Annotated in this window: 56 protein-coding genes (1 of these 56 running past the window's edge); 7 read left to right on the top strand and 49 right to left on the bottom strand. The window is 72.6% G+C overall.

Annotation, left to right across the window (positions count from 1 at the left end):
- Positions 1-458: 458 nt before the first annotated feature.
- The 20 genes from tyrS to infC all read right to left on the bottom strand — a co-directional run bounded on the left by tyrS (position 459) and on the right by infC (position 20,122).
- The gene (tyrS, locus tag FHR77_RS07315; RefSeq protein ID WP_341777278.1) at positions 459-1,772 is read right to left on the bottom strand and encodes a tyrosine--tRNA ligase; all 1,314 of its coding nucleotides are present in this window, start codon (positions 1,770-1,772) and stop codon (positions 459-461) included.
- A gap of 18 nt (positions 1,773-1,790) precedes the next feature.
- On the bottom strand, positions 1,791-2,390 hold the full coding sequence (locus FHR77_RS07320; RefSeq protein WP_167259522.1) for a DNA-3-methyladenine glycosylase: 600 nt from the start codon (positions 2,388-2,390) through the stop codon (positions 1,791-1,793).
- A 44-nt stretch (positions 2,391-2,434) separates the two neighbouring features.
- Positions 2,435-2,557: a hypothetical protein gene (locus tag FHR77_RS16370; protein ID WP_255465466.1), complete on the bottom strand. Its 123-nt coding sequence runs from the start codon at positions 2,555-2,557 to the stop codon at positions 2,435-2,437.
- Entirely contained in the window at positions 2,554-4,005 is a 1,452-nt protein-coding gene (gene argH, locus FHR77_RS07325) for an argininosuccinate lyase (protein WP_167259523.1), read from the bottom strand. The genes FHR77_RS16370 and argH overlap by 4 nt, the downstream gene beginning before the upstream one ends.
- Positions 4,005-5,204, bottom strand: a complete 1,200-nt coding sequence (locus FHR77_RS07330; RefSeq protein ID WP_056056171.1) for an argininosuccinate synthase — start codon at positions 5,202-5,204, stop codon at positions 4,005-4,007. The genes argH and FHR77_RS07330 overlap by 1 nt, the downstream gene beginning before the upstream one ends.
- Positions 5,205-5,313: 109 nt before the next feature.
- The gene (gene argF, locus FHR77_RS07335; RefSeq protein WP_167259524.1) at positions 5,314-6,234 is read right to left on the bottom strand and encodes an ornithine carbamoyltransferase; all 921 of its coding nucleotides are present in this window, start codon (positions 6,232-6,234) and stop codon (positions 5,314-5,316) included.
- A complete protein-coding gene (locus FHR77_RS07340) occupies positions 6,231-7,433 on the bottom strand; it encodes an acetylornithine transaminase (protein WP_167259525.1) in 1,203 nt (400 codons plus the stop codon). The genes argF and FHR77_RS07340 overlap by 4 nt, the downstream gene beginning before the upstream one ends.
- Positions 7,430-8,443: an acetylglutamate kinase gene (gene argB, locus FHR77_RS07345; RefSeq protein ID WP_167259526.1), complete on the bottom strand. Its 1,014-nt coding sequence runs from the start codon at positions 8,441-8,443 to the stop codon at positions 7,430-7,432. The genes FHR77_RS07340 and argB overlap by 4 nt, the downstream gene beginning before the upstream one ends.
- Positions 8,443-9,600, bottom strand: a complete 1,158-nt coding sequence (gene argJ / locus FHR77_RS07350; RefSeq protein ID WP_167259527.1) for a bifunctional glutamate N-acetyltransferase/amino-acid acetyltransferase ArgJ — start codon at positions 9,598-9,600, stop codon at positions 8,443-8,445. The genes argB and argJ overlap by 1 nt, the downstream gene beginning before the upstream one ends.
- Positions 9,597-10,646, bottom strand: a complete 1,050-nt coding sequence (gene argC, locus FHR77_RS07355; protein WP_167259528.1) for an N-acetyl-gamma-glutamyl-phosphate reductase — start codon at positions 10,644-10,646, stop codon at positions 9,597-9,599. Before argC ends, argJ begins: the two co-directional genes overlap by 4 nt.
- A gap of 58 nt (positions 10,647-10,704) precedes the next feature.
- Positions 10,705-13,212, bottom strand: coding sequence for a phenylalanine--tRNA ligase subunit beta (gene pheT / locus FHR77_RS07360; RefSeq protein WP_167259529.1), 2,508 nt, complete (start codon positions 13,210-13,212; stop codon positions 10,705-10,707).
- A complete protein-coding gene (pheS, locus tag FHR77_RS07365) occupies positions 13,212-14,252 on the bottom strand; it encodes a phenylalanine--tRNA ligase subunit alpha (protein ID WP_056056184.1) in 1,041 nt (346 codons plus the stop codon). The genes pheT and pheS overlap by 1 nt, the downstream gene beginning before the upstream one ends.
- Positions 14,253-14,355: 103 nt before the next feature.
- Positions 14,356-15,288, bottom strand: coding sequence for an amino acid ABC transporter permease (locus FHR77_RS07370; RefSeq protein ID WP_167259530.1), 933 nt, complete (start codon positions 15,286-15,288; stop codon positions 14,356-14,358).
- A complete protein-coding gene (locus FHR77_RS07375; RefSeq protein WP_167261200.1) occupies positions 15,285-15,953 on the bottom strand; it encodes an amino acid ABC transporter permease in 669 nt (222 codons plus the stop codon). The genes FHR77_RS07370 and FHR77_RS07375 overlap by 4 nt, the downstream gene beginning before the upstream one ends.
- 121 nt (positions 15,954-16,074) lie before the next feature.
- A complete protein-coding gene (locus FHR77_RS07380; RefSeq protein WP_167259531.1) occupies positions 16,075-16,947 on the bottom strand; it encodes a glutamate ABC transporter substrate-binding protein in 873 nt (290 codons plus the stop codon).
- Positions 16,948-17,084: 137 nt separating this feature from the next.
- Positions 17,085-17,822: an amino acid ABC transporter ATP-binding protein gene (locus FHR77_RS07385; RefSeq protein ID WP_167259532.1), complete on the bottom strand. Its 738-nt coding sequence runs from the start codon at positions 17,820-17,822 to the stop codon at positions 17,085-17,087.
- Positions 17,823-17,903: 81 nt separating this feature from the next.
- Entirely contained in the window at positions 17,904-18,728 is an 825-nt protein-coding gene (locus FHR77_RS07390) for a TrmH family RNA methyltransferase (protein WP_056056188.1), read from the bottom strand.
- A gap of 122 nt (positions 18,729-18,850) precedes the next feature.
- Positions 18,851-19,237, bottom strand: coding sequence for a 50S ribosomal protein L20 (gene rplT, locus FHR77_RS07395; protein WP_056056191.1), 387 nt, complete (start codon positions 19,235-19,237; stop codon positions 18,851-18,853).
- A gap of 30 nt (positions 19,238-19,267) precedes the next feature.
- Positions 19,268-19,462, bottom strand: coding sequence for a 50S ribosomal protein L35 (rpmI, locus tag FHR77_RS07400; RefSeq protein ID WP_056056193.1), 195 nt, complete (start codon positions 19,460-19,462; stop codon positions 19,268-19,270).
- Positions 19,463-19,465: 3 nt separating this feature from the next.
- The gene (gene infC / locus FHR77_RS07405; RefSeq protein ID WP_235491231.1) at positions 19,466-20,122 is read right to left on the bottom strand and encodes a translation initiation factor IF-3; all 657 of its coding nucleotides are present in this window, start codon (positions 20,120-20,122) and stop codon (positions 19,466-19,468) included.
- Positions 20,123-20,375: 253 nt separating this feature from the next.
- Between infC and FHR77_RS07410 the strand changes: the two genes are divergently transcribed.
- The gene (locus tag FHR77_RS07410; RefSeq protein WP_370543615.1) at positions 20,376-20,792 is read left to right on the top strand and encodes a DUF1844 domain-containing protein; all 417 of its coding nucleotides are present in this window, start codon (positions 20,376-20,378) and stop codon (positions 20,790-20,792) included.
- Here the strand turns inward: FHR77_RS07410 and FHR77_RS07415 are convergent.
- The 6 genes from FHR77_RS07415 to FHR77_RS07440 form a co-directional block, all read right to left on the bottom strand.
- Complete coding sequence (locus FHR77_RS07415) at positions 20,789-21,673, bottom strand: SseB family protein (protein ID WP_167259534.1); 885 nt, start codon at positions 21,671-21,673, stop codon at positions 20,789-20,791. The two genes, FHR77_RS07410 and FHR77_RS07415, sit on opposite strands and share 4 nt — an antisense overlap.
- Positions 21,670-22,416, bottom strand: a complete 747-nt coding sequence (gene priA, locus FHR77_RS07420) for a bifunctional 1-(5-phosphoribosyl)-5-((5-phosphoribosylamino)methylideneamino)imidazole-4-carboxamide isomerase/phosphoribosylanthranilate isomerase PriA (protein WP_056056198.1) — start codon at positions 22,414-22,416, stop codon at positions 21,670-21,672. The genes FHR77_RS07415 and priA overlap by 4 nt, the downstream gene beginning before the upstream one ends.
- 130 nt (positions 22,417-22,546) lie before the next feature.
- The gene (hisH, locus tag FHR77_RS07425; RefSeq protein WP_056056200.1) at positions 22,547-23,182 is read right to left on the bottom strand and encodes an imidazole glycerol phosphate synthase subunit HisH; all 636 of its coding nucleotides are present in this window, start codon (positions 23,180-23,182) and stop codon (positions 22,547-22,549) included.
- Positions 23,179-23,793, bottom strand: a complete 615-nt coding sequence (gene hisB, locus FHR77_RS07430; RefSeq protein ID WP_056056201.1) for an imidazoleglycerol-phosphate dehydratase HisB — start codon at positions 23,791-23,793, stop codon at positions 23,179-23,181. The genes hisH and hisB overlap by 4 nt, the downstream gene beginning before the upstream one ends.
- A complete protein-coding gene (locus FHR77_RS07435; RefSeq protein WP_167259535.1) occupies positions 23,790-24,875 on the bottom strand; it encodes a histidinol-phosphate transaminase in 1,086 nt (361 codons plus the stop codon). The genes hisB and FHR77_RS07435 overlap by 4 nt, the downstream gene beginning before the upstream one ends.
- 63 nt (positions 24,876-24,938) lie before the next feature.
- Entirely contained in the window at positions 24,939-25,319 is a 381-nt protein-coding gene (locus FHR77_RS07440; RefSeq protein WP_208380744.1) for a hypothetical protein, read from the bottom strand.
- A 252-nt stretch (positions 25,320-25,571) separates the two neighbouring features.
- Between FHR77_RS07440 and lexA the strand changes: the two genes are divergently transcribed.
- A complete protein-coding gene (gene lexA / locus FHR77_RS07445; protein WP_056056206.1) occupies positions 25,572-26,258 on the top strand; it encodes a transcriptional repressor LexA in 687 nt (228 codons plus the stop codon).
- A gap of 123 nt (positions 26,259-26,381) precedes the next feature.
- Here the strand turns inward: lexA and hflX are convergent, their stop codons facing one another.
- Positions 26,382-27,929 carry a GTPase HflX gene (gene hflX, locus FHR77_RS07450; RefSeq protein WP_167259536.1) on the bottom strand — a complete coding sequence of 516 codons (1,548 nt, stop codon included), beginning with the start codon at positions 27,927-27,929 and terminating at the stop codon, positions 26,382-26,384.
- A gap of 82 nt (positions 27,930-28,011) precedes the next feature.
- Here hflX and FHR77_RS07455 point away from each other — a divergent pair, with 82 nt between their 5' ends.
- Positions 28,012-28,620 (top strand): class I SAM-dependent methyltransferase, encoded by a 609-nt coding sequence (locus FHR77_RS07455; RefSeq protein WP_167259537.1) that lies wholly within the window; start codon positions 28,012-28,014, stop codon positions 28,618-28,620.
- A gap of 43 nt (positions 28,621-28,663) precedes the next feature.
- Here FHR77_RS07455 and dapF read toward each other — a convergent pair whose 3' ends face one another.
- From dapF to thyX, 16 genes are all read right to left on the bottom strand, one after another.
- Positions 28,664-29,548 (bottom strand): diaminopimelate epimerase, encoded by an 885-nt coding sequence (gene dapF / locus FHR77_RS07460; protein WP_167259538.1) that lies wholly within the window; start codon positions 29,546-29,548, stop codon positions 28,664-28,666.
- On the bottom strand, positions 29,545-30,456 hold the full coding sequence (gene miaA / locus FHR77_RS07465) for a tRNA (adenosine(37)-N6)-dimethylallyltransferase MiaA (RefSeq protein ID WP_167259539.1): 912 nt from the start codon (positions 30,454-30,456) through the stop codon (positions 29,545-29,547). Before miaA ends, dapF begins: the two co-directional genes overlap by 4 nt.
- A gap of 1 nt (position 30,457) precedes the next feature.
- Positions 30,458-32,032, bottom strand: coding sequence for a tRNA (N6-isopentenyl adenosine(37)-C2)-methylthiotransferase MiaB (gene miaB, locus FHR77_RS07470; RefSeq protein ID WP_167259540.1), 1,575 nt, complete (start codon positions 32,030-32,032; stop codon positions 30,458-30,460).
- A gap of 37 nt (positions 32,033-32,069) precedes the next feature.
- Positions 32,070-33,149 (bottom strand): regulatory protein RecX, encoded by a 1,080-nt coding sequence (locus tag FHR77_RS07475; RefSeq protein WP_167259541.1) that lies wholly within the window; start codon positions 33,147-33,149, stop codon positions 32,070-32,072.
- Entirely contained in the window at positions 33,146-34,207 is a 1,062-nt protein-coding gene (gene recA, locus FHR77_RS07480; RefSeq protein WP_056058750.1) for a recombinase RecA, read from the bottom strand. Before recA ends, FHR77_RS07475 begins: the two co-directional genes overlap by 4 nt.
- Positions 34,208-34,500: 293 nt before the next feature.
- Positions 34,501-34,725: a DUF3046 domain-containing protein gene (locus FHR77_RS07485; protein WP_056056219.1), complete on the bottom strand. Its 225-nt coding sequence runs from the start codon at positions 34,723-34,725 to the stop codon at positions 34,501-34,503.
- Between the two features lie 93 nt (positions 34,726-34,818).
- The gene (locus FHR77_RS07490; protein ID WP_167259542.1) at positions 34,819-35,127 is read right to left on the bottom strand and encodes a helix-turn-helix domain-containing protein; all 309 of its coding nucleotides are present in this window, start codon (positions 35,125-35,127) and stop codon (positions 34,819-34,821) included.
- Positions 35,128-35,270: 143 nt separating this feature from the next.
- Entirely contained in the window at positions 35,271-35,765 is a 495-nt protein-coding gene (locus tag FHR77_RS07495) for a nicotinamide-nucleotide amidohydrolase family protein (RefSeq protein ID WP_167259543.1), read from the bottom strand.
- The gene (gene pgsA, locus FHR77_RS07500) at positions 35,762-36,406 is read right to left on the bottom strand and encodes a CDP-diacylglycerol--glycerol-3-phosphate 3-phosphatidyltransferase (protein WP_167259544.1); all 645 of its coding nucleotides are present in this window, start codon (positions 36,404-36,406) and stop codon (positions 35,762-35,764) included. Before pgsA ends, FHR77_RS07495 begins: the two co-directional genes overlap by 4 nt.
- 3 nt (positions 36,407-36,409) lie before the next feature.
- Complete coding sequence (locus FHR77_RS07505) at positions 36,410-39,256, bottom strand: DNA translocase FtsK (RefSeq protein WP_167259545.1); 2,847 nt, start codon at positions 39,254-39,256, stop codon at positions 36,410-36,412.
- 67 nt (positions 39,257-39,323) lie between these two features.
- Complete coding sequence (locus FHR77_RS07510; RefSeq protein WP_167259546.1) at positions 39,324-40,553, bottom strand: ABC transporter permease; 1,230 nt, start codon at positions 40,551-40,553, stop codon at positions 39,324-39,326.
- Positions 40,550-41,293, bottom strand: coding sequence for an ABC transporter ATP-binding protein (locus FHR77_RS07515; RefSeq protein ID WP_167259547.1), 744 nt, complete (start codon positions 41,291-41,293; stop codon positions 40,550-40,552). Before FHR77_RS07515 ends, FHR77_RS07510 begins: the two co-directional genes overlap by 4 nt.
- Entirely contained in the window at positions 41,293-42,306 is a 1,014-nt protein-coding gene (locus FHR77_RS07520) for a permuted SH3 domain-containing protein (protein WP_167259548.1), read from the bottom strand. The genes FHR77_RS07515 and FHR77_RS07520 overlap by 1 nt, the downstream gene beginning before the upstream one ends.
- 127 nt (positions 42,307-42,433) lie before the next feature.
- Positions 42,434-44,110, bottom strand: coding sequence for a ribonuclease J (locus FHR77_RS07525; protein ID WP_167259549.1), 1,677 nt, complete (start codon positions 44,108-44,110; stop codon positions 42,434-42,436).
- On the bottom strand, positions 44,107-45,084 hold the full coding sequence (gene dapA, locus FHR77_RS07530) for a 4-hydroxy-tetrahydrodipicolinate synthase (protein ID WP_056056233.1): 978 nt from the start codon (positions 45,082-45,084) through the stop codon (positions 44,107-44,109). The genes FHR77_RS07525 and dapA overlap by 4 nt, the downstream gene beginning before the upstream one ends.
- A gap of 95 nt (positions 45,085-45,179) precedes the next feature.
- The gene (gene thyX, locus FHR77_RS07535; RefSeq protein WP_056058756.1) at positions 45,180-45,938 is read right to left on the bottom strand and encodes an FAD-dependent thymidylate synthase; all 759 of its coding nucleotides are present in this window, start codon (positions 45,936-45,938) and stop codon (positions 45,180-45,182) included.
- A gap of 191 nt (positions 45,939-46,129) precedes the next feature.
- On the opposite strand from thyX, the gene FHR77_RS07540 reads away from it, so the two are divergent.
- Positions 46,130-47,035: a TIGR01777 family oxidoreductase gene (locus tag FHR77_RS07540; RefSeq protein WP_167259550.1), complete on the top strand. Its 906-nt coding sequence runs from the start codon at positions 46,130-46,132 to the stop codon at positions 47,033-47,035.
- Between the two features lie 12 nt (positions 47,036-47,047).
- Here the strand turns inward: FHR77_RS07540 and FHR77_RS07545 are convergent, their stop codons facing one another.
- Positions 47,048-47,503, bottom strand: a complete 456-nt coding sequence (locus tag FHR77_RS07545) for a hypothetical protein (RefSeq protein WP_167259551.1) — start codon at positions 47,501-47,503, stop codon at positions 47,048-47,050.
- The gene (dapB, locus tag FHR77_RS07550) at positions 47,503-48,234 is read right to left on the bottom strand and encodes a 4-hydroxy-tetrahydrodipicolinate reductase (protein WP_167259552.1); all 732 of its coding nucleotides are present in this window, start codon (positions 48,232-48,234) and stop codon (positions 47,503-47,505) included. The genes FHR77_RS07545 and dapB overlap by 1 nt, the downstream gene beginning before the upstream one ends.
- Before the next feature lie 50 nt (positions 48,235-48,284).
- Here dapB and FHR77_RS07555 point away from each other — a divergent pair, with 50 nt between their 5' ends.
- Positions 48,285-48,806 carry a GNAT family N-acetyltransferase gene (locus FHR77_RS07555; protein ID WP_167259553.1) on the top strand — a complete coding sequence of 174 codons (522 nt, stop codon included), beginning with the start codon at positions 48,285-48,287 and terminating at the stop codon, positions 48,804-48,806.
- Here FHR77_RS07555 and FHR77_RS07560 read toward each other — a convergent pair.
- Positions 48,803-49,405, bottom strand: coding sequence for a histidine phosphatase family protein (locus FHR77_RS07560; protein ID WP_056058759.1), 603 nt, complete (start codon positions 49,403-49,405; stop codon positions 48,803-48,805). The two genes, FHR77_RS07555 and FHR77_RS07560, sit on opposite strands and share 4 nt — an antisense overlap.
- Positions 49,406-49,419: 14 nt before the next feature.
- On the bottom strand, positions 49,420-50,790 hold the full coding sequence (locus FHR77_RS07565; RefSeq protein ID WP_167259554.1) for a M16 family metallopeptidase: 1,371 nt from the start codon (positions 50,788-50,790) through the stop codon (positions 49,420-49,422).
- A 225-nt stretch (positions 50,791-51,015) separates the two neighbouring features.
- On the opposite strand from FHR77_RS07565, the gene FHR77_RS07570 reads away from it, so the two are divergent.
- The gene (locus FHR77_RS07570; RefSeq protein WP_167259555.1) at positions 51,016-51,630 is read left to right on the top strand and encodes a TetR family transcriptional regulator; all 615 of its coding nucleotides are present in this window, start codon (positions 51,016-51,018) and stop codon (positions 51,628-51,630) included.
- 39 nt (positions 51,631-51,669) lie between these two features.
- Here the strand turns inward: FHR77_RS07570 and FHR77_RS07575 are convergent, their stop codons facing one another.
- Together FHR77_RS07575 and FHR77_RS07580 are read right to left on the bottom strand one after the other, a co-directional pair.
- Positions 51,670-52,707, bottom strand: coding sequence for an aldo/keto reductase (locus tag FHR77_RS07575; RefSeq protein ID WP_235491232.1), 1,038 nt, complete (start codon positions 52,705-52,707; stop codon positions 51,670-51,672).
- 322 nt (positions 52,708-53,029) lie between these two features.
- Entirely contained in the window at positions 53,030-55,306 is a 2,277-nt protein-coding gene (locus FHR77_RS07580) for a polyribonucleotide nucleotidyltransferase (protein ID WP_056056250.1), read from the bottom strand.
- 311 nt (positions 55,307-55,617) lie between these two features.
- On the opposite strand from FHR77_RS07580, the gene FHR77_RS15595 reads away from it, so the two are divergent.
- Positions 55,618-56,183, top strand: partial view of an aggregation-promoting factor C-terminal-like domain-containing protein gene (locus FHR77_RS15595; protein ID WP_208380746.1) — the beginning only. Its footprint extends 718 nt past the window's final position; the window shows 566 of its 1,284 coding nt (coding positions 1-566); it begins with the start codon at positions 55,618-55,620; the stop codon falls past the right edge of the window.

The raw sequence follows: 56,183 nt of genomic DNA on the forward strand, positions 1-56,183 counted from the left end.
TCTTCACCATGTAAGACCACCGCTCTTCGACCCCTGTAAGGAGCCGGTGTCGCTTTCGCAACGAGCCATGACGCTACACCATGTGGATCAGTGTTTGCAACCCACTTGGTCCGAGGCCGTGTAGGCAACTCGAGGACTTGGAGGCTGGTCAGCTTGAGGCCGGTGAAGCTTCGCTCCGCCGCACCGTTGTGGTGACAAGAAAGAACATTACAGGCACCACCCGCCCAACGTCCAAACCCCCACACATCCCGGGCGTGTCGCAACCACGAAGCCCGGAAAATCAAGGGTCCAGCACGTGAACGTTCGGCAGAGAGCCGCACATGGCCGCACGAGGGCAAGTCTGCCGACGGGTGGACCCCCGCCGAACGGCCCCCGGCCGGCATGGTCGTCCCGTCCCCGGAACGACGAGACCCGCCCACCGGCGTCTGCCGGGGGCGGGTCTGTGGACGGGCGAAGGGCTAGGCGCTGACGCGCACTCCGGCGAGGGTCTTCTTGCCCCGGCGGAGCACCGCGACCCGACCGGGCAGGAGCGACTCCCCCACGAGGACGTCGGCATCGGCGACCCGGGCGTTGTTGACATAGACCCCGCCCTCGGTCGCCGCGCGACGGGCAGCGCCCAAGGACGTGACGAGCCCGGTGTCGACGAGCGCCTGCGCGACCGTCGCGTCGGCCGCGACCTCCGCGGTCGGCAGCTCGGCGATCGCGCTGGCGAGGGTCGACTCGTCGAGGGCGTCGAGGTCGCCCTGCCCGAAGAGCGCCGCGGCGGCGTCGATGGCGGCCTGGGTCGCGGCCTCGCCGTGGACCAGGCGCGTGACCTCCCAGGCCAGGGTGCGCTGCGCCTCCCGCCGGAACGGCTCCGTCGCGACGGCCTGCTCGAGACGCTCGATCTCGGCCCGGTCGAGGAAGGTGAACACCCGCAGGCGCGACACCACGTCGCCGTCGTCGGTGTTGAGCCAGAACTGGTACATCGCGTAGGGGCTGGTCAGCTCGGCGTCGAGCCAGACGGCGTTGCCCTCGCTCTTGCCGAACTTGGTGCCGTCGGTGTTGGTGATCAGGGGCGTCCCGATGGCGTGCACCGCGACTCCCTCGGAGCGACGGATCAGCTCCGTGCCGCTCGTGAGGTTGCCCCACTGGTCGCTGCCCCCGGTCTGCAGCACGCAGTCGTACGCGCGGTACAGCTCACGGAAGTCGAGGCCCTGCAGGATCTGGTAGCTGAACTCCGTGTAGCTGATGCCGGCGTCGGAGTTGAGGCGCGCGCTGACGGCGTCCTTCTTGAGCATCGTCCCGACGCGGAAGTTCTTGCCGATGTCGCGGAGGAACTCGATCGCCGAGAGCGGCGCCGTCCAGTCGAGGTTGTTGACGACCCGCAGGCCGTTCACCCCCTCCGGCGACAGGAACTTCTCGACGTGCACCCGGATGCGCTCGACCCACGCGGCCGTCTGCTCGGGCGTCTTCAACGTGCGCTCGGCCGTGGGGCGCGGGTCGCCGATCAGGCCCGTCGAGCCGCCGACGAGGCCGAGGGGCCGGTGGCCGGCCAGCTGGAGGCGACGCATGAGCAGCAGCTGCACGAGGTTGCCGAGGTGCAGGCTCGGCGCGGTCGGGTCGAAGCCGCAGTAGTACGTGATCGGGGGCCCGGCGAGGAGGGCCTTGAGGGCCTCGGCGTCGGTCGAGACGTGGACGAGGCCGCGCCACTGCAGCTCCTCCCACACGTCGTCGAACGTCGGGTCGTTGCTCTGCCCGGCCAGGACGTCCGCGGTGGTTCCAGTGCTCACCCGAGAACGGTACCAGCGTCAGCGAGCAGGGCGGGCGCGCCGGACCGCGGGCCGCCAGGCCGACACCGTCGGGTCGCCCTCGAGGCTGAACCGCCACGGCCAGGCGTCCGTGCCCGCCGGGCCGGAGACTCCCACCCGGGGCCCGGCGACCACCGGTCCGACGGGCCCGGTCGGCAGCTCGAGCGAGAACCGGCCGGAGCCCAGACGCGACCCGTCGTCCGTCAGCTCGATCCCGAGGGTCGACCCGAGCCTCCCCGGCCCCCGGGCGAGCTCGACGTCCCGTCGCGCCGTCGGGCGTCGGCCCCGGGCGACCTCGAGGCCCTCGACGACCTCCCCGGCACGGAGCAGCAGCCCGGACCCGTAGCCCTCGGGACCGCACACGATGTTGACGCACCGGTGGATCCCGTACGACAGGTACACATAGAGCGTGCCCGCCTCGGCGAACATGCTCGCGTTCCGCTCCGTCGGCCCGCGGTGGGCGTGCGACCCGGGGTCGTCGCCCTGCCCGTGGTAGGCCTCCACCTCGGTGAGGCGGACGGCCACGTCGCCGACCCGGAAGACGGAGCCGAGGAGTCGCGGGCCGACCTCGCGGGCCGGCCCGGAGAGCAGGCGGGTCACCTCGTCACCCGGCCCCGCGCCTCCCCCGGGGCCCTGCTGCCCGCTCAGAAGAAGCTCTGCCCGCTCGCCACGACGATGACGACGACGGCCACGAGGACGACGACGCAGACGGCCACGACCGTGGGGAGCACCCACGGCCGCGGCCCGGTCGGACGACCTCGGGTCACGCCGACACCGGGTCGAGCTCGCGCACCAGGCGCGCGACCTGCTCGGTGAGGGCCGCCGTCTGCTCCGCGACCCGCTCGGGAGCCGTGCCCCCTGCGCCGCGGCGGCTCGCGACGGAGCCCTCCACGGTGAGGACGGCGCGGATCTCCGGGGTGAGGTGCGGAGAGACCGCGGCGTACTGCTCGTCGGTCGGCTGGTCGAGGTCGAGCCCCGACTGCTCGCAGAACCGGACCAGCTCACCGCTGATCTCGTGGGCGTCGCGGAAGCTGACGCCCTGCCGCACGAGCCACTCCGCGACGTCCGTCGCGAGGGAGAAGCCCTGCGGGGCGAGCTCGGCCATGCGCTCGACGTCGAACTCCAGCGTCGCGATCATGCCCGTGAAGGCGGGCAGCAGGACCTCGAGCTGGGCGACGGAGTCGAAGACCGGCTCCTTGTCCTCCTGCAGGTCGCGGTTGTACGCGAGCGGCAGGCCCTTCAGCGTCGCCAGCAGGCCCGTGAGGTTGCCGATCAGCCGACCCGACTTGCCGCGCGCCAGCTCGGCGACGTCGGGGTTCTTCTTCTGCGGCATGATCGACGACCCGGTGGAGAAGGCGTCGTGCAGCTTCACGAAGGCGAACTCGCGCGTCGACCAGAGGATGACCTCCTCGGCGAGCCGGGAGACGTCGATGCCGATCGAGGCCGCGACGAAGGCGAACTCGGCGACCACGTCGCGGCTGGCCGTCGCGTCGATCGAGTTCTCCGTCGTGCGGTCGAAGCCGAGCTCGGTCGCCACGAGCAGCGGGTCGAGGCCGAGCGAGCTGCCCGCGAGGGCCCCCGCGCCGTAGGGCGAGGCCGCAGCACGTCGCGACCAGTCGCGGAGGCGCTCGAGGTCGCGCACCAGCGGCCACGCGTGCGCCAGCAGGTGGTGGGCGAGGAGCACGGGCTGGGCGTGCTGGAGGTGGGTCCGACCGGGCATGACCGCCGTCGGGTGCGCCGCCGCCTGGGCGGCGATCGCGTCGACGAGCCCGACCACGAGACGGGCCACGGACGCGCCGTGGTCACGGAGGTACAGGCGCACCAGCGTGGCGATCTGGTCGTTCCGGCTGCGGCCGGCGCGCAGCTTGCCGCCGAGCTCGACGCCGGCGATGCCGATGAGGCCGCGCTCCAGGGCCGAGTGGACGTCCTCGTCGGTCTCCTGCGCCGCGAAGGCACCGGTCGCGACGTCGTCCTCGAGGCGGTCGAGGGCCTCGATCATGCTCGTCAGCTCCGCCTCGTCGAGGTACCCGGCCGCCGCCAGGGCCCGGGCGTGCGCCCGGGACCCGGCGATGTCGTACGGTGCCAGCTGCCAGTCGAAGTGCGTCGACCGGCTCAGCGCCGTCAGCTCGGGGGACGGACCGGAGGCGAACCGGCCTCCCCACAGTGCCCCCGCCTCCCCCGCCCTCTGGTTCGGGGCTGGCGTCGCGTCGGCCACTACTGCTGGGCCAGGTCGCGGCGCGCCGAGATCTTGCTCGGCAGCGACCAGATCTCGATGAAGCCCTTCGACAGCGACTGGTCGAACGTGTCGCCGGTGTCGTAGGTGGCGAGGTCGAAGTCGTACAGGCTCTGCTCGCTCTTCTGCCCGGTGACGACCGCGCGGCCGCCCTGCAGCTTGAGGCGGATTTCGCCGGAGACGTACTTCTGCGTGTCGTCGATGAAGACGTCGAGCGACCGCTTGAGGCCCGAGAACCAGAGGCCGTCGTAGACCAGGTTCGACCACTCGGCCTCGACGCCGCGCTTGTAGCGGCCCAGGTCGCGCTCGATCGTGAGGGCCTCGAGGGCCTCGTGCGCCTGGATCAGGGCGACGGCGCCGGGCGCCTCGTAGACCTCACGGCTCTTGATGCCGACGAGGCGGTCCTCGACGACGTCGATGCGGCCCACGCCGTGCGCCCCGGCCAGCTCGTTCATCTTCTGCACGATGCCGAGCGGGGTGTACGAGACGCCGTCGATCGCGACCGGCACGCCGGCCTGGAAGGTGATGACGACCTCGTCGGCGGGCTTGATGACCGAGGGGTCCTGCGTGTACTCGTACAGATCTTCGATCGGCGGGTTCCAGGGGTCCTCGAGGAAGCCCGTCTCGACCGCTCGGCCCCAGACGTTCTTGTCGATCGAGTAGGGGTTGGCTGCGCTCTGGCGGATCGGCAGGCTGTGCTGCTCGGCGTAGACGATGGCCTTGTCACGCGTGAGGGCGAGGTCGCGGACGGGCGCGATGCTGGTCAGGTCGGGGGCGAGAGCCGCGACGGCGGCTTCGAAGCGGACCTGGTCGTTGCCCTTGCCGGTGCAGCCGTGCGCGACGCTGTCGGCGCCGAGCTCCTTGGCGACGCGGGCCAGGTGGCGCGCGATCAGGGGGCGGCTGAGGGCCGACACCAGGGGGTAGGTCTTCTGGTACATCGCGTTGGCCTTGAGGGCCGGCATCAGGTAGTCGGTGCCGAACTCCTCCTTGGCGTCGACGACGACCGACTCGACGGCGCCGCAGTCGAGGGCACGCTGACGGATGTCGTCCATGTCCTCCCCGCCCTGCCCGACGTCGACGGCGAGGGCGACGACCTCCTTGCCGGTCGCGTCGGCGAGCCAGCCGATGCCGACGGAGGTGTCAAGGCCTCCCGAGTATGCGAGGACGACGCGATCCGCCATGGTTCTCCTTGGGTGTGATGTGGGGTGAGAGTGTATCGGCGGCCGACCGGGCGGGGGCCCGGTCGACCGGTGGGTCAGGTGACCCGGTGGTGCGGGAGGTGCTCCGGCGTCAGTGCGCGAGGAGCCAGGTGAGCAGGGCCTTCTGGGCGTGGACGCGGTTCTCCGCCTCGTCCCAGATGACGCTGGTGGGGCCGTCGATGACGTCGGCGTCGACCTCGTAGCCGCGGTCGGCGGGCAGGCAGTGCAGGAAGATCGCGTCGTCGGCCGCGTGCGCCATCAGCGCCTGGTCGACCTTGAAGCCGCCGAAGACGGCCACGCGCTCTTCCTTCTCGTCTTCCTTGCCCATCGAGACCCACGTGTCGGTGACCACCACGTCGGCCCCCGCCACGGCCTCGCGGGCGTCGGTCGTGACCTGCACCGCGCCTCCCGTGGTGGCGGCGATCGCCTCGGCGTCGGCCACGACGGCGGCCTCGGGCTGGAAGCCCTCGGGCGCGCCGACGCGCACGGTCATGCCCGCGGTGGCGCCGGCCAGCAGGTACGACTGGCCCATGTTGCTCCGCCCGTCGCCGACGAAGGCGACGGTGAGGCCGGCCAGACGGCCCTTGGCCTCACGGATGGTCTGCAGGTCGGCGAGGAGCTGGCACGGGTGGAAGTCGTCGCTCAGGGCGTTGACGACCGGGACCGTCGTGCCCGCCGCCATCTCCTCGAGGCCGGCCTGGCCGTAGGTGCGCCAGACGATGGCCGACACCATCCGCTCGAGCACGCGCGCGGTGTCGGAGGGGGTCTCCTTGCCGCCGAGCTGGCTGTTCGCCGTGGCGATGATCAGGGGGCTGCCGCCGAGGTCGGCGATGCCGACCGCGAACGAGACCCGCGTGCGCGTCGACGACTTGTCGAAGATGACCGCCACGGTCTGCGGCCCCTCGAGGGGCCGCTGCGACCAGCGGTCGCGCTTCAGGGCGTCGGCGAGGTCGAGGACCTCGAGCTGCTCGGCGGGGCTGAGGTCGTCGTCGCGGAGGAAGTGGCGGGTCATGAGAGACCTTTCAGGACGGTGCCGAAGATGGTGGTGAACTCGTCGATCTCGGCGTCGCCGACGATCAGCGGCGGGGCGAGACGGATGCTCGAGTCGTTCGGGGCGTTCACGATGAGCCCGGCCTCGAGGCACCGCGCCGCGATCTCGGCGGCGACGGGCTGGGTGAGGCCCAGGCCGATGAGCAGCCCGCGGCCGCGGATCTCGTCGACCAGCGGGGAGTCCATCGCCTCGATCGCCGCGCGCAGCTGGTCGCCGCGCACGAGGGCGTTGAGCACGAGCCCCGACCTCTCGATCTCGGCGAGGACGGCGTCGGCCGCGGCGGTCGCCAGCGGGTTGCCGCCGAACGTGCTGCCGTGCTGGCCCGCCTCGAACAGGTCGGACGCGTCGCCGAACGTGACGAGCGCGCCGATGGGCACTCCCCCGGCGATCCCCTTGGCGACCGTGACGGCGTCGGGCACGACGTCGAACTGCTGGAAGGTGAACCACGACCCCGTCCGGCCGACGCCCGTCTGGATCTCGTCGAGGATGAGCAGGGCGCCGTGCTCGGTCGCCAGCTCGCGGGCGAGCTCGAGGTAGCCGTGGGGCAGGTCGAGCACGCCGGCCTCGCCCTTGATCGGCTCGACGAAGATCGCGGCCACGTCGTCGCCCATGGCGTCCTCCAGGGCCTCGATCGACGTGTCGATGTGCTCGACGCCGGGGGCCATGGGCAGGAAGGGCTCGCGCAGCGCGGGCTTGCCGGTGAGCGCCAGGGAGCCCATGGTGCGGCCGTGGAACGAGTTGGTGAGCGCGAGGATGCGGGTGCGGCGGCCCCCGTCGCCGTTCAGCCGAGCCAGCTTGAAGGCCGCCTCGTTCGCCTCGGCGCCGCTGTTGCCGAAGTACACGCGACCACGCTCTCCGGCGCCCGTGATCCGCTTGAGGCGCTCGGCGAGGGCGAGCTGGGGCTCGGTGGCGAAGTAGTTCGACACGTGCACGAGCTTGGCCGCCTGGTCGGCGATCGCCGAGACCAGCGCGGGGTGCGCGTGGCCCAGGGCGTTGACGGCGATGCCGGCGAGGAAGTCGAGGTAGCGCTTGCCCTCGACGTCCCAGACCTGGCAGCCCTCGCCGCGTTCGAGCATCACCTTCGGGGTGGACAGGGAGCCCATGAGCGCGTCGCCGAAGCGGCGCTGCCAGGTACCGCCCGGGGTCTGGATGATGGTCATGACTGTCCTTCCTTCTCGGTGCCGGCGTCGACGGACGCGACGGCGTCCTGGTCGACGACGGGGTAGCTGGTGACGACGGTCGCGCCGTGGTCGGCGGCCCGGTCGTCGGGGACGACCTCGGTGCCCGACCCGCGCTGGGTGAAGACCTCGAGGAGGATCGAGTGGGGGATGCGGCCGTCGATGATGGTCGCTCCCCCGACGCCGCCCACGACGGAGTCGAGGCAGGCCGTCATCTTGGGGATCATGCCCGACTCGAGCGTCGGCAGCATGTCGCGGAGCGCCGAGACGGTGATCGCCTCGACCAGGGACTCCCGGTCGGGCCAGTCGCTGTAGAGGCCGGCGACGTCGGTGAGCACGACGAGCTTCGTCGCGCGGAGGGCGATGGCCAGGGCCCCCGCGGCCGCGTCGGCGTTCACGTTGAGGGCGAGCGCGGGGTCGGCCTCGTTCGTGGCGATCGACGACACCACCGGGATGCGACCGGCGGCGATCTCGGCGAGGACCGACGACGGGTCGACGTCGGTGACGTCGCCCACGTGGCCCAGGTCGAAGGTCTCACCGTCGACGACGACCCCCCGGCGTCGGCCCTCGAAGAGCGTGGACCCCTCGCCGGAGACCCCGCGCGCGAGGTCGCCGTGCTCGTTGATCAGGTCGACGATCTCTCGGTTGACCTCGCCGGCGAGCACGTCGCGGACGACCGAGATCGCCTCGGTGCTCGTGTAGCGGTAGCCCCCGCGGAAGTCGCTCGGGATGCCGGCGGCCTGCAGGGCCGCGGAGATCTGCGGGCCGCCGCCGTGCACCACGACGGGGTGGAGGCCGGCGTAGCGGAGGTACACCATGTCTTCCGCGAAGGCGCGCTTGAGCGCGTCGTCGACCATGGCGTTGCCGCCGAACTTGACGACGACGACCTTGCCGCTGAAGCGCTTGAGCCACGGGAGCGACTCGATCAGCGTGGCCGCCTTGACGGCGGCGAGCTCCTGTTCGTCGCCGAGGACGATCGCGGTGGAGGCCATCAGCTGGAGTACGCGCTGTTCTCGTGCACGTAGTCGTGCGTGAGGTCGTTCGTCAGGATCGTCGCCTCGGCGTCGCCGACCTGCAGGTCGACGAGCACGTGGACCGCGCGCGGGGTCAGGTCGACGCCGTCGCTCGGCTGGTCGGGGGCGCCGGCGTGGCAGACGCGCACGCCGTTCATGCTGACGTCGACGGCGTAGGGGTCGAACTCGGCGCTCGTGGTGCCGATGGCGGCGAGCACACGGCCCCAGTTGGGGTCGTTGCCGAAGACGGCGGCCTTGAACAGGGCGTTGCGGGCGATCGACCGACCGACCTCGACCGCGTCGTCGTCGTCGAGCGCGCCGATCACCTCGATGCGGATGTCGTGCGAGGCGCCCTCGGCGTCGGCCTGGAGCTGCTCGGCGAGGTCGGCGCAGAGAGCCGTCACGGCGGCGGTGAACTCGTCGTCGCCGGGAGTCGCTCCCGACTCGCCGCTGGCGAGGAGGACGACCGTGTCGTTGGTCGACATGCAGCCGTCGGAGTCGAGCCGGTCGAAGGTCACGCGGGTGGCGGCGCGGAGGGCTGCGTCGAGCCGGTCGGCCTCCAGGTCGGCGTCCGTCGTCAGCACGACGAGCATCGTCGCCAGGCCCGGCGCGAGCATGCCCGCTCCCTTGGCCATGCCGCCGACGACCCAGCCGTCGCCCCGGACGACGGCCTGCTTGGGCACCGTGTCGGTCGTCATGATGGCGGTCGCCGCGTCGAGGCCGCCGTCGGCGTGCAGGGCGGCCGCCGCGTCACGGGAGCCGGACAGGACCTTGTCACGGAAGACCTGGTCTCCGACGCCGATCAGGCCCGTGGAGCAGACGACGACGTCGGTCGCGGAGACCTCGAGGGCCTCGGCCACGGCCTCGGCGGTGGCGTGGGTCGTCTGGAAGCCGAACGACCCGGTGAAGCAGTTCGCGCCTCCCGAGTTCAGGACGACCGCCTCCGCCAGGCCGTCGGCCATGACCTGCTGCGACCAGAGGACGGGGTTCGCCTTGGCGCGGTTGCTCGTGAACACGGCGGCCGCCGACTTGCGGCGGCCCCTGTTGACGACCAGCGCGACGTCGGGCGCCCCGGTGCTCTTGAGGTGCGCGACGACGCCGGACGCGACGAATCCCTGGGCTGCGGTGACGCTCACGGTGCCACTCCGTTCACGGTGAGGCCGGTCGTCTCGGGGAGCCCGAGCGCGATGTTGGCGGACTGGACGGCAGCTCCGGCGGTGCCCTTGGCGAGGTTGTCGATGGCGCTGACCACCACGAGGCGGTCGGCGTCGACGTCGACGGCTAGCCCGATCAAGGCGGTGTTGGCGCCGACGGTGTCGGCGGTGCGCGGGAACTGCCCGGCCGGCAGCACGTGCACGAACGGCTCAGCTGCGTAGGCCTGCTCGTAGGCCGTGCGCACGTCGTGCTCGGAGACGCCGGGCGACAGCGTGGCCGTCGACGTCGCGAGGATGCCGCGCGACATCGGCACGAGCACCGGCGTGAACGAGATGCTGACGCGCTCGGCGCCCGCCACCACGAGGTTCTGCTGGATCTCGGGGACGTGGCGGTGCGTGCCGCCGACCCCGTACGCCGAGGCCGAGCCCATCAGCTCGCTGGCCAGCAGGTGGGGCGCCAGGGCCTTGCCGGCCCCCGACGGGCCGACGGCGAGCACCGACACCAGGTCGGTCGCCTCGACGAGGCCGGCCCGGACCGCGGGCGCCAGGGCCAGGGTCACGGCGGTGACGTTGCAGCCCGGCGCGGCGATGCGGCGGGCACCGACGAGACGGTCGCGCTGACGACCGCCGGTCTCGGCGAGGAGCAACTCGGGCAGCCCGTAGGCCCAGGCGCCGTAGAACTCGGAGCCGTAGAAGCGCTCCCACGCCGCCTCGTCGGTCAGGCGGTGGTCGGCACCGCAGTCGACGACGAGGACGTCGTCGGGCAGCTGGGCGGTGAGCGCGCCGGACTTGCCGTGCGGGAGGGCCGTGAAGACGACGTCGTGGCCCGCGAGGGCCTCGGGGGTCGTCTCGACGAGCGTCAGGTGCGCGAGGGAGCGCAGCTGCGGCTGGAGGGCGATGAGGGGCTGCCCGGCGTTCTGGTTCGCGGTGACGGTGGTCACCTCGAACTCGGGGTGGGCGGCGAGGAGCCTCAGCAGCTCGCCCCCGGCGTAGCCGCTCGCTCCGGCGACGGCAACGGTGTGTGGCATGGATGAACCCTACTGTTCGAGTCGGTCGAGGATCGAGGGCGGCGACGCCGGGCGAGTGTCAGTCGCGGAGCGCCGCCCCCGATCGCTCGGACGCGAGCCGGACGGCGCCCTGCTTGGCCTCGGTGGCCTCGGCCGCCGTCAGGGTGCGGTCGTCGGCGCGGAAGCGCAGGGCGAAGGTCAGCGACTTGGTGCCGTCGGGGAGCCCGGCGCCGCGGTAGTCGTCGACGAGGCGCACCGACTCCAGGAGCGAGCCCGCCCCCTCGCGGACGGCCGCGAGCAGGTCGCCGGCGGAGACGTCGAGGTCGACGACGAGCGAGACGTCCTGCGTGGCAGCCGGGTAGGCCGAGATCGGGCGCGGCGCGACGTCGACGCCCAGGGCGAGCACACGGTCGAGGTCGACCTCGCCGACCGCGACGACGCGCGGGAGGTCGAGCTCGGCGGCGACCGTGGGCAGGAGCTCGCCCGCCACGCCGACCCGCTCGTCGCCGACGAGGAGCTCGGCGGTGCGGCCGGGGTGGAGCGACGGGTGGCTGCCCTGCCGCACGGTCAGCTCGACGCCCGCGGCGCGGACGGCGACCCGGAGCGCGTCGAGGACGTCGGCCAGGGAGGCCGCGACGGCGGCCTGGCCGGGCTGACGGTCCACGGCCGCGCCGAGCGCGAGGACGCCGAGGTGCCGCGGCTGGGGAGGCAGGCTCGCGGCCAGCTCGGCCAGCACGTCGTCGGTCGGACGCGCCGCACCGGCCGGCACCTCGGCCGTGCCGTAGCGGACCCCGGCCTCGGGCAGGAAGACGGTGCCGGTCTCGAAGAGCGCGAGGTCGACGAGGCCGCGAGACGCGTTGCGGCGCGCCACGTCGAGCAGGCCCGGCAGCAGCGAGCGCCGCAGCTGGGGCGCCGCGGTGTCGAGGGGGTTCGCCAACGTCACGGCGGGCACGGCCTGCCCGTCGGCGGACCCGAACGCGGAGTTCTGCGCCGGGGTGACGAACGGGTAGGCGGCGACCTCCACGAGCCCGGCCGCGGCCAGGGAGGAGGAGACCTGCCGGCGCAGCCGCTGCTCACGGGTGAGCCCGCGGCCGGGAGGCGCGACGGGCAGCACCGACGGGATGCGGTCGTAGCCGGTGATGCGCGCGACCTCCTCGACGAGCGACGCCGGGTCGACGAGGTCAGGACGCCACGTGGGCGGGGTCACGACGAGCACGTCGCCCTGGTCGACGACCGAGGCGCCGACGGCCGTCAGGGAGTCGACCACCTCGGCGCGGTCGTACGCGACGCCCATCAGGCGGGCGGGTCGGTCGACCGCGAGCTCGACCGCGGCGGGCGCGACCGACTCGTCGAGCACGGAGCCCAGCTCGTCGGCCGTGCCGCCGGCGAGCTCGACGAGGAGGTCGACGACGCGCTGGGCCGCCGGGGCGGAGACCGCCGGGTCGACGCCGCGCTCGAACCGACGGGACGCCTCGCTGGGCAGCTTGTGCCGGCGGGCCGTGCGGGCGATCGACACCGGGTCGAAGGTGGCGGCCTCGACGAGGACGTCGGTCGTCGACCCGCCCATCTCGGTGCGCGCCCCGCCCATGACGCCGGCGAGGCCGACGGGCCCCGTCTCGTCGGCGATCACCAGGTCTTCGCGGTGCAGCGTGCGCACCTGGCCGTCGAGGGTCTCGAGCGTCTCGCCCGGGGCGGCGCGGCGGACGGTCAGGCCGCCCGTGACCGCGGAGAGGTCGTAGCCGTGGATCGGCTGGCCGAGCTCGAGCATGACGTAGTTCGTGACGTCGACCAGCAGCGAGATCGACCGGACGCCGGCCAGCCGCAGCCGGGACGACATCCAGGTCGGCGTCGGACGCCCGGCGTCGACGCCGCGCACCACGCGGGTGACGAACGTGGCGACCGCGGCGCGGTCGCGAACGGGTGCCTCGTCGACGACGGAGACGCTGAAGCCGCTCGCCTCGACGGGCGACACGGTCGTCGCGGGGTCGGTGAAGGTGGCGCCGGTGGCGTGCGAGTACTCGCGGGCCACGCCCCGGATGCTGAACGCGTAGCCGCGGTCGGGCGTCACGTTGATCTCGACGGCCGCGTCGTCGAGCCCGAGGAGGGGGATCGCGTCGGTGCCGACGACCGGGTCGAGCCCCAGCGAGCTGAGCAGCAGGATGCCGTCGTGCTCGTCGCCGAGCCCGAGCTCGCGGCTCGAGGCGATCATGCCGTCGGACACGTGGCCGTAGGTCTTGCGGGCGGCGATCGGGAAGGGCCCGGGCAGGACGGCCCCGGGCAGCGACACGACGACCTTGTCGCCGACGACGAAGTTGTGGGCGCCACAGACGATGCCGCGCACGTCGTCGTCGCGCGTCGCGTGGTCGGGGCCGACCGCGACACGGCACCAGTTGATGGTCTTGCCGTTCTTCTGGGGCTCGGGCGTGACCTCGAGCACCTGGCCGACGACGAGGGGGCCGGTGACGTCGCCGACGTGGACGGCCTCCTCCTCGAAGCCGACGGAGACGAGCGCCGCGTGGACGCTCTCGAGCGTGACGTCGCTCGGCAGCTCGACGTGCTCACCGAGCCAGCTCAGCGGAACCCGCATCAGACCACCATCCCGAACTGCTCGCTGAACCTGACGTCGCCCTCGACCATGTCGCGCATGTCGTTGAGGTCGTTGCGGAACTGGAGGGTGCGCTCGATGCCCATGCCGAACGCGAAGCCCTGGTAGTCGTCCGGGTCGATGCCCGCGGCCCGCAGCACGTTCGGGTTGACCATGCCGCAGCCGCCCCACTCGACCCACCGCGCGCCGCCCTTGGCGTGCGGCTGCCAGACGTCCATCTCGGCGCTGGGCTCGGTGAAGGGGAAGTAGTTGGGGCGCAGGCGGATCTGCGCCTCCGCGCCGAACATCGAGCGTGCGAGGTGCTCGAGGGTGCCCCGCAGGTGCGCCATCGTGAGCCCGCGGTCGATCGCGATGCCCTCGATCTGCGTGAAGACGGGCGTGTGGGTCGCGTCGAGCTCGTCGGTGCGGAAGACCCGCCCGGTCGCGACGTTGTAGACCGGCAGCTGCTTCGAGAGCAGCGTGCGGATCTGCACCGGCGAGGTGTGCGTGCGCAGCACGAGGTGCTCGTCGACCGGGTCGACGAAGAAGGTGTCTTGCATGGCCCGCGCGGGGTGGTCGGCGTCGAAGGCCAGGGCGTCGAAGTTGAACCACTCGTGCTCGAGCTCGGGGCCCTCGCTGACCTCCCAGCCCATGCCGACGAAGAGGTCGACCATCTGCTCCTGCAGCAGGGCGAGCGGGTGACGGGCGCCGGCCCGACGGCGGGTCGGCAGGGCCGTGACGTCGACGGACTCGTCGGCGAGGCGCCGGGCCTCCTCCTCCTCGGCGAGGCCGGCCTCGCGGGCGGCGACGGCCTGGGCCACGCGGCCGCGCGCTCCGCCGACGAGCTTGCCGGCGGCCGCCCTCTGGTCGGCGGGCAGGTCACGCAGACCGGCGTTCATGCGCGCCAGCACGGAGGCCTCGCCCACGTGCTGGGAGCGAGCGGTCTTCAGCTCGGCGACCGACGCGGCGGTGGCGACGGCGGCGAGCGCCGCGTCGACCGCGGACGCGACGGCGTCTTCGGAGATGGGGACGGTGTCTGACACGAGAACCAAGCTTAGCGATCGTCGGGGAGCCGGACCGCGCCTCCTCGTGCCGTGGGGGCGAGGAGGCGCGGGTCGACGGCCTGGGGAGGGGCGGGCGACCAGGTCAGACGGAGGCGCCGGTGGTGGCGTCCGTCTCGACGCGCCCGGGTCGGGCGAGGATCCCCGGCCCCCCGAGCCCGCCGCCCCTGCCGGCCCGACCGGCGCGGCGGAGCACGCCGTCGCGGCCCGTGCGGCGGTCGACGATGCGGACGACCCACGAGAACAGGAGGTTCGTGGCCAGGTACACCACGAGCACCACCGCGAAGAGCGTGAACGTGTAGGTGCTGCCGTAGTAGGTGCCGAGACGGGTGAGGCCCCCACGGGTCAGCTCGACGTACCCGACGATGTACCCGAGGGAGGTGTCCTTCAGGAGGACGACCAGCTGGGCCAGGATGATCGGCAGCATCTGGCGGAACGCCTGCGGGAACTCGATCAGGAACCTCGTGGCGGTGGGCGTCAGGCCCAGGGCGAGGCCCGCCTCCTTCTGGCCCTTGGGCAGCGACGCGATGCCGGCGCGGAGGGCCTCGCCGATGAGGGCGCCGTTGTAGACGGCCAGCGCCGCCACCACGGCCCAGAAGGCGCCGGTCGAGAAGACCAGCAGGATGAACAGCATCATCAGCAGCACGGGCATGCCGCGGAAGAACTCGAGCACGACCGTCGTCGGGACCCGGACGAAGCGGGAGCGCGCCGTGCGGAGGAACGAGAAGACGACGCCGACGACCACCGCGAGCACCGAGGCGACCGCCGCGGCCTGGATCGTCGCGAGCCAGCCCCGGAAGATGGCCCGCCACAGCGCGAGGTCGGAGAGGATGTCCCACCGCGACGGGTCGAGCACCCCCGGCGTCACGGCGCCGTTGGCGCTGACGCGGGGGCGGCCCAGGAGGTACACGAGCCACGCGACGAGAGCGAGGACGAGCACCACGCCGACGACGGAGATGATGCGCGAGGTGCGGCGGGCCTTCGGGCCGGGCGCGTCGTAGAGGACGGTGGTGCTCATCGGAGGACTGCGACCTTCTGCTCGACGACGGCGGCGACGCGGCCGAGCGTGACGGTGATGACGAGGTAGAACACGGCGACGGCCAGCAGGACGGTGACGACGGCGTCACCGCGGTCGTTGGCGATGTAGCGGCCGGCGGCGAAGAGCTCGCTGACGAAGAAGGCCCCGGCGACGGAGGTGTTCTTGGTGAGGGCGATGAAGACGTTGATCAGCGGCGGCAGCACCATGCGGACCGCCTGCGGCAGGATGACGTGGCCGAGCGTCTGGCCGAACCCCAGGCCGATGCTGCGGGCCGCCTCCGCCTGGCCGACCGGGACGCCGTTGACGCCGGAGCGGATCGCCTCGGCCACGAACGGCGAGGTGTAGGCCGTGAGGCCGATGACGGCGAGCGGGAAGTACGTGCCGAAGTCGACGCCGAGGTACGGCAGCACGAACGCGCAGAAGAAGAGCACCAGCGTGAGAGGCGTGTTCCGCAGCGCCTCGGTGTACGCCGTCGCGAAGACGCGGAACGACGAGACCGGGGAGATGCGCATGGCGGCGACGACGAAGCCGATCACCAGCGCCCCCACCCCGGAGAGCACGAGCAGCTGCAGCGTCGTGACGAAGCCGCCCCAGAAGCGGGGCCAGTTGTCGGTCACGGCGTCGAAGCCGGGGATGACGTCCAAGGGGTTCACGGGGGTGTCTCCAGGTCAGGGGCGACCGCGCGGGTCGAGCGGTCGTGCAGGGGCGCCGGGGAGGCGCGCGCGGGCACCGCGGGCGACGAGCGTCGCGGTGCCCGCCGGGCCGTCAGTAGCGGTCGATCGACGGCGGGGTCGGCGTGGGCAGGACCTTGCCGGCCGTCTTCTCCCACAGCTCGTCCCAGGTGCCGTCGTCCTCGGCGTCCTGGAGCGTGTCGTTGACGAACTCGCGGAAGTCGGTGTCGTCGAGCGCGAGGCCGATGCCGTAGGGCTCCTCGGTGAAGGGCTCGTTGACGACCTCGAACTCGCCCTCGTTCTGGTCGGCGAGGCCGGCCAGGATGACGTTGTCGGTGGTCACGGCGGCGACCGCGCCCGAGCGCAGCGGCTCGAGGCAGTTCGAGTAGGTGTCGGTCGCGATGACGTCGGTCGCGGCCGCGACGTAGGGGGCGATGTTCTTCTCGCTGGTCGAGCCGCTCACGGTGCAGACCTTCTTGCCCATGAGGTCGTCGACCGAGCTGATGCCCTCGGGGTTGCCCTCGAGCACGAGGAGGTCCTGGCCGGCCTGGTAGTACGGCCCGGCGAACGAGACGACCTCCTTGCGGGCGTCGTTGATCGTGTACGTCGCGATGACGAGGTCGACCTGGCCGTTCTGGATGAACGGCTCGCGGTTCGCGGAGACCGTCTCGACCCAGTTGATCTTCTCGGGCTGGATGCCGAGCTTCGCGGCGATGAGCTTGCCCATCTCCGCGTCGAAGCCCTGGGGCACGCCGTCGGGGTCGGCGAGGCCGAAGAGGGGCTGGTCGAACTTCGTGCCGATGGTGATCTCGCCGGCGTCGGCCAGCTTCGCCATCGTGCTGCCCTCCGCGAAGTCGGCGGGCGTCTCGACGTCGACGGCCGGGGCCGACGAGTCGGTGCAGGCCGTCAGGCCGAGCACCATCGCGGCGGCTGCGGCAGCGGTGACGATTCCCTTGCTGAGTCGCATTCTGTTCTCCTTGCTGGGGGACCCGGTCGACGGTCGTCGCCCGGAAGTCTCGAGGGGGTGCTCCCCCGCGGTGCGGGGGGCGGGCCGGAGTCGCGGTGCCGGTCGGCCTCGTGGGCCCCGGCTCCGCGAGCGGGCCGTCAGTGCGTGAGGATCTTCGAGAGGAAGTCGCGGGCGCGCTCGGACTTCGGCGCGGTGAAGAACTCCTCCGGCGTGGCCTCCTCGACGATCTGGCCCTCGGCCATGAACACGACGCGGTCGGCGGCCTTGCGGGCGAAGCCCATCTCGTGGGTGACGACGATCATCGTCATGCCGTCGGCCGCGAGCTGCACCATGACGTCGAGCACCTCGGTGATCATCTCGGGGTCGAGGGCGCTCGTCGGCTCGTCGAGCAGCATCACCTTCGGGTCCATGGCGAGGGCACGGGCGATGGCCACGCGCTGCTGCTGGCCGCCGGAGAGCTGCGAGGGCATCTTCTCGGCCTGGTCGGCCACGCCGACACGGTCGAGGAGCTCCATCGCGCGCTTCCGTGCCTCGGCCTTCGACCGACGGCGGACCTTGACCTGGCCGAGCATGACGTTCTCGACGACGGTCTTGTGCGCGAACAGGTTGAAGCTCTGGAACACCATGCCCACGTCGGCGCGCAGCTTCGCCAGCGCGGCGCCCTCCTCGGGCAGCCGGGTGCCGTCGATGCTGATGACGCCGTCGTCGATCGTCTCGAGGCGGTTGATCGCCCGGCAGAGCGTCGACTTGCCCGAGCCGCTCGGCCCGATGACGACGACGACCTCGCCGCGGCCCACCGTCGTCGTGACGTCCTTCAGGACGTGAAGCTCTCCGAAGTGCTTGTTGACGTGGTCGACCACGACGAGGGGATCCATGGAGCCACACAAACAGACACCCGGAGGGGGGTCAAATTCACGGCGGATTCGTAACAGAACCGAAATGCGTCGTGGGACGGCTCAGCTGCGCTGGGCGAAGGCGCTCTCGTACAGGCAGACGGAGGCGGCGGTGCTGAGGTTCATGGACTCCGCCTGCCCGTAGATGGGCACGACCACGGCCCGGTCGGCGAGGGCGAGGTCGGCGTCGGTGAGGCCCCGGGCCTCGTTGCCGAAGAGCCAGGCGGTCGGGGCGCCGAGCAGGCCCTCCTGCCGGGCCTCGAGCAGGTCGTCGCCCTTGACGTCGGCGGCGAGCACCTGGACGCCGGCCTCGGCGCAGCGCGCGACGACGGACGCGAGATCGCCGCCCAGCGCCACGGGCACGTGGAAGAGCGACCCGGTCGTCGCCCGGACGACCTTGGGGTTGTAGAGGTCGACGCTGCGGCCCGTCATGACGACGGCGTCGGCGCCCGCCGAGTCGGCGGCCCGGATGATCGTGCCGGCGTTGCCCGGGTCGCGCACCTCCTCGAGGATGGCGATCAGGCGGGGCCCGCCCTCCCCCGTGTCGGCGAAGACGTCCTTGACGCTGACCGGGAACTGCTTGCACACCGCCACGACGCCCTGCGGCGTCACGGTGTCGGCCATGACGTCGAGGACGGCCTCCGTGACGAACTCGGCTTCCAGGCCCGCCGCCTCCGCGGCCTCGCCCAGGGCGGGGTGACGCTCGAGCGCGGTGGGCGTGACGAACAGCTCGACGAGCAGCTCGGGTCGCCACGCCAGGGCCTCGGAGACCGCCTGGGGGCCCTCGAGCAGGAAGAGGCCGGTGTCGGTGCGGGCGTCGCGCTTGGCGAGCTTCGCCACCGCTCGGACTCGGGGCGAACGGGGGTTGTCGAGGAGGGGGCTGCGCACGCCACCACTGTGCCACACGACCCGGCCGGTGACGGCGGCGGCGCCGTCGCGCCGCGGACGCGGGAGAGGCCCCGACAGCGGTGCTGTCGGGGCCTCTCGGGCGGTGCAGGTGACGCGGTGGATCAGGCGGCGGCCTTGGGGGCCGACGTGTCGGCGGGCAGCGCGGCCTTGGCCGTGGCGACGATCGACGCGAAGGTGGCGGGCTCGTTGACGGCCAGCTCGGCGAGGATGCGGCGGTCGACCTCGATGCCGGCCAGGGCGAGGCCCTGGATGAGGCGGTTGTAGGTCAGGCCGTTCGCGCGCGACGCAGCGTTGATGCGCTGGATCCACAGGCGACGGAACTCGCCCTTGCGAGCACGACGGTCACGGTACGAGTAGACGAGCGAGTGGGTGACCTGCTCCTTGGCCTTGCGGTACAGGCGCGAACGCTGACCGCGGTAGCCCTCGGCGCGTTCGAGGACGACGCGACGCTTCTTGGCGGCGTTGACCGCTCTCTTGACTCTTGCCATTTTCTTGTTCCTCTACGTTCGTGTCAGCGGTCAGTGACCGAGAAGCTTCTTGGCGACCTTGGCGTCGGCGGGGGCGAGCACCTGGTCCTTGTTCAGGCGAGCCTTGCGCTTGGCGCTCTTCACCTCGAGGTTGTGGCGCATGCCGGCCTGCTGCTTCATGATCTTGCCGGAACCGGTGACCTTGAAGCGCTTCTTGGCGCCGGAGTGGGTCTTCTGCTTGGGCATCTCTTACTTGCTCTCTTCTGTGGGCGCGGCCGGTGCGTCGGCCGGCGCCTCGTCGGACGTCGGGTGCTTCGGGCCCTTGGCGGCGACCTTGCGGGCCTCCGCCTCGGCCTTGGCCTCGGACTTGTTCTTGTGCGGACCGATCACCATCACCATGTTGCGGCCGTCGATGGTGGGCGTCGACTCGACGCTGCCGAGCTCGGCGACGTCCTCCGCGAAGCGCTGCAGGAGGCGGACGCCCTGGTCGGGACGCGACTGCTCGCGACCGCGGAACAGGATCATGGCCTTGACCTTGTCGCCGCCCTGGAGGAAGCCCTCGGCGCGCTTGCGCTTGGTCTCGTAGTCGTGCTTGTCGATCTTCAGGCGGAAACGGACCTCTTTGAGGATCGTGTTCGCCTGGTTGCGACGCGCCTCCTTCGCCTTCTGCGCGGCCTCGTACTTGAACTTCCCGTGATCCATGATCTTGGCCACGGGAGGCTTCGAGTTGGGGGCCACCTCGACGAGGTCGAGCTCGGCCTCCGCGGCGAGCCGCAGGGCCATGGCGATGGGGACGACACCGATCTGTTCTCCGGCGGGGCCGACGAGTCGGACCTCCGGGACGCGGATGCGGTCGTTCGTACGGGGATCGCTGATGCGGAACTCCTCTGTTGATGCTTCCGACACCACCGCGTCGGTGACGCGGCGGGGAAAGAGGAGGTTCGTGGCCCCTGCACCTCACGGCGCGACAGGACCACTGCACCCTGGCTGCCTGTCTCCGACCTGAGCCACCTGCGGGGCAGGTGAGCTTCGGACGGACACCGACGGGGTGCCAACAACCCGGTAACCTCGTGTAACGGTCGAGCGCGGGTGGGAGAATCTCCACTTTCGCACGGAGCAGACGCTCCGAGCCTTGACGACTTTAGCAGAGGATCAGTTCGTGAGCCACTCCCCCCGAGACACCGCCGCCGCCTCCGACGACGCGCACACCCACCGCTTCGCCGACGACACCGCCCCGTCGGCGACGGGCGGCGCCGACGACGCCGTGCGCGACATCGCCGAGGTCAACGCCGTCGAGGTCATCAACACCGTCGCCGTCCACCTGATGAGCGCCGCCGCCGTCAAGGTCGGCCTGGCCGACGACCCCCAGGCGCAGACCGACCTCGACGAGGCCCGCAAGCTGATCACCTCGCTCGCGGGGCTCGTCACGGCCAGCGCGCCCGAGATCGGCGACCAGCACGCCCGGGCCCTCCGGGACGGGCTCCGGTCGCTGCAGCTCGCCTTCCGCGAGGCGAGCGCCATCCCCGACGCGGTGGGCGCCGGCCCCGGCGAGAAGCTCACCGGCCCGGTCAACTAGGGCCGGGCCAGCCCGTCGGGCCGGGCCGGGCCGCCGGGCTGGGCCGGCCCCCCGGCGGCGGCGGGGACGACCTTCACGGCCATGCCGTCGACCCGCTCCGCGATGACGGCGTCGGCCGACCAGGCCGCCTGCAGGCGCCCGAGCACGGCGCTGAGCTGCTCCTGGTCGAGACCCGGCCGGACGCCCAGCTGCACGACGAGCTCGGGCGGGCCGAGCCGCGCCGACCGGTAGCCGGGCGCGACCGCCACCGTGACCAGCGCCTCCTCGGTGGCCGACGCCGTGAGGAACGCCTGCAGCACGTCCGGGTCCTGGTGGCTGGGCAGCCAGCGCTCGTCCTGCGCGACGGCCCACAGGGCCGGCCGCCGCAGGCCGAACTCGGTCGGCGAGGCGGGGTCGAGCACGAGCCGGTCGGTGCCCTCGGCCGCGGCCGCCAGGGCGATGCGTCGGGCGTCGGCGGGGACGGGGCGTGCCTTCGGGTCCCAGGCCCGGAGCGTCTCCACCGACGTGAACGCCGGCAGCACGTCGCGGCCGTCGGGGCCCGCGACCGTGACGATCGACAGCTCCTGCGTCTTGTCGACGACGACGCCGTGCTCGTTCAGCCCTTCCTCGCCGGCGACCGCGACGAGCGGGATCAGCAGCCGGGCGGGGCGGAGGGCGTCCACCACCGCCACCTCGTCGGCCTCCCCCGCGTGGAACCGCGTCAGGGCCTCGAGGAGGCGCGGGTCGGCCGAGCCGTCGTCACCCGCGTAGGCCGTGTCGTGGTGCTGGAAGGTGCGGCCCGCCCACGGGCGACCGGCACTGTCGACCGGGGGCCCGGGGGGCCCGTCGTGAGCGCCGGGGCCCTCGTGCGCCGCACCGGGGCCGGAGGCCTCCGACGTCACGCCGAGGCGACGTCGAGCGCGGCGCCGAGCGTGAACGCGCCCGAGTACAGGGCCTTGCCGACGATGGCGCCCTCGACCCCCCGGGGCACGAGCTCGCGGAGGGCCGCGATGTCGTCGAGGCTCGAGATGCCGCCGCTGGCGATGACGGGCTTCTCGGTGCGCTCCGTCACCTGCTTCAGCAGCTCGACGTTCGGGCCCTGGAGCGTGCCGTCCTTCGTGACGTCGGTGACGACGTAGCGCGCACAGCCGGCGTCCTCGAGGCGGGCCAGGACGGTCCAGAGGTCGCCGCCCTCCTGCGTCCAGCCCCGCGCGGCCAGCGTCGTGCCGCGCACGTCGAGGCCCACGGCGACGGCCTCGCCGTACTCCGCGATGACGTGCGCGGCCCACTCGGGGTTCTCGAGCGCCGCGGTGCCGAGGTTGATGCGCTTGACGCCGGTGCTCAGCGCGTCGTCGAGCGAGCGGTCGTCACGGATGCCGCCGCTGAGCTCGACGTTGATGCCCTTCACCTGGCGGATGACCTTCTTGATGATCGACCGGTTGTCGCCGCGCCCGAACGCCGCGTCGAGGTCGACGAGGTGCAGCCACTCGGCGCCCTGTTCCTTCCAGTCGTCCGCCGCGGCCACCGGGTCGCCGTAGCCGGTCTCGGTGCCGGCCTCGCCCTGGGTCAGGCGGACGGCCTGGCCACCGGCGACGTCGACGGCCGGGAAGAGGGTCAGGCCGGGGGTGGTGCAGAACTCGCTCATGCTGTCTCCCTCGCGGCGTGGCCGCGGGATCGTGCCCCCGTCGCGTCGGGACGACGCGCCTCTCGGGGCGGGGTCGGGGTGGAGGCGGCGGCCGGCCGGGCGGTCGGGCCCGGCCGGCCGTCGCGCCGGGTCAGAGGGTGCCGAGCCAGTTCGACAGGAGGCGGATGCCGGGCTGCCCCGACTTCTCGGGGTGGAACTGCGTCGCCCAGAGCGGGCCGTTCTCGACGGCCGCGACGAACCGGCCGCCGTGGTCGGCCCACGTGACGTGCGGCTCGGGGAACGGGCGGATCACGTCGAGCGTCCACTCCTGCGCGGCGAACGAGTGCACGAAGTAGAAGCGCTCGTCGCGGACCCCGTCGAAGAGGACGCTGCCCTCCGGGGCGTCGACGGTGTTCCAGCCCATGTGCGGCAGCACGTCGGCCTTGAGCTCGTCGACGACGCCCGGCCACTCGCCGAGCCCGCCCGTGGTCGTCCCGCGCTCGACGCCGCCCTCGAAGAAGACCTGCATGCCGACGCAGATGCCCATGACGGGCCGTCCGCCGGCGAGGCGTCGGTCGATCAGCTCGCCGCCGCCCACGGACTCGAGCTGGCTCATCACGGCGCCGAAGGCCCCGACGCCGGGCACGAAGAGGCCGTCGGCCGACTGCACGCGACCGCGGTCGCGGGTCAGCTCCACGTCGGCGCCCGCGAGCTCGAGCGCTTTGACGGCCGAGTGCACGTTGCCGCTGCCGTAGTCGAGCACGGCGACGGTCGGCCGCGCCGTCACAGCGAGCCCTTGGTCGAGGGGACGCCCGAGACCCGGGGGTCGGGCTCGACGGCCTGGCGGAGCGCCCGTGCGAAGGCCTTGAACTCGGCCTCGGCGATGTGGTGCGGGTCGCGCCCGCCCAGCACGCGGACGTGCACGGTGATGCCGGCGTGCACCGTGATGGCCTCGAAGACGTGGCGCACGAGCGAACCGGTGAAGTGCCCGCCGATGAGGTGGTGCTCGAAGCCCGCGGGCTCGCCGGTGTGGACGAGGTAGGGGCGACCCGACACGTCGACGACAGCCTGCACGAGGGCCTCGTCGAGCGGCACGAGGGCGTCGCCGTAGCGCGAGATGCCCGACTTGTCGCCGAGGGCCTCGCGCAGCGCGGTGCCGAACGTGATGCCGATGTCCTCCACCGTGTGGTGCGCGTCGATGTGCGTGTCGCCGGTGGCGGTCACGTCGAGGTCGATCAGCGAGTGCTTCGAGAGCGCGGTGAGCATGTGGTCGAAGAACGGCACCGACGACGAGACGGTCGACCGCCCCGTGCCGTCGAGGTCGAGCGAGAGCGCGACGCTCGACTCGCTCGTCGATCGGGTCAGGGAGGCGGTGCGGGAGGCGCGCTGATCGGTCACGAGGAGAGCCTAATGTCGCGGAGGGCGTCGAGGAACGCGGTGGTCTCGGCCTCCGTGCCGGCGCTGACGCGGAGGTGGCCGGGGATGCCCAGGTCGCGCACGATGATGCCGCGCTCGAGGAGCCGCTCGAAGACGTCGGACGGGTCGTCGACGCCGCCGAACAGGACGAAGTTCGACCAGGTCGGCCACGGCTCGTAGCCCATCGCGGCCAGCTCGCGCACGATGCGGTCGCGCTGCCCCCGGATGTCGTCGACCATGGCGAGCATCTCGTCGGCGTGACGGAGGGCCGCGACGGCGGCCGCCTGCGTCAACGAGGAGAGGTGGTACGGGAGGCGGACGAGACGGAGCGCGTCGGCCACGGCCGGGTGCGCGGCCAGGTACCCGACGCGGGCCCCGGCGAAGGCGAACGCCTTGCTCATCGTGCGCGAGACGACGAGGCGCGGACGCCCCTCGAGGAGCGTCAACGCCGTCGGCTGCCCGGGCGGCATGAACTCGGCGTAGGCCTCGTCGACGAAGACGATGCCGTCGGTCGCGTCGTAGGCCGCCTCGACCGTGGCGAGGTCGAGGGGCGTGCCGGTGGGGTTGTTGGGGCCGCAGAAGAAGACGATGTCGGGGCGGACGCGCTCGATCTCGGCGACGGCAGTCTCGGGCGAGATGCCGAAGCCCCCGTCGCGGCGACCCTCGACCCAGGTGCTGCCGGTGCCGACGGTGATGATCGAGTGCATCGAGTACGTGGGCGGGAACCCGAGGACGGAACGACCGGGGCCGCCGAACGCCTGGAGCAGCTGCTGGATGACCTCGTTCGAGCCGTTCGCCGCCCAGATCTGCTCAGCCGTGACGCCGTGCCCGAGATAGGCCGCCAGCGCCTCGCGCAGAGCCGTGAACTCACGGTCGGGGTAGCGGTTGACCTCGTGCAGCGCCTCGGCGATCGAGGCGACGATGTCGCGGGCCACGTCGGCGGGCACGGGATGCGTGTTCTCGTTGACGTTGAGGGCGACGGGCACCTTCTTCTGAGGGGCGCCGTACGGGGTCAGGCCGCGGAGGTCGTCGCGGAGGGGCAGGTCGTCGAGACTGAAGGACACCCCTCCATGGTAGGCGCGAGGCGCGCCCCGACCGTCACCAGGACGACGTCCGCTGCCGACGGGTCAGTCGGAGTACTTCGTCGGGACGGCGAGGGTCTGCCCCGCGCTGACCTCGGCGCTGCCGAGGGCGTTCAGCCGGACGATGTCGCTGACGACGTCGCGCGGGTCTTTCGTGGGCGCGATCTCGTGGGCGACCTGCCAGAGCGTCTCGCCGCCCTCGACCGTGACGTGCTCGAACGCCACGGCGGCCGAGCTGTCGGAGGCCTGCGCCCCGGGGCCGGCGAGCAGGACGCCGCCGACGATGCCCGCCACGCCCAGCGCGACGGTGGCGGCCACGACGCGACGACCGCGGCGCGTGATGCGGAGACGGGTGCGGACGGGGGCGGCGGCGGGGGTGCCGTCGATGCTGGGGGCGATGCTGATGCTGCTGACGATGGCGCTCATGGGGTGGGTCCTTTCACCGCGAGAGAAGACTGCGAATTCGTGCCCGGCACTCGGCCGGGAATGCCGAACACGAAGACGTGTTCCGAACATACATTCGATCCATGGTCGATTCAACCCCTCATCCCCCTCCGACGCCCTCCGGATCTGCGACACACTCGAACAGGTGTGTGGCTGGGTCGTCGTCATCGGATACGGTTTCGATCGATGGTGGGAGTCAAACAGCGACCACCGACATCCGACGTCAGGAGACAGATGAGCGACCCGCAGCGCGCGAGCGCGGCCGTGACGGCCCCCTCCCGCAAGGCACTGACGGCGAAGCAGGAGTCGATCCTGGCGGCCATCCAGGCGAGCATCGCCCAGAGCGGCTACCCGCCGAGCATGCGCGAGATCGGCGACGCGGTCGGCCTCCGCTCGCTGTCGAGCGTCACGCACCAGCTCAACCAGCTCGAGCTCGCCGGCCGCATCCGCCGTGACCCGAACCGGCCCCGCGCCCTCGAGGTGCTCGCCGACGAGTCGGCCCCCTCCGCTCCCGTCACCACCATCCTCACCAGCAGCGACGACGGCGACACCGCCCACGTGCCCATGGTCGGCCGGATCGCCGCCGGCGTGCCCATCACCGCCGAGCAGCAGGTGGAGGACGTCATGCCCCTGCCCCGCCAGCTCGTGGGCAAGGGCGACCTCTTCATGCTGCGCGTCGTCGGCGACTCCATGGTCGACGCCGCCATCTGCGACGGCGACTGGGTCGTCGTCCGCCAGCAGCAGAGCGCGGAGAACGGCGACATCGTCGCGGCGATGCTCGACGACGAGGCGACCGTCAAGGTCTTCCGCCAGCGCGACGGCCACACCTGGCTGCTCCCCCGCAACAGCGCCTTCGAGCCGATCCTGGGCGACCACGCCCAGATCGTCGGCAAGGTCGTGGCGGTGCTGCGCTCGGTGTAGCGGGCTGGGTCGCGGCGGCCTCGACGAGACGACCCGCGACTCCTGCACCACCGCCGACCGCGACGACGAAGGCCCCCTGCCGAGACGGCAGCGGGCCTTCGTGCTGTGGCGGAGGGCCGGCGCTCAGCGCCGGGCGACCGCCGGCTGCACGAACGGTGCCAGGGCGGCCACGTCGCTCGGGTACACCCGGGCGTGGAGGCGCGTGCCGGCCTCCTCGTAGTCGGTCGAGACGACGCGGCCCGCGTCGTGCAGGTGCGCCACGACCTCTCCGCGGTCGTACGGCACGAGCAGGTCGACCTCGACCTCGGGTTCCGGCAGGAGGCCGGCGACGCGGTCGAGCAGCTCGTCTACGCCCTCGCCCGTCCGGGCGGAGACGAAGACCGCCGAGGGCTCGAGGCCCTGCAGCACGAGCCGCTGGTCGGCGTCGACGAGGTCAGCCTTGTTGAAGACGACGACCTCGGCGATGTCGTGGCCATCGACCTCGGAGATCACCTGGCGCACCGTCGCCAGCTGGGCGGCCGGGTCGGGGTGCGAGCCGTCGACCACGTGCACGATGACGTCGCTCGCGGCGACCTCCTCGAGGGTCGAGCGGAACGCCTCGACGAGCTGGTGCGGCAGGTTGCGCACGAAGCCGACCGTGTCGACGTACGTGAACGGGCGGCCGTCGGGCGTCGAGCTCTTCCGCACCGTGGCGTCGAGGGTCGCGAACAGGGCGTTCTCGACCAGGACGCCCGCGCTCGTGAGGCGGTTCAGCAGGCTGCTCTTGCCGGCGTTCGTGTAGCCCGCGATCGCGACGGAGGGCACCTCGTTGCGGTCGCGGTTCGCGCGCTTGGCGTCGCGCGCCGGCTTCATCTCCTTGATCTGGCGACGGAGGCGCGCCATGCGGGTGTGGATGCGGCGCCGGTCGAGCTCGATCTTCGTCTCACCGGGGCCACGGCTGCCCATGCCGGCACCGGCGCCGCCGACCTGGCCACCGGCCTGGCGCGACATCGACTCGCCCCAGCCACGGAGGCGGGGCAGCAGGTACTCGAGCTGCGCGAGCTCGACCTGCGCCTTGCCCTCGCGGCTCTTGGCGTGCTGGCTGAAGATGTCGAGGATCACCGCGGTGCGGTCGATGACCTTGACCTTCACGACGTCTTCGAGGGCACGTCGCTGGCTGGGCGCGAGCTCGGTGTCGGCGATGACCGTGTCGGCGCCGAGGGCGGCGACGGTCTGCCGGAGCTCCTCCGCCTTGCCCTTGCCGAGGTACGTGCTGGGGTCGGGGTTCGGACGCCGCTGCAGCAGGCCGTCGAGCACGACCGCGCCGGCCGTCTCGGCCAGGGCGGCGAGCTCGCGCAGGGAGTTCTCGGCGTCGCCGAGCGACCCCTGCGACCAGACGCCGATCAGCACGACGTTCTCGAGCCGCAGCTGGCGGTACTCGACCTCGGTGACGTCCTCGAGCTCGGTCGACAGCCCGCCCACGCGCCGGAGCGCGGCGCGGTCGTCACGGTCGAGCTGCTCGCCGTCGGAGCCGGCGTCGGCCAGGGAGCGGGTCTGGATCGCCTGCGCGGGCGAGAAGACGGTGTACGCGGAGGAGCGGGCCGCCGCGCGCTCCAGCACCCGGGCGACGACGTCGTCGGGCAGCTGGTCGCCCTGCTCGGCGTCGAGCGGGGTGGAGGGAGTGTCTGTCATCGGTGTGATCGTAGCCCTTTCGTCAGGCAGGTCGCAGGGCGCCCGGACGGGCGAGCCCTGCATCTTCGGTAGGTTGTGGATCATGTCGAGCGAGCACTACTTCTCCCCGAACCCGGAGAGCGAGCTGCGTCGTCGCACGATCACGGCGACCCTCGCGGGCCGTGAGCTCTCGATCACGACGGCCGCGGGCGTCTTCAGCCCCGGCCGGGTCGACCCTGGCACGTCGGTGCTGCTGGCCGGCACCCCGGCGCCGCCCCCGGTGGGCGACCTCCTCGACGTCGGGTGCGGATGGGGGCCCGTCACCCTGAGCCTCGCGCTGATGTCACCCGACGCGACGGTGTGGGCCGTCGACGTGAACGAGAGGGTCCTGCAGCTCGTGCGCGAGAACGCCCGGGCCGCCGGCCTCCACAACGTCAACGCCGTCACCCCGGACGATGTTCCCGACGACGTGCGCTTCGCGACCATCTGGTCGAACCCGCCCATCCGCGTCGGCAAGGCCGAGCTGCACGGCATCCTCGAGCGCTGGCTCCCCCGGCTCGAGGAGGGGGCCGACGCCTGGCTCGTCGTGCAGAAGAACCTCGGGGCGGACTCCCTGCAGCGCTGGATCGGCGAGACGATGCGCGACGTCGTCGACGTGCACCGCGCCTCCACCAGCAAGGGGTACCGCATCATCCGGGCCACCCGCAGCTGACCCGGGGAGGCGCGGGTCGGCTCCCGCGAGGGAGCGCCGTGCCTCAGAGGGTGAGGGCGCCGCTGTAGACCAGCTCGGCCGGCCCGCTCAGAGACACGTGCTCGCCGTCGGGGTGCTCGGTGACACGGACGCCGACCACGCCGCCCGGCACCGTGACGAGCCAGGACGCCGGAGCGCCCGTGCCCGCCCAGTGGCGGGTCGCGAGGGCCGCGGCCGCCGCGCCGGTGCCGCAGGAGAGCGTCTCGCCGCTGCCGCGCTCGTGGACGCGCATGCGGATGCGGCCCACGCCGTCGACGACGAGGGGGTCGGAGGGGACGACGAACTCGACGTTGGCGCCGTCGCTCGGCACGGGGTCGAGCATCGGCGCGTAGGCGAGGTCGACCGCGTCGAGCTCGGCGTCGCCGGCCAGCGCGACGACGACATGGGGGTTGCCCACGGAGAGCGAGAGGCCGGGGCGCGCGGCGTGCAGCTCGCGGGCGCGCACGGTCGGCTCGGCGTCGTCGAGGCGCCAGGCCCCGAGGTCGACACGGAAGCCGTCGACGGACCGCTCGACCCAGCGGACCCCGGCACGGGTGCCGATCGCGAGGCGGTCGCCCTCGGCCAGCTCGACGAGGCCGCGCTCGAGCAGGTAGCGCACGTAGACGCGGATGCCGTTGCCGCACATCTCGGCGACGCTGCCGTCGGCGTTGTGGTAGTCCATGAACCACTCGGGGGAACCGGCGCCGTCGCCGACGAAGGGCTCGGCGCCGCCGGGCAGCGACGCCGTCTTCACGGCCCGGATGACGCCGTCGCCGCCCACGCCGAAGTGGCGGTCGGTGAGCGCCCGGATCGTCACGGGGTCGAGGTCGACCTCGGCGTCGGCATCGGTGAACAACACGAAGTCGTTGCCGGTGCCCTGGCCCTTGGTGAACTGCAGGGTGGTGGTCACCCGAGGAGTCTAGCGACGGCCCGCTCGACGGCCCCGGCCTCCCCCGTCGCCGACCAGTCCACGTCGGGCAGGCGGCGGAACCAGCTGACCTGGCGGCGGGCGTAGCGACGCGTGAGGGCCTGCGTCGTCTCGACCGCCTCCCGCTGGTCGACCTCGCCCCGCAGCTGCGCCGCCGCCTGCGCGTAGCCGATCGCCCGGCGGGCGGTGACTCCCCGGTCGAGGCCGAGCGTCGTGAGGTGCGCGACCTCGTCGAGGAGCCCGCCCGCCCACATCGCCTCGACGCGCTCGTCGAGCCGCTGCACGAGGACGGAGCGCTCCTCGCGGAGGCCGATAACGTGGGAGTCGCGCCACCGGGGCGCCTCGTCGGGCAGGGACGCGGAGAACGGCTCCCCCGTGATCTCCCCCACCTCGAGCGCCCGGACGAGCCGTCGCGCGTTGTGCGGGCCGATGGACTCGGCGGCGCGGGGGTCGGTCTCGCGGAGCAGTGCGTGGAGCGCCCGCGGCCCCCCGCCCTCGCCCAGCGCCTCGAACCGAGCCCGCACGACCGGGTCGGTGCCGGGGAAGCGGTAGTCGTAGAGCACGCTCGAGACGTACAGCCCGGAGCCGCCCACCAGGAGGGGCACGGCACCGCGGGCCAGGACGGCGTCGACGGCCGCGCGCGCCTCCTTCTGGTACCACTCGACGCTCGCCTCGTCCGTCACGTCGAGGACGTCGAGGAGGTGGTGCGGCACTCCCCGGCGCTCGGCCGGGGGCAGCTTCGCCGTGCCGACGTCCATGCCGCGGTACAGCTGCATCGCGTCGGCGTTGACGACCTCCGCCGCCGCCCCGCGGGCGGCGAGGGCCTCGGCGAGGTCGAGGGAGAACGCGGACTTGCCGGTGCCGGTCGAGCCGACGATCGCGACCAGCACGTCAGCGGAGGTCGTCGGTCGCGCTGTAGATCGGCGTCGTCGCGACCCGGAGCGTCGGGAGGCCCAGCGACACGCGCGGCGCGGCGGTCGTGCCGGAGGCGCCCCCCACGGTCGCGGGGACGCCGCAGGACGCCGCCTGGGCGCGGTCCCACGCGTCGCCCGCCCGCGTGCGGCGGAGGCTCCAGGGGCGGCCGGGGCCCGCGTCGGCGATCAGGTAGAACGGCGCGGCGTCGGTGACCTGCACCGAGACGACGTCGCCGGGACGCGGGACCCCGGCGCCTCGCGGCACCTCGACGTGCACGAGGCGGCTGTCTTCGGCGCGGCCGGAGAGCCGGTGCGTCGCCGCGTCCTTCCGGCCCTCGCCGGCGGCGACCATGACCTGGACGAGCCGCCCGACCTGGGTACGGTTCTCCGCGGCGGAGATGGAGTCCTGGAGGGCGACGAGACGCTCGTAGCGCTCCTGCACGACGGCCTTCGGCAGCTGGTCGGGCATCTCGCCGGCCGGGGTGCCGGGCCGCACCGAGTACTGGAAGGTGAAGGCGGACGCGAACCGCGCCTCCTCGACGACCCGGAGGGTCTCGGCGAAGTCGGCCTCGGTCTCGCCGGGGAAGCCCACGATGATGTCGGTGCTGATCGCCGCGTGCGGCATCGCGGCACGGACGCGGTCGAGGATGCCCAGGAACTTCTCGCTGCGGTAGCTCCGTCGCATGGCGCGCAGCACCCGGTCGGAGCCGGACTGGAGGGGCATGTGGAGCTGCGGCATGACGGTGGGCGTCTCGGCCATCGCCTCGATGACGTCGTCGGTGAACGACGCCGGGTGCGGGCTCGTGAACCTCACTCGCTCGAGGCCCTCGACCTGGCCCACCGCCCGCAGCAGCTTCGAGAAGGCGAGCCGGTCACCGAACTCGACGCCGTAGCTGTTGACGTTCTGGCCGAGGAGGGTCACCTCGATCACGCCGTCGTCGACGAGCGACCGGACCTCGGCGAGGACGTCGCCGGGCCGCCGGTCACGCTCCTTGCCCCGCAGGGACGGGACGATGCAGAAGGTGCAGGTGTTGTTGCAGCCGACCGAGATGCTCACCCAGCCGCTGTGCGTCGACTCTCGCTTGGTCGGCAGCGTCGAGGGGAAGACCTCGAGGGACTCGAGGATCTCGACCTGTGCCGCGTCGTTGTGCCGCGCGCGCTCGAGCAGGGCCGGGAGGGAGCCCGTGTTGTGGGTGCCGAAGACCACGTCGACCCAGGGCGCCGCCTCGAGGACGGCCGCGCGGTCCTTCTGGGCGAGGCAACCGCCGACGGCGATCTGCATGCCGGCGTGCTTCCGCTTGACCCCCGCCAGCTGGCCGAGCGTGCCGTAGAGCTTCTTGTCGGCGTTCTCGCGCACGGCGCAGGTGTTGATGACGACGACGTCGGCTTCCGCCCCCTCCGGGGCGGCGACGAGGCCGGACGCCTCGAGCGAGCCGCTCAGCCGCTCGGAGTCGTGGACGTTCATCTGGCAGCCGTAGGTGCGCACCTCGTAGGTGCGTGGACGGACCTCCGCCGGAGCGGCCGGGAGCGGGGCGGAGGTGACCGTCGTCATGGTGACCCAGTGTAGATCGGCACCCCCGCCCCCTCGGTCACTCGAAGCGGACGCCGCCTCCCCGCGGGCTGCCGCCGCGCGGCAGCACCTTCTCGATGGCACGACGGACGACGTCGGACCGGTAGCCGCGCCTCATCAGGTACCCGTTCAGCCGCCGCTCGGCGGTGGCGTGGTCGAGCCCACGGAGGGACCCGACGCGTTTGCGGGCCCACTCGTCGGCCCGAGACTGCTCGTCGTCGTCGTCGATGTCGGCCAGGGCCTCCTCGACGACCGAGGCGTCGAGCCCGCGCTGCCGGAGCTCCGACGTCACGGCTCCCCGACCGAGACCCTTGCGCTCCTGCTTGGAACGGACGAGGTTCTCCGCGAGCTCGCGGTCGTTGAGCAGCCCGACGCCCTCCAGGCGAGCCACCTCGCCCAGCACGACCTCCTCGTCGAGGTCACGGCCGCGGAGCAGCGTCGTCATCTCGGCGGAGGACACTCCGCGGCGCGACAGGGCGTGGAGGCTGACGTTCTCGGCACGTCGCCGCTGGGCGTCGAGGCCTTCGGGCTCGGGCTCCGGCTCCGGCTCGGCCGCCTCCGCGTCAGGCAGGACCGTGGGCTCGACGGCGCGGAGCCGTGACCGGCTGCGGGGCGAGCTGGACGCCGGTGGCTTCTCCGCGGTCGGCTCCTCCGACGTGCGGGCCGACCAGTGGGCACTGATCGCCGCCAGCCGCTCGGCGGTCTCGGCGACGGGATCGCCGGGAGTCGACGACGTCTCGCCCTCCTCGACGCCCGCCTCGTCGACGGCGCGAGCGCCGTCGACGGCGTCGGGCCGCCCGGCTGCCGAGCCCAGCGGGCCGGAGACCGCCCAGCCCGTCACGGGGTCGAGCTGCACGTCACCGTCAGGGTCGAGGACGTCGGCGTCGTCAGAGGCATCGAGCGGCTCGGCGGTGACCGGCTCGGCCGGGGGCACCACGTCGAGACGGCGTCGCGGGCCCGTGGTGTCGTCGTCGCCGACCGGCGCGGGAGGCACGTCGCTGGACGCGGGCCGACGGCCCGACCCCGCACCTCGGACACCGAAGAGCGGTGTCACGGGGGCGAGGGCCGAGCCGTCGCCCTGCTCGTCGTCGTGCGTCATGCGCCCTTGCGAGCGGCGATCTTCGCCTCGATCGACTCGACAGGGGCCGCCGGTGCCGCAGCAGCGCCGACGCCGAGCTTCGCGAGGATCTTCTGCTCGATCTCGTCAGCGACGGGCGCGTTCTTGATCAGGAAGTTGCGCGAGTTCTCCTTGCCCTGACCGAGCTGGTCGCCCTCGTAGGTGTACCAGGCACCGGACTTGCGGACGATGCCGTGCTCGACCCCGAAGTCGATCAGGCTGCCCTCGCGCGAGATGCCGACGCCGTAGAGGATGTCGAACTCGGCCTGCTTGAAGGGCGGCGCCATCTTGTTCTTGACGACCTTGACGCGCGTCCGGTTGCCGACCGCGTCGGTGCCGTCTTTCAGGGTCTCGATGCGACGGATGTCGAGACGGACCGACGCGTAGAACTTGAGCGCCTTGCCGCCGGCGGTCGTCTCGGGGCTGCCGAAGAACACGCCGATCTTCTCGCGCAGCTGGTTGATGAAGATCATCGTCGTGCCGGTCTGGCTCAGGCCACCGGTCAGCTTGCGCAGAGCCTGCGACATCAGGCGGGCCTGGAGGCCGACGTGCGAGTCGCCCATCTCTCCCTCGATCTCGGCACGGGGCACGAGAGCGGCGACGGAGTCGATGACGATGAGGTCGATGGAGCCCGACCGCACGAGCATGTCGGCGATCTCGAGGGCCTGCTCACCGGTGTCGGGCTGGGAGACGAGGAGGGCGTCGATGTCGACGCCGAGCTTCTTGGCGTACTCCGGGTCGAGCGCGTGCTCCGCGTCGATGAAGGCGGCGATGCCGCCGTTGCGCTGGGCGTTGGCGATCGCGTGCAGGGTCAGCGTCGTCTTTCCCGAGGACTCGGGGCCGTAGATCTCGACGATGCGGCCGCGGGGGATGCCCCCGATGCCGAGCGCGACGTCCAGCGCGATCGAGCCGGTGGGGATGACGGCGACGGGAGCGCGCTCGTCGCTGCCGAGGCGCATGACAGCACCCTTGCCGAACTGACGGTCGATCTGCGCGAGAGCGGTCTCGAGGGCCTTCTCGCGGTTCTCTGCTGAGGGCATGCTGTTCTCCTTCGGGGTGATGTCCGTGCGCCTGTAGGCTGTCGCGTCGCTGGGCACCGGTGGGGCAAGGAGCTCAGCGTGACGACAAGGCTGGTGGCCCCGACGAGGGTCGGGACCGGTGGAACGTCGATGCAGTGAACGCTACGAGCCACCACCGACACCGGGGGTGCCGGCATGGTGGCCGGGGGAGAACACGGGGCTTCGACGCCCTGGGGAGGACGCTACACCGATCCGAACGGATGTTCGACAGCCGTCCACGGCGTGTCGAACGCTCCGACGAGCGGCAACACGGCTCAGCGCCGGGGCTCGGGCAGCCCGACGCCGTGCCTCCGGGCGACGGGCACGCCCTCGGCGGCGCAGAGCGCCAGCCAGACGTCGCGCGGCGGCACGCCCTGGGCCACGGCCTCGTCGGCGGTGCGGTCGCCGAGCTCGGCGATGACCAGGTCGCGGGTCACGACGCGGCCGTAGGCCTCTCCGAACTCGTCGGCGACGGCACGACTGAACTCGCTCTTGCGCATCGCTCGAGGGTACCCGCGACGCCCCTCGCCCCGCACACGACGAACGCCCCCGGCCTGGGCCGGGGGCGTTCGGGCGACGTGGTGAGCGGGAGCTCAGCGCACCGCGAGGTCGGTGTCGAACTCGGCGACGAGGTCGTCGGGCAGCGTGTCGGGGATCGGGTTGAGGCCCTCGATGACCGCAATGCGGTCACCCACCTCGCGCATGATCACCGAGATGGGCGTCTCGAGCGCGTCGGCCACCGACGCGAGGATCTCGGAGCTGGCCTCTTTCTGACCACGCTCGACCTCGCTGAGGTACCCGAGCGCGACGCTCGCCTTGCTGGCGACCTGTCGGAGCGTCCGGCCCTTCTGCAGGCGGAAGTCGCGAAGGACGTCACCGATTTCTTGACGAACCAGAACCATGGGACCCTCCTCCGGATGGACGACCCACCAGACGGACGTCAGTGGTGGGCGGGTGTATCTGCGCGACGATCGTTGTCACTGTAACGACCACGATCTGTACGACGCTTGTGAACCCGGCAGTTGTAACGAGACCGAAACGCGGATCATTCCCGCGTGTCGTCGAGCCACTCAGCCAGCAGTGACAGGAGTTCGGAGACGGTGCCCGATCGGATGGCTCCGCGTTCGCCCCGGAGGTCGAGACGCCGTACCCGGGTGTCGTCGGCCGTGGCGAGCGCGATGTAGACCGTGCCCGCGGGCAGGTCTCCCTGGGGGCCCGGCCCGGCCACGCCGGTCGTCGCGAGGCCGAGGGTGGCCGGTGCCCCGGCGACGGCGAGGCGCTCGCGAACGCCCGCGGCCATGGCCGCCGCGACGTCGGGGTCCACGGGCCCCGTCGCGGCGAGCCGTGCGGCGTCGACGCCGAGGACGGTGTGCTTGAGCTCGGTCGCGTAGGCCACCACTCCCCCGTGCACGACGGCGGACGCTCCCGGCACGGACACCAGCTCAGCCACGACGAGCCCGCCGGTCAGCGACTCCGCGACCGCGACGGTCTGGCCGCGACGCGCCAGCTCGTGGACGACGGACGACGCGTCGGCGGTCACGCTCCCCGCCCGTGCTTCACGGCGACGCGCAGGTAGTCGGCCCCGGAGACGAGGGTCGCCACGAGGGCGGCCGTCATGAGGACGCCGTTCACCCAGTGCATCCCCTCGCCGAACACGTTCCAGAGCGGGAAGAGGGCGAGCGTGACGGCCACGGCCTGGAGGACCGTCTTGAGCTTGCCCCCGCGGGACGCCGGCACGACGCGGTCCCGGATGACGATGAACCGGTAGACGGTGATCCCGACCTCGCGGAGCAGGATGAGGGCCGTCACCCACCACGGCAGCTCGCCGAGGATCGTCAGGGAGACGAGCGCTCCGCCGATGAGGACCTTGTCGGCGATCGGGTCGACGATCTTGCCGAAGTCGGTGACGAGGTCCAGCCCCCGGGCGAGGGCGCCGTCGAGGCTGTCGGTGAGGATCGCCACGACGAAGAGCGCCGCCGCCGCGATGCGCAGCGGCCCGTCGGCACCGTCGTCGACGAGCAGCCACGCGATGAACAGCGGGGCCATGAGGATCCGCACCACCGTCACCACGTTGGCGATGTTGGCCGTGCTCGCGGGCCCCGGGCCCTTGCTGGCGAAGCGCCCTCGGAGGGGGAAGGTCGCCGGTGCGGAGGACGCGCCTCCGCTGCGGTCGTCGGTCATGGGTCAGTCCCTCCCGGTCAGGCCCCAGGCGTCTTCCGACCCCTCGTCACCGTCGACCTCGTCGTAGCCCCGCGTCATCTCGGCGACGGGGTCGTCGCCGTAGCCCGGTCGCGGGCTCGACCCGGAGGACAGGCCGGCGGGTGCGCCCACCCCGTGCTCGTCGTCACCGCCCCTCAGCTTCGCCAGCACACCCGGCAGCTGCTCGGGAGTCACGAGCACGTCGCGCGCCTTCGAGCCCTCGGAGGGGCCGACGATGTCGCGCGACTCCATCAGGTCCATCAGGCGACCCGCCTTGGCGAAGCCGACCCGGAGCTTGCGCTGCAGCATCGACGTCGAGCCGAACTGCGTGCTGACGACGAGCTCCGCGGCCGCGAGCAGGAGCTCGAGGTCGTCGCCGATGTCGCCGTCGATCTCCTTCTTCTCGACCACCGCGGCCACGTCGGGCCGGTAGTCGGGGCGCGCCTGACGCGTGACGTGCGCCACGACCTGGGCGATCTCGTCCTCCTGCACCCAGGCGCCCTGCACGCGCATCGCCTTGGAGGCGCCCATCGGCAGGAAGAGCCCGTCGCCCTGACCGATCAGCTTGTCGGCGCCCGGCTGGTCGAGGATGACGCGCGAGTCGGTGACGCTCGACACCGCGAAGGCGAAGCGCGACGGCACGTTGGCCTTGATCAGGCCGGTCACGACGTCGACCGAGGGGCGCTGCGTCGCCAGCACGAGGTGGATGCCGGAGGCGCGGGCCAGCTGCGTGATGCGCACGATGCTGTCCTCCACGTCGCGGGGGGCCACCATCATGAGGTCGGCGAGCTCGTCGACGACCACGAGCAGGTACGGGTAGGGCTTGAGCGTGCGCGCGCTGCCCGCGGGCAGGACGAGCTCGCCCGCCACGACGGCGCGGTTGAAGTCGTCGATGTGCCGGAAGCCGAAGCTGGCGAGGTCGTCGTACCTCATGTCCATCTCCTTCACGACCCACTGGAGCGCCTCGGCGGCCTTCTTGGGGTTCGTGATGATGGGGGTGATGAGGTGCGGCACGCCCGCGTAGATCGAGAGCTCGACGCGCTTCGGGTCGATCAGGACCATCCGCACGTCGGTCGGCTTGGCACGCATCAGCAGCGACGTGATCATCGAGTTGACGAAGCTCGACTTGCCCGAGCCCGTGGCGCCGGCCACGAGCAGGTGCGGCATCTTGGCGAGGTTGGCGACGACGTAGCCGCCCTCGACGTCCTTGCCGACGCCGATCGTCATCGGGTGCACGCTCTTCGCGGCGGCTCCGGAGCGCAGCACGTCGCCCAGCGACACCGTCTCGCGGTCGGTGTTGGGGATCTCGACGCCGATCGCGCTCTTGCCGGGGATGGGCGAGAGGATGCGCACCTCGTTCGACGCGACCGCGTACGAGAGGTTCTTGCTGAGCGCGGTGACCTTCTCGACCTTCACGCCCGGGCCGAGCTCGATCTCGTAGCGGGTGACCGTCGGGCCACGGCTGAAGCCGACGACCTTGGCGTCGACCGAGAACTGCCGGAGCACCTCGGTGATCGAGCGCACGATCTCGTCGTTCGCCTCGCTGCGGGCCTTGGCGGGCGGGCCCACGGCCAGGGTGGAGGCGGCGGGCAGCCGGTAGGAAGCCTGCGGCGAGTCGTCGTCGACGTCGAGCGACGCGGGCGGCAGCTCGTCGTCGTCGGGGGCGAGCACCGCCGCGGCGACGTCGCTCTCGGCGAGGTCGGCGGGCGGCAGCGACGCGGGCACGCTCGGCAGCACCGTCGTCGCCGCGGTCGCGGAGTCGTCACGGACCGCGGCCGGAGCCGGGGCAGCAGCCGGGGCCGGGGGCACCTCGACGCCCCGGGCGCGGACGGCCTCCTCGGCCCGGTCGAGCTCGTCCAGCAGGCTGATGTCGAAGACGTCGGTGGCGCCCTCGTCGACGAAGCGGGGGCTCGTCGGCGCGGCCTCGACCGCGGCGGGGCCGGAGGCCCGGCGATCGCGCCGGGACGGGCGGGTAGACCGCTCGGGCGGCGCCTCGGTCAGGACGGGGGTGTCGTAGGCGGGGTCGTCTTCTCGACCGCTCTTGGTGCGTCGCCACCACGGGAGGCTCTCGGCGTCGTCGATCGACCCGTCGGCGGCCTCGGCGGTGCCGGGCTCGGCCGCGGTCGCGCCGAACAGCCAGGCGTAGAGCTCGCCGAGGCGTCGACCGATGTGGTTCGGCGGGGTCTTGGTCGTGATGAGGACGGAGAAGACGAGCAGCACGACGACCACCGGGACGGCCACCCACTCGGTGGCCAGGGCGACCATCCAGGAGGCGACGAGCCAGCCGAGCACGCCGCCGCCGCCGGCGAGGGCCGGCAGGCCCTCCGCGGCCTGGGGCTGCCCGCCGAAGATGTGGCAGAGCGCGCTGATCGACACGATCATCAGGCCGAGGCCGATGCCCATCCGCGTGTTGTCGTGCACGGAAGCCGGGTGCCGGAAGAGCCAGCCCGCGAAGAGGACCATGATCACCGGCAGGGCGTAGGCGACCCGCCCGACCAACGCCCCGAACGTGTAGGCGTCGAGCGCCTGCGCGACGGGGCTCGTCGGGTTCAGCCACTCGACCGCCGCGCCGGCGACGGCGAGCAGCACGAGCAGGAACGGCACCCCGTCGCGGCGTTCGCTGGCGTCGAGCGCCTCGCGGCCGAGCAGGCGGAAGGCGCCGCCGGTGGCGTGCGCCAGGCCCATCCAGGCACGCGTGACGACGCCGGGGCCCGGGTCGACCGCCGCGGGAGGGGGCGTCGGGAGCTTCTTGGTGGCAGCCGTCGCGCCGCGGGCGCCGGACGCGCGGGAGCCGGAGCGCGATCGCGGGGTCTGCTTGGTGGGCGTGGCCATGGGCTCGAGGGTACCGCCCGCCCCCGACGCGGGTCGGAGGCGGGCGGCGCGTCAGCGGCGGGCGGGGTCAGTAGCGGATGGCGTCGATGACCTTGACGCGCACCGCGACGAGGGCCGGCAGGAGCCCGGCGACCGCGCCGATGAGCGTCGCGGAGCCGAGGCCCACGAGGGCCGCGGTGATCGGGAAGGGGGGAAGGTCGTCGACCGCACCCTGAGCGATGAACCCCTGCACGGTGCCGTTCTGCACGACCAGGACGGCCACCACCACGCCCACCACGCCGGCCACGACGGTGCCCGCGACGCTCTCCAGCATCACCGAGAAGAAGACCCGCGGGGCCGTCGCCCCGAACGACCTCCGCACCCCGATCTCGCGGATGCGCTGGCGGACCGTCACCAGGGCGATGTTGACGAGCCCGAGACCGCCGAGCAGCAGCACGAGCACCCCGACTCCGGTGATCGTCAGCTTGATCGGCAGGAAGGGATCGGTGTCGCCGGCGTACGCGGCGTAGTCCGTCCGGCTCACGTCCACCTGGACGTCGTCGCCGAGGGCGGCGGCCAGGTTGCCCTGCACCATCGCGCTCAGCTCGTCGCCCGACCCCGGCGGCAGCCACATCTCGTACTGCGGTGACTCCGGGTAGCCCCCCTGCGAGACCGGCACGAGGTCGAGCTCCTCGGAGGGGAGGAGGAATATCGCGGGCGACTCCCCCTCGTAGAGCGCGGCGGTCACGCCGACGACCACCCCGGTCGCCGAGTCGGCGCCGCGGAGCTGCAGGGTCGGGTGCGACGAGACGGGCGGACGGCCGAGCTGCTCCCACAGGGCCTCGTTCACGACGACCGCGGGCGCCATGCGACGCTCGTCGCCGTCGACGAACCAGGACCCCTCGGCCAGGGCGACGCGGTGCATCTCGCCGTACTCGGGGTCGACGATCTGCGCCGACACGTCGGTGAGCCCGCCCGGCAGCTGCACGGAGCGCGTCGTGTAGAGGGCCTCCGACGCCCAGGTGACGTCGTACCGCGACATCGTCGAGCGGAACTCCCGGTCGACGAGGGCGGGGTCGAGCACCCCGGCGCCCGTCGTGTAGGCGGAGACCGTGTACGTGGCCGGTCGGCCCCCGGACTTCTCCGACGACTCCCGCGTCGACTGCTCGGCCAGGCTGCCGAGGCCGACCACGGCCGTCAGCGCCGCCACGGCGACCGCGACCCCGACGAGGCTGAGCAGCACGCGCAGCTTGTTGACCCGCAGCTCCGACCAGGCCTCGACGAACGCTCCCACGACGCCCGACAGCAGCCCGCTCACGCCGAGGCCCCCGGGGTCCCGGGCACGAGCGCCGACGGGCCGGCGAGCTCGCCGCCCAGCCGGGCCGCCGACAGCACGCCGGCGTCGAGCGCGTAGTGCCGGGCCGCGAGGCCCGCCACCGCGAGGTCGTGCGTGATCGTCACGAGGGCCGCGCCGGTGTCGGACGAGATGTCGTCGAGGAGGCGCATGACCGTCGCGCCCGTCTCGATGTCGAGCGCCCCCGTCGGCTCGTCGGCGAGGATGACGCGGGGGTCGCGCACCAGCGAGCGGGCGATGGCGACGCGCTGCTGCTCGCCCCCGGAGAGACGGTGCGGCATCGAGTCGACCCGGTCGCCGAGCCCGACCTTCTCGAGCATCTCCGCGGCGATCGACCGTCGCCGCCAGAACCGTCGGCCGCGCGCGTAGAGCAGCGGCGTCATGACGTTCTCGAGCGCCGTCCGCCCCTGGAGCAGGTTGAACTGCTGGAAGATGAAGCCGACCTGCTCGCCCCGCAGACGGTCACGCGCCCCCGACCGGAGCCCGCTCACGTCGACGTCGTCGAACGAGTGCGTGCCCGTGGTCGGCGCGTCGATGAGGCCGAGGATGTTCAGCAGGGTCGACTTGCCCGAGCCGGAGCGGCCCACGATGCTCACGTGCTCCCCGGCGTCGACGACGAGGTCGACGCCGCGGAGGATGTCGAGGGCCGCCCCGTCGGCCAGGGGCACCGTCTTGGTCACGCCCTCGAGCCGGATCAGCGGCATCAGCAGAGGACCTCTCCGGTCATCGGGTCGACGCAGCCCTCCTGCGGGGCGACGGCGCCCGGCACGAACTCGAGCACCGTGTCGCCCTCGACGAGGCCGCCCGTCACCTCGACGGCCGTGCCGTCGTTGATGCCGAGCGTGATCTCGCGCTCCTCCTGCGTGCCGTCGGCGCCGACCACGGTCACGACGCCCTTGCCGGCCGCGCCCTCGACGGCGGTGAGCGGGACGGTCAGCACGTCGGTCGCCACGCCGGCGGGGATGGTCAACGTCGTCGCGAGCCCGGCGAACACCGTGACGTCGGCCGGCACGGCGCAGCTCACCGACTGACCGGAGGTGCCGGTCGCGGCGGGGTCGCCGCCGTCGCCCGACGTCGACGGCACCGCGGCGCCGACGCCGCCCACGACGAGCGCCGTGCACGCGAACGGCGCCGGCCCTCCCGGGATCGACGCCGTGCCCTCCGTGGGGCGGCTGACCAGGCGGTACAGCTGGTCGGCGGCCAGCGAGCCCGTGACGTGGAAGGTGGGAGGCGCCACCTTCGCCACCGGGTCGCCCACGGCCACGATCTGGTCCTTGATCACGGGGAGCTCCGTGACGGTGCCGGCCACCGGGGCCGCCACCACGGCGGTCTTGACGACGGGGGCACGCTCGGTGACCGTCCCGTCCGCCGCGACGAGCGCCTCCTGCGGGGTCTCCGAGCGGAGCGTGGCGATCTTGTCGCCCGCCGCGACGACCTGGCCCTTCTCGACGACGACCGTCACGACGGTGCCGGCGAGGGTGGCCGGAGCGACGGACGCGGCGTCGGCCTCGACCGTGGCGTCGACGGTGACGTCGTTCGTGACGGTGCCGACCGCCACGGCGACCTGGGGCTCGACCGCCTCGCCGGTCGGGACGGCGACCGAGCCGGACGCGGCCTCCGGCGCGGCGAAGAACGCGAGCTTGACGAGGGCGACGGCGATCGCGGTGAAGATCAGGATGCGGAGGATCGGGAAGATCCAGGTCTTGGCCACGCGCACGGGCGACTCCCCCTTCGGAGCAACGGACGGAACGTGCTCACCCTAGGAGCGGGGGACGACGGAGGCCTCCGTCGCCGGGATGACTTCCCGGCGGCGGAGGCCCCTCGTTCGTGGCGGCCCCGAGGCCCTACGCGCTGATGACGACCGGCACGATCATCGGGCGCCGGCGGTGCTGCGTGTTGACCCAGCGACCGACCGTGCGGCGGACGACCTGGCTGAACTGGTGCGTGTCCCGCGTGCCGCCCTCGGCGGCCTCGGCCAGGGCCGCGATGATCTTCGGCAGCACCGCGTCGAACACCGAGTCGTCCTCCGCGAAGCCGCGCGACTGGATCTCGGGCCCGACGACGACACGGCCGGTCTGCGCGTCGAGGGCGACGAAGATCGAGATGAAGCCCTCCTCGCTGAGGATCCGCCGGTCTTTCAGGTCGGCGTCGGTGATCTCGCCGACGGTCGAGCCGTCGACGTAGACGTAGCCGAGGTCGAGCTGGCCGACGACGGTGGCCACGCCGTCCTTCAGGTCGACGACGACGCCGTCCTCGCCGAGCACGGTGTTCTGCTCGGGGACGCCGGTGCGGACCGCCAGGGCGGCGTTGGCGTACAGGTGCCGGTGCTCGCCGTGGACCGGCATGACGTTGCGGGGCCGGAGCACGTTGTAGCAGTACAGGAGCTCGCCGGCCGAGGCGTGGCCGGAGACGTGGACCTTCGCGTTGCCCTTGTGCACGACCTTCGCCCCGAGCTTCGTGAGCCCGTCGATCACCCGGTAGACGGCGTTCTCGTTGCCGGGGATCAGGCTCGAGGCGAGGATGACCGTGTCGTCGCGGCCGATCTCGATCTGGTGCTCCATGTTCGCCATGCGCGCCAGGACGGCCATGGGCTCGCCCTGCGAGCCCGTGCTCATGTAGACGATGCGGTCGTCGGGGAGGTCCTTCGCCTTCTTCGCGTCGATCAGCACGCCGTCGGGCACCCTCAGGTAGCCGAGGTCGGCGGCGATGCCCATGTTGCGGACCATCGAGCGCCCCATGAAGGCGACGCGGCGGCCGTTCGCGTGCGCGGCGTCGAGCACCTGCTGGACGCGGTGGACGTGGCTCGAGAAGCTCGCGACGACGACCCGGCGCGGCGCGCGGCGGATGACGTCGTCGAGGACGGGGCCGATGTCGCGCTCGAGCGCCGTGAACCCGGGGACGTCGGCGTTGGTCGAGTCGGGCAGGAAGAGGTCGACGCCCTCCTCGCCCAGCCGGGCGAACGCCCGGAGGTCGGTGATGCGGTCGTCGAGCGGCAGCTGGTCCATCTTGAAGTCGCCCGTGTGGAGCACGAGGCCCGCCGAGGTGCGGATGGCCACGGCGAGGGCGTCGGGGATGGAGTGGTTCACCGCGACGAACTCGAGCTCGAACGGCCCGAGGGTCTCGCGGCCGCCCTCGCGGACGGTCAGCGAGTACGGCGTGATCCTGTGCTCCTTGAGCTTCGCCTCGATCAGCGCGAGGGTCAGCTGCGACCCGATCAGCGGGATGTCGGCGCGGAGGCGGAGCAGGTACGGCACGGCGCCGATGTGGTCCTCGTGGCCGTGCGTCAGCACGATGGCGAGGACGTCGTCGAGGCGGTCCCGCAGCGGCGAGAAGTCGGGAAGGATCAGGTCGACGCCGGGCTGGTGCTCCTCCGGGAAGAGCACGCCGCAGTCGACCACGAGCAGCTTGCCGTCGATCTCGTAGATCGTCATGTTGCGGCCGATCTCACCGAGTCCGCCCACCGGCACGACGCGCAGCGTGCCGGGCTCGAGAGCGGGAGGGTCCTGGATCGTCGGGCTCATCGCGTGGTGCCGTGCACCTTGGGCAGGGCGCCGCCGGCCGCCGCGTTGCGGTCGGGGCGGAAGCGGCTGAGGTCGAGGCCGGGGATCTCGCCGACGTGCGACAGCTCGTCCTCGATCAGGGCGGCCTCGCTGTCCTCCGGGCCGACGAGCGGCAGGCGCACGCGCGGGCTGGAGATGCGGCCGAGGCCGTGCAGGATGTACTTCGCCGCGACCGTGCCGGGCACGTGCGTCATGACGGCGCGCACGAGCGGCTCGAGCATCTGGTGCGCCGCGGTGGCGGTGTGCAGGTCGCCCGCGTTCACGGCGTCGACGATCGTGCGGTACGGCGCGGCGGCGATGTTCGCCGTGACCCCGATCAGGCCGGAGGCGCCGATCGAGAGGTGCGGCAGGACGTTCGCGTCGTCGCCCGAGAAGTACAGGAGGTCGGTCTGGTTGATGACCCGGCTCACCTCGGCGAAGTCGCCCTTGGCGTCCTTCACGGCGACGATGTTCGGGTGCTTCGCGGCCCGCAGCAGCGTCTCGTACTTGATCGGGATGCCCGTGCGGCCGGGGATGTCGTAGAGGATGACCGGCAGGTCGGTCGCGTCGGCGATCATGCGGAAGTGCGTGAGGACGCCCGCCTGCGTGGGCTTGTTGTAGTACGGCGTGACGATCATGACGCCGTCGGCGCCCGCCGCCTCGCTCGCCTTGTAGAGCTGGATGGCGTGCGCGGTCTCGTTCGAGCCGCCGCCCGTGATGATCTTCGCCCGGCCGGCCGACACCGACTTGCCGACCTCGACGAGCCGGAGCTTCTCCGGGTCGGTCAGCGTGCTCGTCTCGCCGGTGGTGCCGGTGACGACGATGCCGTCGGCACCCGCGGTGATGCAGTCGTCGATGTGCTTCTCGGTCGCGGCCCAGTCGACCTCGCCGTCAGCGGTGAACGGGGTGACGAGAGCGACGAGGACCTGCCCGAAGGGGTTGCTGATGTCAGACACGTCGACCAGCGTACTGGCTCGCTCCGTCGGGGCGGGCGTGCAGGAGGCGCGACCGGCGTCGACGACGTCGGCGCGCCTCCCCGAGGTGGCCGGCCCTACGGCGCGACGCGGCCGTTCTTGCCGAACGCCGCGTAGGTGAGGGGCATCAGCTCGGCCCAGAGGTCCTCCATCTTCTCCGCGCACATCTCGATCTCGCGCTGCGGGAACGACGGGAAGTGCGTGCCCTCGCGCTTGGTGCGGAGGCTGAGGAAGTTCATCAGTGAGCGGGCGTTCACCGTGACGTACATCGACGAGTAGATGTTGAGCGGCAGGACGATGCGGGCGACCTCGCGGGCGATGCCCTCGTCGAGCATGCGCTTGTAGGCGGCGTACGCCTCGCGCGACGTGCGCTCGGTCTCCGACCGCACGAGGGCCGACTGCTCGGGCGTGCCGGGCAGGAAGTCGTAGGCGCCGGGCTTGCCGACCTGCTGCAGGTTGCGCGTCTCGGCGGGCACGTAGAAGACCGGGTTGAGCTCGCGGTAGCGACCGCTCTCCTCGTTGTAGCTCGCCATGCGGTGCCGCATGAACTCGCGGAAGACGAAGATCGGCGCCTGGACGTAGAAGGTCATCGAGTTGTGCTCGAACGGCGAGCCGTGGCGGTCGCGCATCAGGTAGTTGATGAGGCCGGCGCCCTTGGTCGCCTGCTCGCCCTCGGCGGAGGCCTGCGCGCCCTCGAGGGTGAGCTCGCCCATCGTCGACACGCGCGCGGCGAACAGCACGTCGCTGTCGTGCGCGCTGGAGCGGACGAGCTCGACGGTCACGTCGGAGCGGAACTCGACGTCGTGCTCGACGGGGTGGTTCTCGGCGGACTGGATCACAGGGTCAACGGCAGCGGCATCAGACACGGCGACGACTCTACCTCCGCAGCCCCTCCCACCGAGCGCCTCCCCGGGCGCCCTCCCGGCCGCCTCGCCCGTGTGCCTCGGGACGACCACCAGGAGGCACGCCTACGCTCTCGGGGAGCACCTCCCTCCCCGCTCCCCCGCACCGTGAAAGCCAGGGCCCCATGACCGACGCACCCCTCACCGTCCTCGTCTCCGGCGCCTCCGGCCTGGTCGGCACCGAGCTCACCCGGCAGCTGCGGGAGGCCGGCCACCGCGTCGTGGCGCTCGTCCGCGGCGAGGCCCGTGACGACGACCAGGTCACCTGGGTGCCCGCCGCCGGCATCGTCGACTACACCGTGCTCGACGGGGCCGACGCCGTCGTGAACCTCAGCGGCGCGAACCTCGGCCGCCTGCCCTGGACCCCGGGCTACAAGAAGGAGATCGTGGCGTCGCGCGTGTCGGCGACCCAGACCCTCGCGCGGGGCATGGCCCGGGCCGAGACGCCGCCGACGGTCTTCCTGAGCGGGTCGGCCGTCGGGATCTACGGCGACCGCCCCGGGGAGCGCCTGACCGAGGAGAGCCCCCGCGGCACCGGCTTCCTCAGCGACGTCGTCGCCGAGTGGGAGGCCGCGACCGCCGAGGCGCCCTCGGGCACGCGCGTCGCCCACCTCCGCACCGGCGTCGTCGTGGGCCCCGGCGGCGCCCTGAAGCCCCTCCTCCCCCTGACCCGCCTCGGCCTCGGCTCGCGCCTCGGCACCGGCGACCAGTTCTGGCCGTGGATCAGCCTGCACGACGAGGCCGCCGCGATCGTGCACCTGCTCACGTCGACCCTGGAGGGGCCCGTGAACCTGGCCGGCCCGACGCCGGCCACGAGCGACGAGCTGACCCGCCGGCTGGCCGGTGACCTCGGGAAGCCCTACGCCCTCACCGTGCCCGAGTTCGTCATCTCCGGCGCCATGCAGGAGGCGGGGCGCGAGATGCTGCTGCCGAGCCAGCAGGTCGTGCCCGCCAAGCTCCTCGCCGACGGCTTCGCCTTCCGTCACCGCACCGTCGACGAGGCCGTCGACGCCCTGGTCTCGACCCTCTGAGAGGGCGGGCGGTCAGCGCGAGGCGGCCGCCGCCTCCCCGCGGAGCTTGATCGACCAGCGCAGGGCCCGCCGGGCCCGCCGGCGGTCGCCGCACGCGTCGTAGGCCAGCCCGAGCCGGAACCAGGAGCGCCAGTCGTCGGGCGACTCCGCCGCCTCCGCCGCCCACCGCGGGAAGGCGGCGTCGGCGGCCTCGCGGTCGTACCGGCCGGAGGCGCGGCGCGGCACGTCGTCGACGGGGAGCTCTCCCGAGGCGGCCAGCTCACGGACCATCTGCTGGGTCCGGGCACCGAAGCGGAGCTCGACGACGAGCGCCCAGGCGCCGAGCAGCGGCAGCACCACGAGGGCGGCGCCGAGGACGACCGCGATCGGCTCGCCCGTCCGGAGGAAGAGGTACGCGCGCTGCGCGACGAGCACGACGTAGAGCAGCAGCAGCAGCGCCATGACGAGCGCGGCGACGCGGCCCTTCATCAGTCGAGGGGCAGCACGCGGTCGAGGCCGACCACGACGCCGCTGACGGTCGGGGCCGCCTCGATCGCGACCAGTAGGCCCTTCTCGTACGCGCTCTGCAACAGCGTGTCGTGGGTCAGCGTCAGGGTCTCCCCCGCGCCTCCCAGGATCACCGACTGCTGGGCGACCACGCCGCGCATCCGCAGGCTGTGCACCGGCACGCTCGCGACCTGCTGGCCGCGGGCGCGCTGGTCGGAGAACGGGGCGGCCACCGGGCCGAGGTCGCGCCGGGCCTCGGCGATGAGCTCGGCGGTGCGGACGGCCGTGCCGGAGGGCGAGTCGACCTTGCCGTCGTGGTGCGACTCGACGATCTCGATCGAGTCGTAGAACCGGGCCGCCATCGTCGCGAACCGCGTGGCCAGCACCGACCCCAGGCTGAAGTTCGGCACGACGAGGACGCCGGGGCCCGCGACGTCGGCGACGATCGTCGACAGCTTCGCGACGCGCTCGGCGCTCCAGCCCGAGGTGCCGACGAGCACGGGGAGGCCGGCCCGGACGACGTGCTCGACGATGCCGGGGCTCACGGCGGGGTGCGTCACGTCGACCACGAGGTCGGCGCCGAGGACGCCGTCGAGGTCGTCGCGCGACGACAGGCCGGCGTGCAGCTCGAGGCCGTCGGTGCGCTCGACGAGGCCGACGATGAACGAGCCGAGCGTGCCCGTGGCCCCGACCACGGCGATGCGGGAAGTCATGGGGACCAACCTACCGGCCGGGGCCGCCGGGGCGACCTAGCATGGTGCCCATGAGCAGGTTCCGCCCCGTCGACGTCACGGCGCCCGTCGCCGCCGAGCTGCTGACCGCCTACTTCGCCGAGCGGGCCCGCACCTTCCCCGGCGGGCCGGCGGCCTACGTGGCCACGCTCCCCGACCCGGCCGCGTTCACGCCGCCCGCCGGCGTCTTCGTCGTCGCCGAGGAGGACGCCGGCGCGGCGCCGGGCCCCGACGAGTCGGCGTCGCTCGGCTGCGGCGGCGTCCGCGCCGTGGCTCCGGGGCCCGGCGGCGAGGTGCGCTTCGAGGTCAAGCACCTCTTCGTCTCCCCCGCCGGGCGGGGCCGGGGGCTCGGCCGGGCGCTGCTCGACGAGCTGGAGCGCCGGGCGCGCGACCTCGGTGCGGACGAGCTCGTGCTCGACACGAACGACAGCCTCGCGGCCGCGGGCGGCCTCTACCGCTCGTCGGGCTACGAGCGGATCGAGCCCTACAACGCCAACCCGAACGCGACGGCCTGGTACCGCAAGGCCCTGGGCCGCACGGCTCCTCCCCGCTAGATCGGCTGTTCGACCGGGAGGCCGGTGCGCAGCTCGACCGGAAGGTGCCCGAGGTCGTTGTGGGTGACGAGCTCCGGCGGCTTCGCCGAGCGGACGCGGATGATCGTCAGGCCGGCGTTGGCCTGGTTGACGCCCATCCAGCGCCAGTCCGGAGCCCCGAACACCTCGCGGACGAACCACCCGATCACGAAGTTGTGCGTGATGAGGAGGTCGTGGCGGTCCTCGCGGGCCGGGGTCAGCCACTCGGAGACGGCGTCGGCCATCTGCGCCTGCCCCGCCTCGACCTCCTCGTCGGTCACCCCGCCGAAGAACGGCTTGTAGGCCGCGGGCATGTCGGGCGTCGGGCCGGACGGCACGCAGTCGAAGAGCAGCGTCGAGGGCTGCGACTCGAGGGCCGGGAGCCGCTCGGTCATGATGCGGGCCGTCTCGGCGGCGCGCTCCAGCGGCGAGTGCCACGCGGCGTCGAACGGCACGCCGCCGAGGCGCTCGGCGATCAGGCGCGCCTGGCGCTTGCCCCGCTCGGAGAGCGGTCCGTCGGGCAGCCCGTGCTCGGCGTCCTGCTGTTCGCCGTGCCGGACGAGGTAGAGGTAGTGGGACACCGTCGTCTCCTGGTTCATGGGGTGGTGGCGGGCGGGCCGGGTGCGTCGGGCGCGCTCGGCACGGCGAGGTCGGCAGCGTCGAGGTCGCCGACGACGACCGTCGACAGAGCTCCGCCGCGCAGTGCACCGGCGAGCTCGCGGACGTCGTCGGTGGTGACGCGCGCGATGCGGTCGAGCGAGGCGTCGAGGTCGACGAACTCGCCGAGCGACAGCTCGGCGCGGCCGAGCCGGTTCATGCGCGTGTCGCTGTCCTCCAGCGCGAGGGCGGCGGCGCCGCCGAGCTGGCCGACCGCGCGACGGTGCTCGTCGTCGGTGATGCCCTCGTCGGCGAGGCGGTCGAGCTCGTCGAGCATCAGGCGCGACACCCGACCGGCGTTGGACGGCGTGCAGCCGGAGTAGAGGCCGAAGACCCCGGCGTCGGAGTAGCTCGACGCGAACGAGTAGACCGAGTACGCGAGGCCGCGACGCTCGCGGACCTCCTGGAAGAGGCGCGACGACATGCCCCCGCCCAGCACGGAGTTGAGCACGGCGAGCGACGAGCGACGCTCGTCGGCCGCGGAGATGCCCGGCAGGCCGAGCAGGACGGTGGCCTGCTCGAGGGGGCGCCGCACGATCGTGACGGGCTCGGCCGGCGTCGGCACCACGGCGGTGGTCGACCGCCGGGCCACGGGCGACGCGGCCTCCGTCGACCAGTCGGACCGGTCGAGGGCGGCCGTGAGGCGCTCGACGAGGTGGTCGTGCTCGACGGCGCCGGCGACGGTGACGACGAGGTCGCGGGGCCGGTAGTTCTCGCGCCAGTGGCGGTGCACGTCGTCGCGCGACGCGGCGCGGATGCTCTCGGGGGTGCCGCCGATGGGGCGGCCCAGGGGGTGGTCGCCGAAGACCGACTCGAAGAGGCGCTCGCCCGCGACGTCGGCCGGGTCGTCGTCGGCCATCGCCAGCTCCTCGAGGATGACCCCGCGCTCGGTCTCGAACTCGACGGGGTCGAGCGACGCCGACGTCAGCATGTCGGCCAGCACGTCGACGGCGTCGTCGAGGTCGACGTCGCGGACGCGGGCGTAGTAGCAGGTGTACTCCTTGGCGGTCGCGGCGTTGTGCTCGCCGCCGACCGACTCGAAGGCCACCGCGATGTCGAGGGCGGACCTCGTCGTCGTGCCCTTGAAGAGCAGGTGCTCGAGGAAGTGGGTCGAGCCCCGCTCGCCCTCCTGCTCGTCACGCGAGCCCACCGCGACCCAGAAGCCCACCGTGGCGCTGCGCGCGCCCGGCATGCGCTCGCTGAGGATGCGCACCCCCGTCGGCAGGACGCTGCGGCGGACGAGGGCGTCGCCCGTCGCGACGAAGGAGAGCTCGACCGCGTCGAGGGGCAGGGAGACAGGACCGGTCATCAGAGCGAGCCTACGGGATGCCCTCCGGCGCCGTCACCCGAACTGGGGGACGTGGATGTGGACAAACAGACGAGTCCGTCTGTCCTCATCGATGCTACAGTGATGTCACCGACGGCGGCACCACCCCCCTGATCAGTCGTCGTCGGCGGCTGTGGACGTCCTGGAGGTCCCGAGCACGCGTTCCCCCGACGCGGCTCGAGCCACCGAGTCCCAAGGAGCCACGCTGTGACGGTCGATTCCCCCCAACCGGCCGTCCAGCGTCTCCCTGGGCGTCCCCGCGCCGACCAGACCACGCCCGGCGCCCGCGCCCGCGTGCTGACGACGGCCGACCGCCTCTTCTCCGACGAGGGCATCCGCGTCGTGGGCGTCGATCGCCTCATCGCCGAGTCGAGCGTCACCAAGGCCACGTTCTACAAGCACTTCGGCGCGAAGGACACCCTCGTGCTCGAGTACCTCGCCGGTCGCCACGAGCGCGACGTCGAGGCCCTCGCCGCCCTCGTCGAGGATCACCCGGACGGCGCGGAGCGCATCCGAGCCCTGCTGGAGTCGGTGGTCGCGCAGCTGCAGGCCCCCGGCTACCGGGGCTCCCCCTGGGCCAACGCCGCCTCCGAGTTCAGCGACCCGACCCACGCCGTCCGCGCCAGCATCGCCGAGCACCGCGAGTGGCAGACGGACGCCCTCGTCGACCTCTTCAAGGACGCCGCGCACCCGATGCCCGGCGACGCGGCGGACGACCTCCTGCTCGCGTGGGACGGCGCACAGATCGGCGCCTACGCCGGCGACGCCATCGCGGCCGCCGCCTCCCTGCGCCGCACCGTCGAGCGCCTCCTCAGCGCCTGACGCGAGACACCTGACCCGCTCCGCACCGGAGCGGGCACCTCAGGCCGAGGCTCGGTCGAGCTCCAGCACCTGGGTGCGCGTGAGTCGGACCTGAGCCGCCTGGGCGAGCTCGGCGACCTGAGCGGCGCTCGTGGCGCTCGCCACCGGTGCGACCACGTTCGGCTTCGCGAGCAGCCACGCCAGTGAGATGGCGGCCGGCGACACGTCGTGCACCGCCGCGACCCGGTCGAGCTCGGCGAGGACCCGCAGGCCCTTCTTCGTCAGGTGACGCGAGACGTCCTTCCCGCGACGGGTGCGCGAGACGTCGGCCCGGGTGCGGTACTTGCCGGTCAGGAACCCGCTCGCCAGGGCGAAGCGCGGCATCACGGCCAGCCCGAGCTGCGCGGCGACCTTCGAGAGCCCGCCCTCGTACTCGGTGCGGTTCATGAGGTTGTACTGGTTCTGCAGGGCCACCATCGGGGCCACCCCGAGCATGCCCGCGGCGATGCGCGCCTCGTAGAGACGGTTGCCCGAGTGGTGGGCTCCCCCGAACCAGCGGACCTTGCCGGCCCGGATGAGGTGGTCGACGGCGAGCAGCGTGCGCTCGAACGCCACCTCGGTGTCGTCGACGTGCAGGTACAGGAGGTCGACGTGGTCGGTGCCGAGTCGTTCGAGCGACGCCTCGACGGCCCGCTCGACCGCCCGCGGGGTGAGCCCGGGGTGATCGGCGCTCTTGCCGATCTTCGTCGACAGCACGACGTCGTCGCGGGAGCGGCGACGCTTCATCCACGAGCCGATCATGATCTCGCTTCGACCGCCCGCGTACGAGTCGGCCGTGTCGACGAAGTTGCCGCCGAGGTCGTAGTACGCGTCGAGCACCGCCTCGGTCTCGGTCTGGTCGGCCGTCCAGCCGAAGACGTTGCCGCCGATCGCCATGGGGAAGACGCGGAGGTCGGACGTGCCGAGGCGGCGTCGCGGCTGGATGACGCCGAGGTCGACGGGGACGGTCGCGTCGGTGACGGACGAGCGCCGCGGGGGGCGGGCGGGGGCGGCACGGGGAGCCTCGGCACCGGTGGCGCGCGCCGTGGTCTCGCTCACTCGCGTCACCCCTCCGAGGCTGGTCTGGCGGCTCTCGTCGGGCACCGACGACAGGACCCCGCCGACCGTGGCGACCATCGGTCACGGCGAGCTGGATCGGGCCCTCACGTCGAGACTACGGGCCGGAGCGGTGCTCGGCACGCCGCCGCACCCGATCGTTACGAGAACATCCCTCAGATTCTCGGGGGGCGCCTCCTCGGGGCCTCAGGAGGCACGGCAGCACCGCCTGTCACACCCCTCCGGGGCACTCTCGGCGCCCCCGGGGACGACGAAGCCCGCCCCCGACCGAGGTCGGGGGCGGGCCGTGTCTGACGGTCAGCGACTAGCCGAGGTCGACCGACGCGTCGTCGCTCTCGCCGGCAGCGCCGCTCGAGTCGGTGTCGGCCTCGTCGGCCACGACCGGAGCGAGCGACAGCTTGCCGCGGTCGTCGATCTTCGTGATCTCGACGAGGATCTTCTGGCCGACCCCGAGCACGTCCTCGACGTTCTCGACGCGCTTGCCGCCGGCCAGCTTGCGGACCTCGCTGATGTGCAGCAGGCCGTCCTTGCCGGGGAGGAGCGAGACGAAGGCGCCGAACGACGCGATCTTGACGACCGTGCCGAGGAACTGCTCGCCCACCTCGGGGTTGGTCGGGTTCGCGATGGCGTTGACCTGGGCGCGGGCTGCCTCGGCCGAGGGGCCGTCGACGGCGCCGATGTAGACGGTGCCGTCCTCCTCGATGGAGATGTCGGCGCCGGTCTCGTCCTGGATCGCGTTGATCGTCTTGCCCTTCGGGCCGATCAGCTCGCCGATCTTGTCCTGCGGGATCTGGACCGAGATCACGCGGGGCGCGGTCGGGGCCATCTCGTCGGGCGCGTCGATCGCCGAGGTGAGCACGCTGAGGATGGCGGTGCGCGCCTCCTTGGCCTGCTTCAGGGCGGCGTCGAGCACGGCGGTCGGCAGACCGTCGAGCTTCGTGTCGAGCTGGATGGCCGTGACGAACTCGCTCGTGCCGGCGACCTTGAAGTCCATGTCGCCGAGGGCGTCCTCCGCACCGAGGATGTCGGTGAGGGCCGCGTAGCGGGTCTGACCGTCGACCTCGTCGGAGACGAGGCCCATGGCGATGCCCGCGACGGGGGCGCGCAGCGGGACGCCGGCGTTGAGGAGCGACAGCGTCGAGGCGCAGACGGAGCCCATCGACGTCGAGCCGTTGGAGCCGAGGGCCTCGGACACCTGACGGATCGCGTAGGGGAACTCCTCGCGGCTGGGCAGCACCGGCACGAGGGCGCGCTCGGCGAGGAAGCCGTGCCCGATCTCGCGACGCTTCGGCGACCCGACTCGGCCGGTCTCACCGGTCGAGTAGGGCGGGAAGTTGTAGTGGTGCAGGTAGCGCTTCTTCGTGACCGGGCTCAGCGAGTCGATCTGCTGCTCCATCTTGAGCATGTTCAGCGTGGTGACGCCCAGGATCTGGGTCTCGCCGCGCTGGAAGATGGCGGAGCCGTGGACGCGCGGGATGACCTGGACCTCGGCGTCGAGCGGACGGATGTCGGCCAGGCCGCGGCCGTCCATGCGGACCTGCTCGGTGAGGATGCGGTCGCGGACGACCTTCTTGGTGGCCGTCTTGTAGGCGGCGGAGACCTGGCCGAGGGCGGACTCGGGCAGCGCGCCCGACTCGACCTTCGCCGCGACGGCGTCCTTGACCTTGCCCTTGAGCACGTCGTCGGCGTCCTGGCGCTCGATCTTGCCGGCGATCTTGTAGACCTCGGAGAGCTCGGAGCCGGCGGCCTCGGTGACCGCGGCGAGGACCTCGTCGGTGTAGGGCAGGAAGACCGGGTAGTCGGCGATCTCCTTGAAGGCCTGCGCGGCCATCGCGGACTGCGCGTCGACCAGCTGCTTCAGGAAGGGCTTGGCGGCCTCGAGGCCCTGGGCCACGACGGCCTCGTCGGGCTTGGTGGCGCCGCCCTGGATGAGGCCCCAGGCGTGCTCGGTGGCCTCGGCCTCGACCATCATGATCGCGACGTCCTCGTTGCCGGCGGCGTCGGTGACGACGCGGCCCGCGACGGTCAGGTCGAAGACGGCCTCGGCCAGCTGCGAGGCCTTGGGGAAGGCCACCCACTGGTCGCCGATGAGGGCGAGGCGGACACCGGCGATCGGGCCGGAGAAGGGCAGGCCCGAGATCTGGGTGGAGGCGCTGGCCGCGTTGATGGCCAGGGCGTCGTAGAACTCGTCGGGCGCGATGCTCAGGACGGTGATGACGACCTGGACCTCGTTGCGCAGGCCCTCGACGAAGGAGGGGCGCAGGGGCCGGTCGATGAGGCGGCAGACGAGGATGGCCTCGGTGGAGGGGCGGCCCTCGCGACGGAAGAACGAGCCGGGGATCTTGCCCGCGGCGTACGAGCGCTCCTCGACGTCGATGGTGAGGGGGAAGAAGTCGAAGTTGTCCTTCGGCTTCTTGCTGGCGCTCGTGGCGGACAGCAGCATGGTGTCGTCGTCGAGGTAGGCGGCGACGGCTCCCTGGGCCTGCTGGGCGAGACGACCGGTCTCGAATCGGATGGTGCGCTTGCCGAACTTGCCGTTGTCGAGGACGGCTTCGCCGAACTTGATCTCTGGACCCTCCATGTGGGGGCTACTCCTCTTTGTTTTGCATCGACGCCCCGTGTGGGCATCGATGTGCATCCGGAGCGGGCGGGGCGGCGGGCACGAAGGACGTGCACGGACGACGGCGCGGTGCGCCGGTCGTTCGTCTGGCCATCAGTGGGAACGGTCGGAGCCCTCTGCCCGACCGGCGCTGACGAGCGCCGGGACCGGGGCGGGATCCGCCTGTCACCACCGGTGACCAGCAGCCGAGACCGGCCTGCTCCGTGCGCGATCCTAGCACCGGGGCCTCCGCGGGCCGGGAGGCGGGCGGGCGCCGCGGCTAAGGTCGACGCGTGACCCCGACCGCCCCCTCCCGCCGACCCGGCCGTGCCGCCCGCCGGGCGAGCCTCGTGGTCGCGACCACCGCCTCCCTCGCCCTCGTGCTGTCGACCCTGGCCGGGGCGGGCCCCGCGTCGGCGGCCGACGCCCCCAGCTGGGCCGACGTCGAGGCCGCACGGGGCGACGCTGCAGCGACCCAGGCGCAGGTCGTCGCCGTCACGGCGGCGCTCGACGGGCTCGAGCGGACCGCCGCCGCACGGGGCGACGCCGCGGTGGCGGCGACCGCGACCAGCGCGGAGGCCGCCGCGCAGGAGGCCGCCGCCGGCACCCGGGCCGACCGCCTGCAGGCCGACGCCGACGCGGCGGTGGCCGCCGAGCAGGCGGCCCACGAGCAGGCGGGCCAGCTCGCCGCGCGGCTCTCGCGGGTCGGCGGGCCCCAGGCGCCGTCCACGGAGCTGCTCGTCGCCACGGACCCGGACCAGGTGCTGTACCAGCTGGGGGCGCTCACCCAGCTCGGCGACCGGTGGCGCGGGGTCCTCGCCGAGGCGACGACGACGAGCGGCACGGTCGCCTCGCTGAC

Origin of the sequence: Frigoribacterium endophyticum (genome assembly GCF_011759585.1) — a bacterium.
GTDB lineage: Bacteria > Actinomycetota > Actinomycetes > Actinomycetales > Microbacteriaceae > Frigoribacterium > Frigoribacterium endophyticum.

Excerpts from the sequence above, each read along its gene's own strand:
- FHR77_RS07475 (WP_167259541.1), bottom strand. The coding sequence starts at position 33,149 with ATGACGCACGACGACGAGCAGGGCGACGGCTCGGCCCTCGCCCCCGTG.
- FHR77_RS07370 (WP_167259530.1), bottom strand. The coding sequence starts at position 15,288 with ATGAGCACCACCGTCCTCTACGACGCGCCCGGCCCGAAGGCCCGCCGC.
- argB (WP_167259526.1), bottom strand. The coding sequence starts at position 8,443 with ATGGCCTCCACCGCGATCGTCCTCGGCGACGAACAGGAGCTCGCCGCC.
- pheT (WP_167259529.1), bottom strand. The coding sequence starts at position 13,212 with ATGCGGGTTCCGCTGAGCTGGCTCGGTGAGCACGTCGAGCTGCCGAGC.
- dapB (WP_167259552.1), bottom strand. The coding sequence starts at position 48,234 with ATGACTTCCCGCATCGCCGTGGTCGGGGCCACGGGCACGCTCGGCTCG.
- lexA (WP_056056206.1), top strand. The coding sequence starts at position 25,572 with ATGAGCGACCCGCAGCGCGCGAGCGCGGCCGTGACGGCCCCCTCCCGC.
- FHR77_RS07485 (WP_056056219.1), bottom strand. The coding sequence starts at position 34,725 with ATGCGCAAGAGCGAGTTCAGTCGTGCCGTCGCCGACGAGTTCGGAGAG.
- FHR77_RS07580 (WP_056056250.1), bottom strand. The coding sequence starts at position 55,306 with ATGGAGGGTCCAGAGATCAAGTTCGGCGAAGCCGTCCTCGACAACGGC.
- FHR77_RS07555 (WP_167259553.1), top strand. The coding sequence starts at position 48,285 with ATGAGCAGGTTCCGCCCCGTCGACGTCACGGCGCCCGTCGCCGCCGAG.
- FHR77_RS07455 (WP_167259537.1), top strand. The coding sequence starts at position 28,012 with ATGTCGAGCGAGCACTACTTCTCCCCGAACCCGGAGAGCGAGCTGCGT.
- FHR77_RS07525 (WP_167259549.1), bottom strand. The coding sequence starts at position 44,110 with ATGAGCCCGACGATCCAGGACCCTCCCGCTCTCGAGCCCGGCACGCTG.
- FHR77_RS07330 (WP_056056171.1), bottom strand. The coding sequence starts at position 5,204 with ATGGCGGATCGCGTCGTCCTCGCATACTCGGGAGGCCTTGACACCTCC.
- recA (WP_056058750.1), bottom strand. The coding sequence starts at position 34,207 with ATGCCCTCAGCAGAGAACCGCGAGAAGGCCCTCGAGACCGCTCTCGCG.
- FHR77_RS07340 (WP_167259525.1), bottom strand. The coding sequence starts at position 7,433 with ATGACCATCATCCAGACCCCGGGCGGTACCTGGCAGCGCCGCTTCGGC.
- FHR77_RS07385 (WP_167259532.1), bottom strand. The coding sequence starts at position 17,822 with ATGGATCCCCTCGTCGTGGTCGACCACGTCAACAAGCACTTCGGAGAG.
- priA (WP_056056198.1), bottom strand. The coding sequence starts at position 22,416 with ATGAGCGAGTTCTGCACCACCCCCGGCCTGACCCTCTTCCCGGCCGTC.
- FHR77_RS07380 (WP_167259531.1), bottom strand. The coding sequence starts at position 16,947 with ATGCGACTCAGCAAGGGAATCGTCACCGCTGCCGCAGCCGCCGCGATG.
- FHR77_RS07440 (WP_208380744.1), bottom strand. The coding sequence starts at position 25,319 with ATGAGCGCCATCGTCAGCAGCATCAGCATCGCCCCCAGCATCGACGGC.
- argF (WP_167259524.1), bottom strand. The coding sequence starts at position 6,234 with ATGACCCGCCACTTCCTCCGCGACGACGACCTCAGCCCCGCCGAGCAG.
- miaB (WP_167259540.1), bottom strand. The coding sequence starts at position 32,032 with ATGACGACGGTCACCTCCGCCCCGCTCCCGGCCGCTCCGGCGGAGGTC.
- FHR77_RS07540 (WP_167259550.1), top strand. The coding sequence starts at position 46,130 with ATGACCGACGCACCCCTCACCGTCCTCGTCTCCGGCGCCTCCGGCCTG.
- hflX (WP_167259536.1), bottom strand. The coding sequence starts at position 27,929 with ATGACAGACACTCCCTCCACCCCGCTCGACGCCGAGCAGGGCGACCAG.
- rplT (WP_056056191.1), bottom strand. The coding sequence starts at position 19,237 with ATGGCAAGAGTCAAGAGAGCGGTCAACGCCGCCAAGAAGCGTCGCGTC.
- pgsA (WP_167259544.1), bottom strand. The coding sequence starts at position 36,406 with ATGACCGACGACCGCAGCGGAGGCGCGTCCTCCGCACCGGCGACCTTC.
- FHR77_RS07545 (WP_167259551.1), bottom strand. The coding sequence starts at position 47,503 with ATGAAGGGCCGCGTCGCCGCGCTCGTCATGGCGCTGCTGCTGCTGCTC.
- FHR77_RS07505 (WP_167259545.1), bottom strand. The coding sequence starts at position 39,256 with ATGGCCACGCCCACCAAGCAGACCCCGCGATCGCGCTCCGGCTCCCGC.
- argC (WP_167259528.1), bottom strand. The coding sequence starts at position 10,646 with ATGCCACACACCGTTGCCGTCGCCGGAGCGAGCGGCTACGCCGGGGGC.
- rpmI (WP_056056193.1), bottom strand. The coding sequence starts at position 19,462 with ATGCCCAAGCAGAAGACCCACTCCGGCGCCAAGAAGCGCTTCAAGGTC.
- FHR77_RS07565 (WP_167259554.1), bottom strand. The coding sequence starts at position 50,790 with ATGACCGGTCCTGTCTCCCTGCCCCTCGACGCGGTCGAGCTCTCCTTC.
- FHR77_RS07490 (WP_167259542.1), bottom strand. The coding sequence starts at position 35,127 with ATGGTTCTGGTTCGTCAAGAAATCGGTGACGTCCTTCGCGACTTCCGC.
- FHR77_RS07515 (WP_167259547.1), bottom strand. The coding sequence starts at position 41,293 with ATGCCGCTGATCCGGCTCGAGGGCGTGACCAAGACGGTGCCCCTGGCC.